Origin of the sequence: Ottowia sp. (genome assembly GCF_016703145.1) — a bacterium.
GTDB lineage: Bacteria > Pseudomonadota > Gammaproteobacteria > Burkholderiales > Burkholderiaceae_C > Ottowia.
Genome location: NZ_JADJCO010000005.1, coordinates 613331 through 668995 on the forward strand (window position 1 = coordinate 613331; position 55665 = coordinate 668995).

The 55665-nt window shown below is 69.1% G+C and carries 54 protein-coding genes, 1 tRNA gene, 2 pseudogenes and 1 riboswitch (1 of these 58 running past the window's edge); of the genes and pseudogenes, 28 read left to right on the plus strand and 29 right to left on the minus strand.

The genetic code is table 11. From position 1 onward, the window contains the following. The 8 genes from IPG65_RS15985 to IPG65_RS16020 form a co-directional block, all read right to left on the minus strand. Positions 1–765, minus strand: the 5' portion of a protein-coding gene (locus tag IPG65_RS15985) for a serine hydrolase (protein WP_293191690.1). The gene continues 267 nt to the left of window position 1, outside the view; the window shows 765 of its 1032 coding nt (coding positions 1–765); the start codon lies at positions 763–765; the stop codon falls past the left edge of the window. Between the two features lie 130 nt (positions 766–895). Further along, entirely contained in the window at positions 896–1195 is a 300-nt protein-coding gene (locus IPG65_RS15990; RefSeq protein WP_293191692.1) for a DUF167 domain-containing protein, read from the minus strand. Between the two features lie 14 nt (positions 1196–1209). Then, the gene (locus tag IPG65_RS15995) at positions 1210–2226 is read right to left on the minus strand and encodes an LLM class flavin-dependent oxidoreductase (RefSeq protein ID WP_293191694.1); all 1017 of its coding nucleotides are present in this window, start codon (positions 2224–2226) and stop codon (positions 1210–1212) included. 6 nt (positions 2227–2232) lie between these two features. Beyond that, entirely contained in the window at positions 2233–3231 is a 999-nt protein-coding gene (locus IPG65_RS16000; protein ID WP_293191697.1) for a TRAP transporter substrate-binding protein, read from the minus strand. A 178-nt stretch (positions 3232–3409) separates the two neighbouring features. Continuing rightward, the gene (locus IPG65_RS16005; protein ID WP_293191700.1) at positions 3410–5470 is read right to left on the minus strand and encodes an acetyl/propionyl/methylcrotonyl-CoA carboxylase subunit alpha; all 2061 of its coding nucleotides are present in this window, start codon (positions 5468–5470) and stop codon (positions 3410–3412) included. A gap of 74 nt (positions 5471–5544) precedes the next feature. Next, positions 5545–6831, minus strand: coding sequence for a type II toxin-antitoxin system HipA family toxin (locus IPG65_RS16010; RefSeq protein WP_293191703.1), 1287 nt, complete (start codon positions 6829–6831; stop codon positions 5545–5547). A 5-nt stretch (positions 6832–6836) separates the two neighbouring features. After that, positions 6837–7160: a helix-turn-helix transcriptional regulator gene (locus tag IPG65_RS16015; RefSeq protein WP_293191705.1), complete on the minus strand. Its 324-nt coding sequence runs from the start codon at positions 7158–7160 to the stop codon at positions 6837–6839. A 35-nt stretch (positions 7161–7195) separates the two neighbouring features. Beyond that, entirely contained in the window at positions 7196–7579 is a 384-nt protein-coding gene (locus tag IPG65_RS16020; RefSeq protein ID WP_293191707.1) for a hypothetical protein, read from the minus strand. Positions 7580–7812: 233 nt separating this feature from the next. Between IPG65_RS16020 and IPG65_RS16025 the strand changes: the two genes are divergently transcribed. After that, a complete protein-coding gene (locus tag IPG65_RS16025) occupies positions 7813–8040 on the plus strand; it encodes a hypothetical protein (protein WP_293191709.1) in 228 nt (75 codons plus the stop codon). Here IPG65_RS16025 and IPG65_RS16030 read toward each other — a convergent pair. The 7 genes from IPG65_RS16030 to scpA all read right to left on the minus strand — a co-directional run bounded on the left by IPG65_RS16030 (position 8022) and on the right by scpA (position 14831). Next, positions 8022–8462 (minus strand): PH domain-containing protein, encoded by a 441-nt coding sequence (locus IPG65_RS16030; protein ID WP_293191711.1) that lies wholly within the window; start codon positions 8460–8462, stop codon positions 8022–8024. The two genes, IPG65_RS16025 and IPG65_RS16030, sit on opposite strands and share 19 nt — an antisense overlap. Before the next feature lie 63 nt (positions 8463–8525). Further along, entirely contained in the window at positions 8526–10058 is a 1533-nt protein-coding gene (locus IPG65_RS16035) for an acyl-CoA carboxylase subunit beta (RefSeq protein ID WP_293191713.1), read from the minus strand. Positions 10059–10074: 16 nt separating this feature from the next. Then, entirely contained in the window at positions 10075–10893 is an 819-nt protein-coding gene (locus tag IPG65_RS16040) for a hypothetical protein (protein WP_293191715.1), read from the minus strand. Continuing rightward, entirely contained in the window at positions 10890–11894 is a 1005-nt protein-coding gene (meaB, locus tag IPG65_RS16045; protein WP_293191717.1) for a methylmalonyl Co-A mutase-associated GTPase MeaB, read from the minus strand. Before meaB ends, IPG65_RS16040 begins: the two co-directional genes overlap by 4 nt. An 8-nt stretch (positions 11895–11902) precedes the next feature. Further along, positions 11903–12319, minus strand: a complete 417-nt coding sequence (locus IPG65_RS16050) for a hypothetical protein (protein ID WP_293191719.1) — start codon at positions 12317–12319, stop codon at positions 11903–11905. Continuing rightward, on the minus strand, positions 12316–12633 hold the full coding sequence (locus IPG65_RS16055; protein ID WP_293191721.1) for a hypothetical protein: 318 nt from the start codon (positions 12631–12633) through the stop codon (positions 12316–12318). Before IPG65_RS16055 ends, IPG65_RS16050 begins: the two co-directional genes overlap by 4 nt. Before the next feature lie 41 nt (positions 12634–12674). Further along, on the minus strand, positions 12675–14831 hold the full coding sequence (scpA, locus tag IPG65_RS16060; RefSeq protein ID WP_293191723.1) for a methylmalonyl-CoA mutase: 2157 nt from the start codon (positions 14829–14831) through the stop codon (positions 12675–12677). A gap of 89 nt (positions 14832–14920) precedes the next feature. On the opposite strand from scpA, the gene IPG65_RS16065 reads away from it, so the two are divergent. The 3 genes from IPG65_RS16065 (at position 14921) to IPG65_RS16075 (ending at position 17682) form a co-directional block, all read left to right on the plus strand. Continuing rightward, positions 14921–15562, plus strand: coding sequence for a GntR family transcriptional regulator (locus IPG65_RS16065; protein ID WP_293191725.1), 642 nt, complete (start codon positions 14921–14923; stop codon positions 15560–15562). A 79-nt stretch (positions 15563–15641) separates the two neighbouring features. Beyond that, the gene (locus IPG65_RS16070; protein ID WP_293191727.1) at positions 15642–16502 is read left to right on the plus strand and encodes a M23 family metallopeptidase; all 861 of its coding nucleotides are present in this window, start codon (positions 15642–15644) and stop codon (positions 16500–16502) included. A 265-nt stretch (positions 16503–16767) separates the two neighbouring features. After that, entirely contained in the window at positions 16768–17682 is a 915-nt protein-coding gene (locus IPG65_RS16075) for a formylglycine-generating enzyme family protein (RefSeq protein ID WP_293193036.1), read from the plus strand. Positions 17683–17789: 107 nt separating this feature from the next. On the opposite strand, the gene IPG65_RS16080 is transcribed toward IPG65_RS16075, so the two are convergent. After that, positions 17790–18458 (minus strand): alpha/beta hydrolase, encoded by a 669-nt coding sequence (locus tag IPG65_RS16080; protein ID WP_293191729.1) that lies wholly within the window; start codon positions 18456–18458, stop codon positions 17790–17792. Between the two features lie 140 nt (positions 18459–18598). On the opposite strand from IPG65_RS16080, the gene IPG65_RS16085 reads away from it, so the two are divergent. From IPG65_RS16085 to IPG65_RS16120, 8 genes and pseudogenes are all read left to right on the plus strand, one after another. Next, entirely contained in the window at positions 18599–19627 is a 1029-nt protein-coding gene (locus IPG65_RS16085) for an LLM class flavin-dependent oxidoreductase (protein WP_293191731.1), read from the plus strand. Then, positions 19624–19872, plus strand: a complete 249-nt coding sequence (locus tag IPG65_RS16090) for a hypothetical protein (protein WP_293191733.1) — start codon at positions 19624–19626, stop codon at positions 19870–19872. Before IPG65_RS16085 ends, IPG65_RS16090 begins: the two co-directional genes overlap by 4 nt. A gap of 60 nt (positions 19873–19932) precedes the next feature. Next, positions 19933–20566, plus strand: a pseudogene (locus IPG65_RS16095) (DUF938 domain-containing protein). 50 nt (positions 20567–20616) lie between these two features. Continuing rightward, positions 20617–21237 (plus strand): guanylate kinase, encoded by a 621-nt coding sequence (gene gmk, locus IPG65_RS16100; protein WP_293191735.1) that lies wholly within the window; start codon positions 20617–20619, stop codon positions 21235–21237. 23 nt (positions 21238–21260) lie between these two features. After that, positions 21261–21461, plus strand: a complete 201-nt coding sequence (gene rpoZ, locus IPG65_RS16105) for a DNA-directed RNA polymerase subunit omega (RefSeq protein WP_293191737.1) — start codon at positions 21261–21263, stop codon at positions 21459–21461. Between the two features lie 153 nt (positions 21462–21614). Then, entirely contained in the window at positions 21615–22433 is an 819-nt protein-coding gene (gene phaZ / locus IPG65_RS16110) for a poly(3-hydroxyalkanoate) depolymerase (RefSeq protein WP_293191740.1), read from the plus strand. Between the two features lie 82 nt (positions 22434–22515). Then, a complete protein-coding gene (locus IPG65_RS16115) occupies positions 22516–24282 on the plus strand; it encodes an alpha/beta fold hydrolase (protein WP_293191743.1) in 1767 nt (588 codons plus the stop codon). Between the two features lie 114 nt (positions 24283–24396). Beyond that, positions 24397–26628 carry a bifunctional (p)ppGpp synthetase/guanosine-3',5'-bis(diphosphate) 3'-pyrophosphohydrolase gene (locus tag IPG65_RS16120; RefSeq protein ID WP_293191746.1) on the plus strand — a complete coding sequence of 744 codons (2232 nt, stop codon included), beginning with the start codon at positions 24397–24399 and terminating at the stop codon, positions 26626–26628. 72 nt (positions 26629–26700) lie between these two features. On the opposite strand, the gene greB is transcribed toward IPG65_RS16120, so the two are convergent. Then, the gene (gene greB / locus IPG65_RS16125) at positions 26701–27261 is read right to left on the minus strand and encodes a transcription elongation factor GreB (RefSeq protein WP_293191749.1); all 561 of its coding nucleotides are present in this window, start codon (positions 27259–27261) and stop codon (positions 26701–26703) included. Between the two features lie 168 nt (positions 27262–27429). On the opposite strand from greB, the gene IPG65_RS16130 reads away from it, so the two are divergent. Next, positions 27430–29688, plus strand: coding sequence for an FUSC family membrane protein (locus IPG65_RS16130; RefSeq protein WP_293191751.1), 2259 nt, complete (start codon positions 27430–27432; stop codon positions 29686–29688). A 47-nt stretch (positions 29689–29735) separates the two neighbouring features. Here IPG65_RS16130 and thiD (IPG65_RS16135) read toward each other — a convergent pair. From thiD (IPG65_RS16135) to thiC, 7 genes and pseudogenes are all read right to left on the minus strand, one after another. Further along, positions 29736–30551: pseudogene (gene thiD / locus IPG65_RS16135) on the minus strand (bifunctional hydroxymethylpyrimidine kinase/phosphomethylpyrimidine kinase); the annotation flags it as partial. A gap of 55 nt (positions 30552–30606) precedes the next feature. Beyond that, positions 30607–32208: a bifunctional hydroxymethylpyrimidine kinase/phosphomethylpyrimidine kinase gene (thiD, locus tag IPG65_RS16140; RefSeq protein WP_293191752.1), complete on the minus strand. Its 1602-nt coding sequence runs from the start codon at positions 32206–32208 to the stop codon at positions 30607–30609. Further along, entirely contained in the window at positions 32205–33041 is an 837-nt protein-coding gene (locus IPG65_RS16145) for a thiazole synthase (protein WP_293191754.1), read from the minus strand. Before IPG65_RS16145 ends, thiD (IPG65_RS16140) begins: the two co-directional genes overlap by 4 nt. Continuing rightward, positions 33038–33292, minus strand: a complete 255-nt coding sequence (locus tag IPG65_RS16150) for an N-acetyltransferase (RefSeq protein ID WP_293191756.1) — start codon at positions 33290–33292, stop codon at positions 33038–33040. Before IPG65_RS16150 ends, IPG65_RS16145 begins: the two co-directional genes overlap by 4 nt. A gap of 184 nt (positions 33293–33476) precedes the next feature. After that, positions 33477–33704 carry a MoaD/ThiS family protein gene (locus IPG65_RS16155; RefSeq protein ID WP_293191758.1) on the minus strand — a complete coding sequence of 76 codons (228 nt, stop codon included), beginning with the start codon at positions 33702–33704 and terminating at the stop codon, positions 33477–33479. After that, on the minus strand, positions 33701–34846 hold the full coding sequence (locus tag IPG65_RS16160) for an FAD-dependent oxidoreductase (protein WP_293191760.1): 1146 nt from the start codon (positions 34844–34846) through the stop codon (positions 33701–33703). Before IPG65_RS16160 ends, IPG65_RS16155 begins: the two co-directional genes overlap by 4 nt. Before the next feature lie 63 nt (positions 34847–34909). Then, complete coding sequence (thiC, locus tag IPG65_RS16165) at positions 34910–36790, minus strand: phosphomethylpyrimidine synthase ThiC (RefSeq protein WP_293191762.1); 1881 nt, start codon at positions 36788–36790, stop codon at positions 34910–34912. Positions 36791–36872: 82 nt separating this feature from the next. Further along, positions 36873–36981: riboswitch (TPP riboswitch) on the minus strand. Between the two features lie 75 nt (positions 36982–37056). On the opposite strand from thiC, the gene IPG65_RS16170 reads away from it, so the two are divergent. Next, positions 37057–37132: transfer RNA gene (locus IPG65_RS16170), tRNA-Asn, on the plus strand. A 278-nt stretch (positions 37133–37410) separates the two neighbouring features. On the opposite strand, the gene IPG65_RS16175 is transcribed toward IPG65_RS16170, so the two are convergent. After that, positions 37411–39189, minus strand: coding sequence for an ATP-binding protein (locus tag IPG65_RS16175; protein ID WP_293191764.1), 1779 nt, complete (start codon positions 39187–39189; stop codon positions 37411–37413). After that, on the minus strand, positions 39186–40331 hold the full coding sequence (locus IPG65_RS16180; RefSeq protein ID WP_293191766.1) for a hypothetical protein: 1146 nt from the start codon (positions 40329–40331) through the stop codon (positions 39186–39188). The genes IPG65_RS16175 and IPG65_RS16180 overlap by 4 nt, the downstream gene beginning before the upstream one ends. Before the next feature lie 429 nt (positions 40332–40760). On the opposite strand from IPG65_RS16180, the gene IPG65_RS16185 reads away from it, so the two are divergent. Then, positions 40761–40991 carry an AlpA family transcriptional regulator gene (locus IPG65_RS16185; protein ID WP_293191768.1) on the plus strand — a complete coding sequence of 77 codons (231 nt, stop codon included), beginning with the start codon at positions 40761–40763 and terminating at the stop codon, positions 40989–40991. 39 nt (positions 40992–41030) lie between these two features. On the opposite strand, the gene IPG65_RS16190 is transcribed toward IPG65_RS16185, so the two are convergent. Both IPG65_RS16190 and IPG65_RS16195 read right to left on the minus strand, forming a co-directional pair. Beyond that, on the minus strand, positions 41031–41336 hold the full coding sequence (locus IPG65_RS16190) for a hypothetical protein (RefSeq protein ID WP_293191770.1): 306 nt from the start codon (positions 41334–41336) through the stop codon (positions 41031–41033). 31 nt (positions 41337–41367) lie between these two features. Beyond that, on the minus strand, positions 41368–41514 hold the full coding sequence (locus IPG65_RS16195; protein WP_293191772.1) for a hypothetical protein: 147 nt from the start codon (positions 41512–41514) through the stop codon (positions 41368–41370). Positions 41515–42484: 970 nt separating this feature from the next. On the opposite strand from IPG65_RS16195, the gene IPG65_RS16200 reads away from it, so the two are divergent. Next, positions 42485–43435 carry an autoinducer binding domain-containing protein gene (locus IPG65_RS16200; protein WP_293191774.1) on the plus strand — a complete coding sequence of 317 codons (951 nt, stop codon included), beginning with the start codon at positions 42485–42487 and terminating at the stop codon, positions 43433–43435. 12 nt (positions 43436–43447) lie between these two features. Here the strand turns inward: IPG65_RS16200 and IPG65_RS16205 are convergent, their stop codons facing one another. After that, entirely contained in the window at positions 43448–44557 is a 1110-nt protein-coding gene (locus IPG65_RS16205; protein ID WP_293191776.1) for a rhodanese-like domain-containing protein, read from the minus strand. A 99-nt stretch (positions 44558–44656) separates the two neighbouring features. Here IPG65_RS16205 and IPG65_RS16210 point away from each other — a divergent pair, with 99 nt between their 5' ends. Genes IPG65_RS16210 through virB11 form a run of 12 tightly spaced genes read left to right on the plus strand, consistent with a single transcriptional unit; the run spans position 44657 to position 55368 of the window. Then, the gene (locus IPG65_RS16210; protein WP_293191778.1) at positions 44657–45220 is read left to right on the plus strand and encodes a hypothetical protein; all 564 of its coding nucleotides are present in this window, start codon (positions 44657–44659) and stop codon (positions 45218–45220) included. 10 nt (positions 45221–45230) lie between these two features. After that, entirely contained in the window at positions 45231–45725 is a 495-nt protein-coding gene (locus IPG65_RS16215) for a lytic transglycosylase domain-containing protein (RefSeq protein WP_293191780.1), read from the plus strand. Next, positions 45722–46012, plus strand: coding sequence for a TrbC/VirB2 family protein (locus IPG65_RS16220; RefSeq protein ID WP_293191782.1), 291 nt, complete (start codon positions 45722–45724; stop codon positions 46010–46012). Before IPG65_RS16215 ends, IPG65_RS16220 begins: the two co-directional genes overlap by 4 nt. A 15-nt stretch (positions 46013–46027) precedes the next feature. After that, the gene (locus IPG65_RS16225) at positions 46028–46360 is read left to right on the plus strand and encodes a VirB3 family type IV secretion system protein (protein WP_257798766.1); all 333 of its coding nucleotides are present in this window, start codon (positions 46028–46030) and stop codon (positions 46358–46360) included. Continuing rightward, positions 46353–48827 carry a VirB4 family type IV secretion/conjugal transfer ATPase gene (locus IPG65_RS16230; RefSeq protein ID WP_293191786.1) on the plus strand — a complete coding sequence of 825 codons (2475 nt, stop codon included), beginning with the start codon at positions 46353–46355 and terminating at the stop codon, positions 48825–48827. Before IPG65_RS16225 ends, IPG65_RS16230 begins: the two co-directional genes overlap by 8 nt. After that, the gene (locus IPG65_RS16235; protein ID WP_293191788.1) at positions 48824–49252 is read left to right on the plus strand and encodes a hypothetical protein; all 429 of its coding nucleotides are present in this window, start codon (positions 48824–48826) and stop codon (positions 49250–49252) included. Before IPG65_RS16230 ends, IPG65_RS16235 begins: the two co-directional genes overlap by 4 nt. A 15-nt stretch (positions 49253–49267) precedes the next feature. After that, on the plus strand, positions 49268–50368 hold the full coding sequence (locus tag IPG65_RS16240) for a type IV secretion system protein (protein ID WP_293191790.1): 1101 nt from the start codon (positions 49268–49270) through the stop codon (positions 50366–50368). Between the two features lie 26 nt (positions 50369–50394). Continuing rightward, positions 50395–51099: a type IV secretion system protein gene (locus IPG65_RS16245; protein WP_293191792.1), complete on the plus strand. Its 705-nt coding sequence runs from the start codon at positions 50395–50397 to the stop codon at positions 51097–51099. 57 nt (positions 51100–51156) lie between these two features. Further along, complete coding sequence (locus tag IPG65_RS16250) at positions 51157–51930, plus strand: virB8 family protein (RefSeq protein ID WP_293191795.1); 774 nt, start codon at positions 51157–51159, stop codon at positions 51928–51930. After that, entirely contained in the window at positions 51927–52844 is a 918-nt protein-coding gene (locus IPG65_RS16255; protein ID WP_293191798.1) for a TrbG/VirB9 family P-type conjugative transfer protein, read from the plus strand. The genes IPG65_RS16250 and IPG65_RS16255 overlap by 4 nt, the downstream gene beginning before the upstream one ends. Next, positions 52841–54286 carry a type IV secretion system protein VirB10 gene (virB10, locus tag IPG65_RS16260; RefSeq protein ID WP_293191801.1) on the plus strand — a complete coding sequence of 482 codons (1446 nt, stop codon included), beginning with the start codon at positions 52841–52843 and terminating at the stop codon, positions 54284–54286. The genes IPG65_RS16255 and virB10 overlap by 4 nt, the downstream gene beginning before the upstream one ends. Continuing rightward, positions 54283–55368, plus strand: coding sequence for a P-type DNA transfer ATPase VirB11 (gene virB11, locus IPG65_RS16265; protein WP_293191804.1), 1086 nt, complete (start codon positions 54283–54285; stop codon positions 55366–55368). The genes virB10 and virB11 overlap by 4 nt, the downstream gene beginning before the upstream one ends. Positions 55369–55665 lie beyond the last annotated feature (297 nt).

Below are 55665 nucleotides of genomic sequence, written 5' to 3' on the forward strand. Positions count from 1 at the left end.
CTGCCGCACGAAGCCGGCGGGCAGCAGCGCGCGGCCGCGCCACTGCCCTTGCGCCAGCGCCAGCTCGCCCAGCCGCGCCATGGCGCGCGCGGGCAGCGACAGGCCGAGCGCGCCCAGCGCGTGGCCGTGGGCACCCTGGCGCCACGCGAAGCGCTGGATGCCCAGCGGGGCGAACAGGTGGTCGCGCGCGTGCTCGTGCAGCGGCCGGCCTAGCGCGCGGGCCAGGGCCAGCGCCAGCAGGTTGGCGGCGCCGTTGTCGTAGGCGAAGCGCGTGCCGGGCTCGGCCTGGAAGGGACGGCGCACCAGGGCGCGCAGGTCGTCGTCGCGGTCGCGCCGTGCGGTCTGATCGGGCGGCCAGCCGGCCGTCATGCCCAGCAGGTGCGCCAGGCGCAGGCGCCGCACGCGCTCGTCGGCGCCCATCCGCAGCATCTCGGGCAGACGGTTGGCCACCAGCTCGTCGACGCCGCGCAGGCGCCCCGCCGCCAGGGCCTGGCCGGCCAGCAGGGCCAGCACGCTCTTGGTGACGGACTGCGTGTCCTGCAGGCTGGCCGCCGTCAGGCCGGCGCGGTAGTGCTCGAAGGCCAGGTGGCCCCGGTGCAGCACGACCAGGCTTTGCACGTCGGTCAACTGCGTTTCAATGCGCGCGCCCCAGCCGGCGAAGGCGCGCGCGTGCCGCGCGGCCAGGGGGGCGGGGGCCGGCGGCCAGTCCAGCGCGGGCGGCGGCGCCTTCCGCGCCCAGGCGCGCGGCACCAGGGCAGCGCCCAACGCGGCGGCGGGCAGGCCCAGGCTGAGGGCGCGGCGCGTCGGCAGGGCTTGGCCTTCAACGCCAGAATATGAATGAAATTGGCCTGAATCCAGCGTGGATACTGCACTATAAGCTATTTTATTCATAGCATCAGGTCTCCGGCCCCGCCATCCACCGCGCGACCTGCGCCCGCGCCTCGGCCAGCGCGGCGCTGCTTCCCAATTCAATGCCCAGCGTCTTTTGCCGGCCGGCGGCGCCGTGCAGCAGCGTGACCTTGATCCTGGGCACGCCGAACGCCTGCGCGGCCCAGTCGATCAGCGCGGCGTTGGCCTTGCCGTCCACCGGCGGCGCGCCCAGCCGCACGCGCAGCGCGCCGGCGTAGTCGCCCGCCGCCTCGGTGCGTTTGGCGCCGGGGGTGGCGTGGATGGTGAGCTTGAGCAGGTGCGGCACGCGGCGCGGGCTGGTCAGGCTGTCGCCGGCTGCCCGATGCGCCGGCGCACCTCGGGCATCACTTCGCGCGCGATGCGGTGCATGGAGTCGTGGACGAGGGGCGATGCGAGCACGCCGAAGTTCTGCAGGAACATCACGTGGTCGATGCCCATCGCGTGCAGCGCCACCAGCTGGTCGGCCACCGTCGCGGGCGAGCCGAACATGCCCAGGCCGGCGCCGACCACGGTGTCGTAGGTTCGCCGCGTGTCGTAAAACAGGCGCGTGTCGAGGTACAGGTTGAACGCGTCCTCGGCATTGACCTTGGCCTGCGCGTCGGTCTCGGCCACGTGGCAGTGGAAGGCCAGCACCACCTCGCCCTGGCCGGGCGCGCCGCTTTCCTGGTAGCCCTGGCGGTAGTCCTCGACCAGGCCGCGGATGTCCTCGAACGAGGTCAGGCACGAATACGGCAGCGAGAAGATGCGCCGGCCCTGGCGGCCCACGTGGTAGGCGGCCTCGCGGCGCTGGATGGCCACATGCACGGGCAGCCGCGCGCCCTGCGGCGGCTGCACGTTGAGTGCCACGCCGGGCAGGTCGTTGTACTTGCCGTGGAAGGTGACCGGCTCGCCCGTCAGCGCGCGCAGCAGCACCTGCAGGTTCTCGTCGAAGCGCCCGCGCTTTTCCTCGGGGCTGACGCGGTGGCCCTCGAACTCGTGGCGCAGGTAGCCCGATCCCACGCCGAGCGTGAGGCGGCCGCCCGAGAGCATGTCCACCATGGCGTAGTCCTCGGCCACGGTGAGCGGGTTGTGGATGGTGATGTTGGCCACCGCCACGCCCAGGCGGATGCGCCGCGTCTCGCGCGCCAGCGCGGCCAGGAACACCGCCGGGTTGGGCACCGAGCCGCATTCGTGGAAGTGGTGCTCGGCGACGAAGAAGGTGTCGTAGCCGAGCGACTCGGCCAACCGGGCCTCCTGGATCACCTGTTCATAGAGCTGCGCGACCGAGCGGTGCAGCGCGGGGTGGTGGTCCTGGACGGAGAAGATGGAGTAGCGCATGGTGTGTTATCCCGCCTGGCGGATGCGATCGATGGTGGCGGCGCCGAAGCGCTGGTTGAAGTCCTGGTAGCTGGGCTGCAGCGCGGCGATGAAAGGCGCCTTGTCGATGGATTCGACCACCGCCATGCCACGCTGGCGCAGGTTGGCGACGCCGGTGCGCTCGTCCCGCGCCACGCGCCGGCGCATGGCGGCGGCGCCCACGCGGGCGGCGGCGCGCAGGGCGTCCTGGTCGGCCTGGGGCAGTTTGGCCAGCACGGCCGGCGAGGCCAGGAACAGCGCGGGCGAATACAGGTGCTCGGTCAGCGACAGGTGCTTCTGCACCTCGTAGAGCTTGGCCGCCTCGATCACCGAGATGGGGTTGTCCTGGCCGTCCACCGTGCCCTGCTGCAGGGCGACGAAGGTCTCCGGCCAGTTGATGGGGGTGGGAATGGCGCCCATGCCCTTGAACGCGGCGATGTGCATGGTGTTTTCCTGCGTGCGGATCTTGAGGCCGCGCAGATCGCCGGGGGCCGCGACGGGCCGCTTGTTGTTGGTGATGTGGCGAAAGCCGCCCTCGCCCCAGGCCAGCGCCACCAGGCCGCGCGCCGGAAAGCGCCCCAGCAGCTCCTGGCCGATCGCGCCGTCCAGCACCGCGTGGGCGTGGGCGTAGTTGCGAAACAGGAAGGGCAAATCCAGCACCGCCACCTGGGGCACGAAGTTGGGCAGCGCGCCGGTCGAGACCAGCGCCAGCGGCTGGGTGCCCAGTTGCACGCCCTCGATCATCTCGCGCTCGCCGCCCAGGCTGCTGGCCGGAAACTGCTTGACGGTGAAGCGGCCCTGCGTCAGGCGCGCCAGCTCGTCCGCGAAGGCCGTGGCCGCGGCGCCGAACTGCGAATTGAGCGGCAGCGGATAGCCCAGCGCCAGCTCGGTGGAGGCGCGGGCCGGGCGGGGCATGATGAACGGAGCCGCCAGGACGGCGGCCGAGGCCACCAGCGCGCGGCGGCTGAAGGAAGTGTTCGAAGGCATGGGAGCGGTTCTCGTGGTTGTCCCGCAGGGCGAGCGCAAGGCGCTCGGCAGGCTACCGGCAGCGAGATGCGCCGGGACCCGGCAGCGTGAGCGGAGGGGAAATTGTACTGACGGCCGGCCGCGCGCAGGCGGGGCGCCAGCACGGCGCCGGTGCTGCAGCAGCCGCGGCCTGCGCGCGCTACTCGAACTCCACGATCGCCTGGTCCACCGTCAGGCTCTCACCCTGCCGGGCCTTGACCTCCTTGACCACGCCGTCGGCGGCGGCGAACAGCACGTTCTCCATCTTCATGGCCTCGATGACGGCCACGCGCTCGCCGGCCTGCACCTTCTGGCCCGGCTGCACGGCCACCTGCACCAGCAGGCCAGGCATGGGCGAGAGCACGAAGCGGCTCATGTCGGGCGGCGCCTTGTAGGGCATCAGACGGTGCAGCTCGGCGGTGCGCGGGTGCATGACGAGGGCGTCCATCTGCGTGCCGTCGTGGATGACGCGAATGGCCAGCGGGTTGCGCGCCAGGCCGCGCCCCATCTGCGCGGTGAACGGCCGGCCGTTGACGGTGCCGGTGATGCGCACGTCGCCCAGCGCCTTGTCCACGCGCAGTTCGTAAGTCCGTTCGCCGCCGGGCAGGCGCAGAGTGACCGTGGTCGGCCCGCCGGGGGCGCACTCGCCCACGGTGCAGTCGGTGTAGGCGTGGCGGCCGCCCTCGCCCAGCACGCAGACGGTGAAGTCGCGCCGCACGGGCTGCGGGTTGCCTTCCCAGAATTGGCCTTGCAGGCCGGTGGCGCGGTCGCGGTAGGCCATGTGCAGGTGCGCGGCCAGCGCCTGCAGGAAGCCGGGGTCGTCGTGCGGCACGTCCTCGGCGCGGAAGCCCTGGGCGTAGTGCTCGGCGATGAAGCCGGTGTTGAAGTCGCCAGCCACGAACTTCGGGTGCGCCAGCAGCGCGGCCTGGAACGGGATGTTGCTCTGCACGCCGCGGATGACGAAACCGTTGAGCGCCTCGCGCATCTTGGCGATGGCCTCGCCGCGGTCCTTGCCGTGCACGATGAGCTTGGCGATCATCGAGTCGTAGTACATCGGGATCTCGCCGCCGTCGATGACGCCGGTATCGACGCGCACGCCGTGCAGGTGCTGCGTGTCGCCCTGCCACATGGTCTGCTCGGGCGGCGCGAAGCGCACCAGCCGCCCGGTGGAGGGCAGGAAGTTGCGGAACGGGTCCTCGGCGTTGATGCGGCATTCGACGGCCCAGCCGTCGCGCCTGACGTCGGCCTGCGTGAAGGCCAGCTTCTCGCCCGCCGCCACGCGGATCATCTGCTCCACCAAGTCCAGGCCGGTGATGCACTCGGTCACCGGGTGCTCCACCTGCAGGCGGGTGTTCATCTCCAGGAAGTAGAAGTCCTGGTCCTTGCCGACCACGAACTCCACCGTGCCGGCCGACTGGTACTTCACCGCCTTGGCCAGCGCCACCGCCTGCTCGCCCATCGCCTTGCGCGTGGCGTCGCTGATGAAGGGCGACGGCGCCTCCTCGATCACCTTCTGGTGGCGGCGCTGGATGGAGCATTCGCGTTCGTTCAGGTAGACCACGTTGCCGAAGCTGTCGCCCAGCACCTGGATCTCGATGTGGCGCGGCTGCTCGACGAACTTCTCCATGAAGATGCGGTCGTCGCCGAAGCTGTTGCGCGCCTCGTTCTGGCAGACGGTGAAGCCTTCCAGCGCCTCCTTGTCGTTGAAGGCCACGCGCAACCCCTTGCCGCCGCCGCCGGCCGATGCCTTGATCATCACCGGGTAGCCGATGCCCTTGGCGATCTCCACCGCTTTTTCGGCCGATTCAATCGGGTCGTTGTAGCCCGGGATGGTGTTGACTAGTGCCGAGTTCGCCAGCTTCTTGGACGCGATCTTGTCGCCCATCGCCGCGATCGAATGCGCCTTGGGGCCGATGAAGGCAATGCCTTCATCCTCGCAGCGCTTGGCGAAGGCTTCGTTCTCGCTCAGGAAGCCGTAGCCGGGGTGGATGGCCTGGGCGCCGGTCTGCTGGGCCGCCTCGATGATCTTGTCGCCCAGCAGGTAGCTCTCGCGCGAGGGCGGCGGCCCCAGGCGCACGGCCTCGTCGGCCATCTGGACGAAGCGCGCGTCCTTGTCGGCGTCGGAATACACCGCCACGGTGGCGATGCCCATCTTGCGCGCGGTGGCGATGACGCGGCAGGCGATTTCGCCGCGGTTGGCGATCAGGATTTTCTTGAACATGGAGTTCCTCTACTGGTTGGTGTATCGATCGCGCATGCACCGACGACATGCGTCGGCATGCTGAAATGGGAATCTCAAAAGGTCCGCCATACCTCCGCGAGCGTCTTGCGCACCGCCAGCAGCGTGGACTGGCGGATGGGCAGGTCTTGCAGCAGTTGCGGCTGCGGCTGGCGCAGGGCGTGCAGCCAGTGGTCGATGCGACCCTGCGCATCCTTTTCCTTGACGCCGCCGTTGCGCGCCACCTGCATCAGCTCGGCCCGGCCGGGCCGGGCGCCCTCGCCCGCCACGCTGGTGCTGTGCTGGCCGCCGGGGCCTTGGCTGAAGCTCAGGTCGAAGGCCGGGGACAGGCGCCAGCGGCCCTGCGCGTCCATCAGGAAGGCGAAATTCTTGGCGTGGTCGTCGCGGTTGTGCGTGAGCACGTTGAACACGCAGCGCTCGAAAGCCTTGAGCGTTTCGCGGTAGTCGCCCGTGACGCGCGCCGTGGCGAGCAGCACGGTTTCGTAGTCGAGCGCGGGCAGCCGGTAGTCGGCATCCAGCAACGCGGCCAGACTGAGCATGGGAACGCGCACTTCCCCGGCATCCATGGCCACCCGGTCGAAGCGGCGCACGCCAAAGGCGGCATGGCCCGCGCCGAGCGCGAAATGCGCCGCCTCGGGCATGTCGATGCCGCCCGCGCGCGCCAGCCGGGCATAGAAGGTCTCCAGCGCGCAGACATCGGCATGCTCGCCTTGCGCGGGGAACTTCAGCAGCCACGGCTCGCCAGCGCCCGGGCCTGCATCGTCGGCGCGGAACACGTCGTTCGCCCGCTGCCAGCGCAGCAGCGCCTTGGGCCGCGCGCCCTGCGGCGAGCCGCCCAGCATCAGCAGATGGCGCAATTGCTCGGCACTGCTGCGCTCTTGCGTGTCGCTGGCGACGGCCTGGATCTCGCGCGCCAGCGCCTGGACGTTCAGCGCGCCCGGCTGCTCGGCCGCCAGGGGATCGGCCGGCTCGAAGCCCAGGGCGCCCATGGCCGAGTGGCCCACGATGGCCAGCCGCTCCAGCATCGAGACGCCGTGCGGGTCGCGCCCCGCCTTGCGCAGCGCGCGGTCCATCAGCAGCATGCCCCAGCCGTCGGGCAGGCTGTCGGCGATGAAGCCGGGCAGGCCATGGAAGTGGCGCGGCCCGCTGTAGGCCGATGGCGCAGCCCCAGGACGTGGCAACGGCACGCGCAGCGGAGAGAACTGCAAGCCGCGTTCGATGGCCTGCGCCGAATACTCGAACAGCATGCGGCCATCGATCTGCGCCAGCGTGCCCAGCGGCCACGAGTCGCCCCAGCCAAGGTAGGCCACGTTCAGACGTGCAAGCCGTGCGGGCGCGGCCATGCGTTTCATTCCTTCCGGCCTGGCGCGCGGCGCGCCTGGCGCGCGCGCTGGCGGGTTGCGGCCTGCGCGGCGCTCTGCGCCTCGGCGATGCTGCGCGTGGGCAGGGCGAACAGCCCCTGCAGCCCCTCGGCGGCCCCCAGCGCCAGCGCCACCTGCACCAGCGCCTGAATGCCGCCCTGCCCGCCCGCCTCCAGCCGGCGCACGGTGGACAGCGAGACGCCGCTCATGCTCGCCAGATCCTGCTGCGACAGATTGCGCGCCAGCCGCAGCGTGCGCACGCGCTCGCCCAGCGTGCGGCAGATCGCCTCGGGGGGATGAAGTTCGAACAATCAAGTGCTCCAAAAAGAGCGATTAAACATAAAAATCATATTTTATCGTTCAATAAAGAACAATTAACTAAAGACTGAGCCAATGCCGATCTCTCCACCGCTGGGGGCATTCGCGCAAGCAGCGAACAGGGGCCACCACGCCAGGGGGTCATGGTTTTCATGGGCTGCTCGTGCCAGTCGATGTTGAAGCAGACCTCGTCCGAATGTTCGGGTGTGGCGAAGAATTCCACATGGCTCCACCGAGGCAAGCGACCATGAACCCACCACGCCAGCGCCTCGTAGGAAACCTGGCCCGAAAGAATCGCACGGGATGCGGCAGGCACGGTGATGCAAGCCGTCGCATCACGGCCATGCCGATCACTGGGGTAGTCCCAGGTGTGGAATCCATCGTTGTTCGCCGCGCACTGGTGCTTGCCCACGCCCGCGGCGTTGACCTGGCGGCTTCTGTACCTGGACCGCGCATGAAGGCGCCTGAACTGGTCCTGAAGCGGTTCCAGAAGAAGCGTGCAGAGCCTTGAGCCCGCGCGCGCGTGCCGCGATAGCGGCAGCGCCAGCCATCCCTGACGTGGATCGCGCGCTCCCGGCTCGCCGGAGGCATGCGCCGCAGGCCGCGCGGCATCGCCGCGACAGTGGAGGGCATGGAACTCTGCCAATGAACCCCTGGGTTGACCGCGCCGGTGATGAGCGCCGTGTACTCGGCAATCAGCGGCAGGTCGGCTTGCGCGACAAGTTGGCGCGTCTCGGCCATGCGTTCCGCCACCACACGGTCGGCCACCGCGCACAGCAGGTCGGCGGCGACGGACAGATCGGGTATCGGCGTCATGAAACAGCGCCGGGCCGGCGCATGAAGGCGAAGCATGGTCAGAAACCTTCGACCTGAACGCAGGGGTTGCGCCGCCGCAGCGCCTGCACGAAGGCCTGCCGATCCCTCGGCGACACCAGCACCTGCCCGGCGCGGCCGTGGCGGATGCGCAGCCTATCGAGCGACAGCGCGGGCGACGACAGCCAGCTTCGAGACGGCTCGACCACGCGGATGTCCCGCAGCGGGATGCGCCAGCGGAACGGGCCGCCTCGGATGGCCAGCGCATCCTGGTCCACCCGGTAGCCGGTGGCCGCCAGCACCCACAGCGGTAGCCCGGCACCCACGGCCAGCATCGCAACCAGCAGCGCGGCGTGGGCGAGCCCGGCCTGGCGCGGCCACGTGCCGACCACCGCCGCCAGCACCAGCAGCGCGCTGGCCAGCAGCAGCGCCGCCAGCCAGGCATCGACCTTGGAGGGAAAGGTGTCCGCCGCTTCAGACATGGCCGAATTTCAAGTATTCTACGGCTCTAGCCCGCATGGGTATTGCGCCAGCAGCTATATAAATCAGAGCGGTATGTTGCCATGCTTGCGCCACGTGTTGTCCAGCTTCTTGTCCTTGAGCATCGCCAGGCTGCGGCAGATGCGCTGGCGCGTCTCGTGCGGCAGGACCACGTCATCGATGAAACCGCGACTGCCAGCGACGAAGGGGTTGGCGAAGCGGGCTTTGTACTCGGCCTCGCGCGCGGCCAGCTTGGCCGCGTCCTTCTTCTCCTCGCGGAAGATGATCTCCACCGCGCCCTTGGCGCCCATCACGGCGATCTCGGCGTTGGGCCAAGCCAGGTTGACGTCGCCGCGCAGGTGCTTGGAGGCCATCACGTCATAGGCACCGCCGTAGGCCTTGCGGGTGATGACGGTGATCTTGGGCACGGTGGCCTCGGCGTAGGCGTAGAGCAGCTTGGCGCCGTGCTTGATGATGCCGCCGTACTCCTGGCTGGTGCCGGGCATGAAGCCGGGCACGTCGACGAAGGTGACCACCGGGATCTGGAACGCATCGCAGAAGCGCACGAAGCGCGCGGCCTTGATGCTGCTCCTGATGTCCAGGCAGCCGGCCAGCACCAGGGGCTGGTTGGCGACGATGCCCACCACCTGCCCGTCCATGCGCGCCATGCCGATGACGATGTTGGCGGCGTAGTCGGGTTGCAGTTCGAAGAACTCGGCGTCGTCGACGATCTTGGTGATCGCCTCCTTGATGTCGTAGGGCAGGTTGGGGTTGTCGGGCACCAGGGTGTCCAGGCTCAGGTCGGCGCGGTCGGCGCGGTCCCGCGTGGGGCGCTGCGGCGCCTTCTCGCGGTTGCTGGCGGGGATGTAGTTGAAGAAGCGCCGCAGCATCAGCAGTGCCTCGACGTCGTTCTCGAACGCCAGGTCGGCCACGCCGCTGCGGCCGGTGTGGGTGAGCGCGCCGCCCAGCTCCTCGGCGGTCACGTCCTCGTGCGTCACCGTCTTCACCACCTCGGGGCCGGTGACGAACATGTAGCTGCTGTCCTTCACCATGAAGATGAAGTCGGTCATGGCCGGCGAGTACACCGCGCCGCCAGCGCACGGCCCCATGATCATGCTGATCTGCGGGATCACGCCCGAGGCCATGACGTTGCGCTGGAACACCTCGGCGTAGCCGCCCAGCGAGGCCACACCCTCCTGGATACGCGCGCCGCCCGAGTCGTTGAGGCCGATCACCGGCGCGCCGACCTTCATGGCCTGGTCCATCACCTTGCAGATCTTCTCGGCGTGCGCCTCGGACAGCGCACCGCCGAAGACGGTGAAGTCCTGGCTGAAGACGAACACCAGCCGGCCGTTGATGGTGCCGTAGCCGGTGACCACACCGTCGCCCGGGATGTGCGTCTGGTCCATGCCGAAGTCGGCGCAGCGGTGCTCGACGAACATGTCCCACTCCTCGAAGCTGCCGACGTCGAGCAGCACCTCGATGCGCTCGCGCGCGCTGAGCTTGCCCTTGGCGTGCTGCGCATCGATGCGCTTCTGGCCGCCGCCCATCCGGGCCGCGGCGCGCTTGTGTTCGAGTTGTTCGAGGATTTGCTTCATGGCGGGGTCTTTGCTTTCAGGGGTTGATCGGTGAAGTACGCCGGGCATGGCGGTGCGCGGCGGCGGCGGCGGCTTGCAGCGCCACGGTGTCGCGCCCCCAGCGCCGGCCGCGCGGCAGCACGCGCAGCGCGCCCAGCTTGCGGCAGGCGCGCAGGAACAGGTCTTGCACTTCGGGGCGCTCGGCGGCCATCCACTGGTCCAGGCGCGCGTCCAGTTCGGCGGCGGGCAGCGGCACGGCGAACAGCGTGCTGTGCAGGTACAGCAGCCAGTCGCGCACCTGCGCCTCGGGCAAGGTCATGACTTCGAGCGGATCGTCCTCGAAGTCGATCAGACCGGCCAGGCGCGGCGGCGCGGCGCGGTCTTGCACGACCATGTTGCGGGCGAAGCCCTGGCTGAGGTACTGGCCGGCGGCGTGCACCCGCAGCAGCACCTGCGCGCCCTCGTCCCACAGGCGCGCGGCGTGCGGATGGCCGGCGTGCAGCAGCTCGCTCAGGTTGGCGCCGCCCAGCCAGCGCATGACGAAATGGTCGGGCGCCACATGCAGCACTTCGGGCACGGGCGCGCCAGCGGCGTGCAGCGCGCGCAGGCGGGCGATCTCGATCTGCTGCGCCCGCGCGCCGCCGTGCATGGGCACGGCCTTGAGGAAGGGCACGCCGAGCAGCCATGCCAGCACGTTCAGCGCACGGTAGCGCGCCGGGCGGCGGGTGGGACGCTGGCCCTTGACGATCACCGGGCCGGCGGCGCCGGCGTCCAGCACTTCCACGCGCCGCGCACGCCAGCCAGCGGACTGGGCGATGCGCTGCACGTCCTGGGGCGCGAGAGCCGCGGCGGTCATGCCGTGGTCTCCATCCCCGCCAGTCCCAGCAGCCGACGCGCGGCGGTCGAGGGCGGCAACGAACCGGCGGCGACGGCCTGCGCGGCTTCGGCCAGCGCGCCGCGCACGCCGGGGTGCTGGCGGAAGGCGCTCTTGAGGCCGGCCTCGATGCGCTCCCACATCCATGCCAGCGATTGCTTCTGCCGGCGCTCGGCCAGCAGCCCGTTGGCGGCCTGCACCTCGCGAAAGCGCGTGACGGCGGCCCAGAACGTGTCGAGCCCCTCGCCCTTCAGCCCGCTGATCTGGATCACCTGCGGCTGCCAGCGCTCGGCCCCGCCGGCCGCGTGGCCATGCAGGCCCAGCAGGCGCAGCGCCGACTGGATCTGCGCCCGTGCGCGCGTGGCGGCGGCGGGGTCGATGTCGGCCTTGTTGATGACCACCAGGTCGGCCAGCTCCATCACGCCCTTCTTGATGGCCTGCAGGTCGTCGCCGGCGTTGGGCAGTTGCAGCAGCACGAACATGTCGGTCATGCCGCTCACGGCCGTCTCGCTCTGGCCGACGCCGACGGTCTCGACCAGCACCACGTCGTAGCCGGCCGCCTCGCACACCAGCATGGCCTCGCGCGTCTTCTCGGCCACGCCGCCCAGCGTGCCGCTGCTGGGGCTGGGGCGGATGTAGGCGCACTCGTGCAGCGACAGCCGCTCCATGCGCGTCTTGTCGCCCAGAATGGAACCGCCCGAGACGCTGGACGAAGGGTCGATCGTCAGCACGGCCACGCGGTGGCCGCGCTCGATGAGATGAAGGCCCAGCGTCTCGATGAAGGTGCTCTTGCCCACGCCGGGCACGCCGCTGATGCCTAAGCGCAGCGCCTTGCCGGTGTGCGGCAGCAGCGCGGTCAGCAGCTCGTCGCCCTGCGCGCGGTGGTCGGCGCGGGTGGATTCGAGCAGGGTGATGGCCTTGGCGATGGCGCGGCGCTGGGCGAAGCCGGTGCTCTGCGTGATGGCCTGGACGGAGGGGGACATGGGCCGGGTCACAGAATCTCGAAGGCGCGGCCGTCGGGCAGACGGTAGCGGGAGAAGTCGCGCACGTCGACCGTGAAGATGCGGGTCACACCCGACTCGCAGGCCAGCCAGTACAGCGATGCGTCGGCCAGATCCATCTCGGTGCGCGGTTGCTGGGTGTATTGCGCCATCCAGCCGCACATGTCGAGCAGATCGGTGGCATCGAAGGGGTAGACCTGCACCGCGCCGGCGCCGATCCACTGGAGCAGCGCCAGCCGGTAGCGCGGCTCCAAAAAATGGCTGGCCTCGGTCACGCACGGCCAGGTGGTGTGCAGTTGCACCGGCGCGTCGGGCTCGACGATGCATTGCCGAAAGCGGTCGTGAAACCGGTCGCCCGGATGGAACAGCGCCACCAGCGGGCCGGCATCGAGCAGGCAGACCCTCAATCCCGGCCCCCCTGGCCCGACGCGCGCTCAGCCAAGTAGGCGGCGTAGTCTTCCTGCTGGCGCGCGTAGCTTTCGCGCAGGCGCTGGCGCAGGGCGGCCTTGTGGGGCGGCAGATCCTCGTCAGGGGTACCACTGCTCATCTCATAGTGCGCGGCCTTTTCCATGACTTGGTGATACAGCGTTGTCGGATCCTTGCGCCCCAGCGCCCGCTCGACCGCCGCGATGATGAACTGCGACTTGGTGATGCCCTGGCGCCGGGCGGCCAGTTCCAGCTCTTTTTCCATCAAGGGATCCATGCGTACCGATACGGCCATGATGCGCTCCTGTCGAGATACGGTATTACTGTATCTCAATTTCAGGGAATGGACTTCTTGATTTGCTCCAGCACGTCCTTCGCGCTCGCCGGAATCGGCGTGCCGGGCCCGTAGATGCCCTTGACGCCCGCTTCGTACAGAAAGTCGTAGTCCTGGCGCGGGATCACGCCGCCGACGAAGACGATGATGTCGTCCGCGCCCTGCTTGCGCAGTTCGCCGATGATGGCCGGCACCAGCGTCTTGTGGCCGGCGGCCAGCGTCGAGACACCGACAGCGTGCACGTCGTTCTCGATCGCCTGGCGCGCGCATTCCTCGGGCGTCTGGAACAGGCTGCCGATGTCCACGTCGAACCCCAGGTCGGCGAAGGCGGTGGCCACCACCTTGGCGCCGCGGTCGTGGCCGTCCTGGCCCAGCTTGGCGATCATCACGCGCGGGCGGCGGCCCTGGCCCTCCGCGAAACCGGCGATCTCTTCCTTGAGCTTGTCCCAGCCTTCGGCGCTGTCGTAGGCGGCGGCGTAGACGCCGGTGACTTTCTGCGTGTCGGCGCGGTGGCGCCCGAAGACCTTTTCCATGGCGTCACTCACTTCGCCCACGGTGGCGCGGGCACGGATGGCCTCGACGGCGGCGGCGAGCAGGTTGCCATGGCCGCCTTTCGCTATCGATGTAATAGCTTCCAGCGCAGACTGGACGCGGTCTGGATCGCGTTTTTGCTTCAAATCGGCCAGGCGGGCCAGTTGCGCCTCGCGCACCTTGACGTTGTCCACTTCAAGGATTTCGACCGCATCTTCGTTCTTCAGCCGGTACTTGTTGACGCCCACGATCACGTCGCGCCCCGAGTCGATGCGCGCCTGCTTCTCGGCGGCGGCGGCCTCGATCTTGAGCTTGGCCCAGCCCGAATCCACCGCCTTGGTCATGCCGCCCATCGCCTCGACCTCCTCGATGATGGCCCAGGCGGCGTCCGCCATGTCCTGCGTCAGCGTCTCCATCATGTAGCTGCCGGCCCAGGGATCGACCACGCTGGTGATGTGCGTCTCCTCCTGGATGATGAGCTGCGTGTTGCGCGCGATGCGGGCGCTGAACTCGGTGGGCAGCGCGATGGCCTCGTCCAGCGCGTTGGTGTGCAGGCTCTGCGTGCCGCCGAACACCGCCGCCATGGCCTCGATGGTGGTGCGCACGACGTTGTTGTAGGGGTCCTGCTCGGTCAGGCTCCAGCCGCTGGTCTGGCTGTGCGTGCGCAGCATCAGGCTCTTGGGGTTCTTCGGCTCGAAGCCCTTCATGATGCGGCACCAGAGCAGGCGCGCGGCGCGCATCTTGGCGATCTCGAGGTAGAAGTTCATGCCCACCGCCCAGAAGAAGGACAGGCGCCCGGCGAAGGCGTCCACGTCCATGCCCTTGGCGATGGCCGTCTTCACGTATTCCTTGCCGTCGGCCAGCGTGAAGGCCATCTCCAGCGCCTGGTTGGCGCCCGCCTCCTGCATGTGGTAGCCGCTGATGGAGATCGAGTTGAACTTGGGCATGTGCTGCGCCGTGTACTCGATGATGTCGCCGATGATGCGCATGCTCGGCGCGGGCGGGTAGATGTAGGTGTTGCGGACCATGAACTCCTTGAGGATGTCGTTCTGGATGGTCCCGGCCAACTGGTCCTGACGCACGCCCTGCTCCTCGGCCGCGACGATGTAGCCGGCCAGGATGGGCAGCACGGCGCCGTTCATCGTCATGCTGACGCTCACCTTGTCCAGCGGGATGCCGCCGAACAGGATCTTCATGTCCTCCACGCTGTCGATGGCCACGCCCGCCTTGCCCACGTCGCCCGTCACGCGCGGGTGGTCGCTGTCGTAGCCGCGGTGCGTGGCCAGGTCGAACGCGACCGACACGCCCTGCCCACCCGCCGCCAGCGCCTTGCGGTAGAAGGCGTTGGACTCCTCCGCCGTGGAGAAGCCCGCGTACTGGCGGATCGTCCACGGCCGCACTGCGTACATCGTCGCCTGCGGGCCGCGCAGGAAGGGCTCGAAGCCCGGCAACGTGTTCGCGTGGGGCAGGTCCTTCACGTCCTCGGCCGTGTACAGCGGCTTGACGGCGATGCCGTCGGGCGTGACCCAGTTCAGCGCCACCACGTCGCCGCCGGGAGCAGACTTGGCGGCGGCCTTGTGCCAGTCGGCCAGGGTGGAGGGTTTGAAGGGGGCGGCGTTGGTGCTCATGGCTACAAGGGCAATCACGGATCTGGAAGTCCATAATTATTAATTCAAAACCCGTTGGACACTTACAATCCAACAGATTTTTTTCCTCCATGGTCACCGCCCCCGCCGCCCTTGCCCCCCGAGCTCTCTATGAAAAGGTGGCCGAGTGCCTGCGCCAGCGCATCTTCGCGCGCGATCTGGCGCCCGGCGACTGGATCGACGAGCTGAAGATCGCCGAGGAGCTGGGCATCAGCCGCACCCCCCTGCGCGAGGCGCTGAAGGTGCTGGCCGCCGAGGGGCTGGTGACCATGAAGGTGCGGCGCGGCGCCTACGTCACCGAGGCCTCGTCCAAGGACCTCGCCGACGTGTACCACCTTTTGTCGCTGCTGGAGACCGACGCCGCCCAGGTCGTCGCGCGCGGTGCCAGCGACGGCGCGCTGGCCGAGCTGGCTGAGCTGCACGCCGACCTGGAGGCCGCCGCGGACGATGCGGCGCGCTTCTTCGCGCTCAACGAAGCCTTCCACCTGCGCCTGCTGGAACTGGCCGACAACCGCTGGCGCCTGCAGATGGTGCAGGACCTGCGCAAGGTCATGAAGCTGCACCGCCAACATTCGCTGCAAAAGACCGGTCGCCTGCAGGAGTCGCTGGCCGAGCACCGCGCCCTGCTGGCCGCACTGGCCGCGCGCGACGCCGAACGCGCCGCCGCCTGCATGCGCGTGCACTTCCACGGTGGGCTGGAAGCGGCGAGTTAAGCCACCCGTCCACGCCCAGGACGGCACCCGCCGCTATACTGTTGATAGCTACCGGCGCAAGCTGCATACCGACCAGGCCATGATTTCTCTCAAAACACCGCTTCCGCGCCCGGCCCCCACGCGGCGCGCCCTGCTGGCCGCCGCGCTGGGCGCCTGGGCCCAGCCCGCACGCGCCGGCGAATTCGGCCCCTGGCCACGCCACGCGGCCGTGCCCGGCGGCGTGGCGCGCCTGGACCTCGGCCCCGCGCCCGAGCGCCCGCAAGCCTTCGCCGGCGACGTGCCGCTGCTGGTCGTCGGTGATGCCATCGTGTGGACCGCCCTGGTCGGCATCCCGCTGTCGGCGCGGCCCGGCACCGCGCGCATCCGCGTGCGAACGGTGGGCGGCGAGCGCGAGCTGGCCTACGACATCGCCGACAAGCGCTACACCGAGCAGCGCCTGAAGGTGTCGCCCCGCACCGTCGACCTGTCGCCCGAGGACCTGGCGCGCCATGAGCGCGAGCGCGCGCACCAGCAGCGCGTCATCGCCACCTTCAGCGCGCCGCCCGCCGCCGGCCTGCGCATGCGCCAGCCCACGCCGGGGCCGCGCTCCAGCTCGTTCGGGCTGCGGCGCTTCTTCAACGGCCAGCCGCGCAGCCCGCACAGCGGCATGGACATCGCCGCGCCCACCGGCACGCCCGTCACCGCGCCGCTGCCCGCCACCGTGATCGACACCGGCGACTACTTCTTCAACGGTCAGACGGCGTGGCTCGACCACGGCGGCGGCCTGCTGTCGATGATGTGCCACCTGAGCCGCATCGACGTGCAGCCCGGCGACCGCCTGGCCGTGGGCGAGCGCCTGGGCGCCGTGGGCGCCACGGGTCGCGTCACCGGTCCGCACTTGCACTGGACGGTGGCGCTCAACCGCGCCTCGGTCGATCCGGCTCTTTTCCTTGGTGACTGACCGGCTGTCGCTTTTTTGCATGCGCCGTGTCCCCGGCATTTGCCCGCGTTGACAGCGCCCTGCCCGCCTGCCAGCATCGCCCACCACCATGCAGAAACAGATGTCGCCCCGCCGGTCTCCCCTCGTCTCACGCTTGGCGCCGCTGGCTCTGGCGGCCGTGCTGGCCGGCTGCGGCGCGCCGCCCGCCGGCCCGGCCGCGCCCGCTTCCGCCAGCAGCGCCGGCCGCACGCCCCCGACGGCCCAGGCCGCCGCTTTCACCGACAGCCTGGGCATCCGCTTCGTGTCCATCCCGGCCGGCGAATTCATGATGGGCAGCGCCGAGTCGCCGCGCGAGCTGGCGCGCGCCTTTCCCCACGCCGACGCCCGGCGGCTGGCCCAGCTCGCCGACGAAGGCCCGGTGCACCGCGTGCGCATCACGCGCGCCTTCTGGATGGGCGCGCACGAGGTCACCGTGGGCCAGTTCCGCCGCTTCGTCGAAGCTTCTGGCTACGTGCCCGAATCGGTGGCCGACGGCACCGGCGCCTACGGCTTCAGCCCTTCGTACAGCGCCCGGCAGAGCGAGCGCGAGGACGCCTTCGAAGGGCGCAGCCCGCGCTATTCGTGGCAGCACACGGGCTTCGCCCAGAGCGACGACCACCCGGTCGTCAACGTGACCTGGAACGACGCCATGGCCATGGCGCGCTGGCTGTCGCGGCGCGAAGGCGCCACCTACCGACTGCCCACCGAGGCCGAGTGGGAATACGCCGCCCGCGCCGGCACGCGCACGCGCTACCCCGCCGGCGACGCACCAGACGTGCTGCTGGCCAGCGCCAACACCTTCGACCGCGAGGCCTCCCTGCGCTGGCCCCGCTGGCGCCAGCAGACCGGCCCCGGCAGCGACGGCCACCCCTTCACCGCGCCGGTGGGCAGCTACGCCCCCAACGCTTTCGGCCTGTACGACATGATCGGCAACGCCTGGGAGTGGTGCGCCGACTGGTACGGCGAGGACTACTACGCCCGCTCGCCGGTGGACGACCCGCCCGGCCCCGCCACCGGCAACGCCCGCGCGCGGCGCGGCGGCTCCTGGCACACTTGGCCGCTGTACTCGCGCGTGGCCTTCCGCAACTGGAACACGCCGCAGACGCGCTACGTGCTGGTCGGCTTCAGGCTGGTGCGCGAAGCGCCCCAAGGGCGCACCTGAGCGGGCGTCTCCGCGCTCGCCCTCGTGGACACAAGATTGCTATTCATAAGATAGCTTTTGGCTATTGATTGGCACGGTCTTGAGCCGATTTTCTCTAGATAACCGACTCACTCGCCGGCCAGCACGTCCAGCAGCCAGCGACGCAGATCCCGCACCTCCTCCAGGCAGACCGAGTGGCCCATCGGGTAGTCGTGCCACTGCACGGCGTAGCCCAGCGCGCGCAGCGCGTCGCGCGTGGCGTCGGCGCGCGCCGGGGGCACCATGTCGTCGTGCCGGCCGTGGGCCAGGAAGATGAGCGCGCCGGCATTGGCGGCGCTGCGCTCGGCCGCCAGACGGCCGGCCAGCGGCAGGTAGCCGGACAGCCCGGCGATGCCGGCCAGCCGCTCGGCGTGGCGCAGGCCGGTGAGCAGCGCCATCGCGCAGCCCTGCGAGAAGCCCGCCAGCACGGTGTGGCGCGCCGGGATGCCGCGCGCCTGCTCGCGCGCCAGCACGGCCTCGATGGCGGCCTGCGAGCGGCGCAGGCCCGCTTCGTCCTCGTCGGCGCGGTCGGGCCGGATGTCGTACCACGCCGGCATGACGTAGCCGCCGTTGATCGTCACCGGGATGCTGGGCGCGTTGGGGAACACCCAGCGCACGGGGCCGACGGCGGCCAGGTCGATCTCGCGCGCGAAGGGCTCGAAATCGGTGGCGTCGGCGCCCAGGCCGTGCATGACGATGATGGCGGCGCGCGGGTCGGGCGCGGTTTCGATGTCGAGGGTGTGCAGAGGTTGAGGCATGGATGTGGCGCAGGTTCTGTGGATGAAATCAGGCATTTCGGTCTCCTGATCTCTTCTTGGGGGCGTGCATGGGATTGTCACGCAGCGCCGGCCGCCGTCAGGAGCGGGCGCGGCGCCCGCGCCGGGGCCACAATAGCCCCATGACCCAGCCCCTGCAAGACATCGCCTTCTCCATGCTCGATCTGGTCGCCGTGCGCGAGGGCCGCTCGGTGGCTGACGCGCTGGCGGTGGCGCTGCGCACCGCGCAGCACGCCGAGCGCCTGGGCTTCACGCGCTATTGGCTGGCCGAGCACCACAACATGATGGGCATCGCCAGCTCGGCCACCGCCGTGCTGGTGGGGCACATCGCCGGCGGCACCAGCCGCATCCGCGTCGGCTCGGGCGGCGTCATGCTGCCCAACCACGCGCCGCTGGTGGTGGCCGAGAGCTTCGGCACCCTGGCCGAGCTGTACCCCGGCCGCATCGACCTGGGCCTGGGCCGCGCCCCCGGCACCGACCCGATGACCATGCGCGCCCTGCGCCGCGACCGCGTGGAGACGGCCGACGACTTCCCGCGCGAGGTGGCCGAGCTGCAGCACCTGCTGGACGAGCCCAGGCCGGGCCAGAAGCTGATCGCCAACCCCGGCGCGGGCACGCGGGTGCCCATCTGGCTGCTGGGCTCCAGCCTGTTCTCGGCCCAGTTGGCGGCCGAACGGGGGCTGCCCTACGCCTTCGCCTCGCACTTCGCGCCGGCCATGCTGCTGCAGGCGGTGGAGCTGTACCGGCGCCACTTCAAGCCCTCGGCGCAGTGCGAGCGGCCCCACGTGATGATCGGCGTACCGCTGGTGGCCGCGCCCACCGACGAGGAGGCCACCTACCTGGCCGGCAGCGTGTTCCAGCGCGTGCTGGGCATCCTGCGCGGCGCGCGCGGGCTGCTGCAGCCGCCGCAACCAGGCTACTTCGAGCGCCTGGACCCGCAGGAGCGGGCCGCCATCGCCGACTTCCTGGCCTGCGCCGTGATCGGCGGCCCACACACCGTGCGCGCCGGCCTGCAGGCGCTGGCCGCGCGGACCGGCTGCGACGAGATGATGCTGGTGTGCGACCTGTACGACCCCGCGCTGCGCCTGCGCTCGCTCGACATCGCCATGGACGCGCGCAACGGCGGCGCGCGGCCGGTGGCGCCGGCATGAGGCTGCTGGCACTGCTGCTGGCCGCCGCCGCGCCGCTGGCGGGCTGCGCCGTGGCCAGCGCGACGGCGGGCGCGGCCATCTCCGTCGCCGGCGCCGTGGTGTCCACCGGCGTCAGCCTCACCGGCAAGGCGATCGGCGCGGGCATCGACGCGATGTCGTCCGATCCGCCGCCGGACGACGGCAGCGGCATCGTCATCCGCGAACGCATCCGGCCCGAGACGCCCGACGCGCCGGTCAATCAGTAGATTACTTCTTTTTTGATAGCTGTCAGCGCAATATCCACATGGGCTATAGGCCAAAAACACTTGAAACCGCCCGATCCCGCCGCCCTGCCCCACAGCCCCGCAGCCGAGCGCAACCGCGCGCCCATCCTGGCCGTGCTGCGCGCGCTGCTGGCGCCGGGCGGCCGGGCGCTGGAGATCGCCAGCGGCACCGGCCAGCACGCCGCGCACTTCGCCGCCGCCCTGCCCGGCTGGCGGTGGCAGCCCACCGACGTCGCCGCCGAATGCTTCGGCGCCATCACCGGCTGGGCCGCGCGGGCCGGCGCCGCCAATGTCGCCCCGCCGCGCCGGCTGGACGTGCGCGACGCGCCGTGGCCGTCGGAAGGCGCGCCCTTCTCCGAACCGTTCGACCTGATCTACAGCGCCAACCTGCTGCACATCAGCCCGCCCGAATGCGGCCCGGCGCTGATGCAAGGCGCCGCTCGGCACCTGGCGCCAGGTGGCCTGCTCGTCACCTACGGCCCCTATCTCGAAGACGGCGTGCCCACCGCCCCCGGCAACCTCGCCTTCGACCAGGACCTGCGCCGCCGCCACCCGCGGGGGCCTGCGCCGCCGCGAGGACGTGGGGCGGCACGCCCTGGCCGCCGGCCTGCGCCTGCGCGAACGCCACGCCCTGCCGGCCAACAACCTGCTGCTGGTGTTCGCGCGGGATCGCTAGAATGTCCGCCCGCACGCTACCAATCCCATAGCTGAACGCGCAGCGCCCGCATGGACTACCCCGGAAATCTCTTCGTCGTCGCCGCCCCCAGCGGATCGGGCAAATCGACCCTGGTCAACGCCCTGCTGGAGGTGGACGCGGGCGTGGCGCCCTCCATCTCGCACACCACGCGCGCGCCGCGCGGGCAGGAAAAACACGGCCGCGAGTACTTCTTCGTCGGGCAGGACGAGTTCGACGCCATGGCCCGCGCGGGCGACTTCCTTGAATGGGCGCACGTGCACGGCAACCGCTACGGCACCTCGCGCCAGGCCATCGAGGCGCGCATGCAGGCCGGCGGCGACGTGGTGCTGGAGATCGACTGGCAGGGCGCGCTGCAGATCAGGACGCTGTTCGCCAACGCCATCCTGGTCTTCGTGCTGCCGCCAAGCTGGGACGAGTTGCGCGCCCGCCTGATCGGCCGTGGCGAGGACACGCCCGAGGTCATCGAGCTGCGCCTGGCCAACGCGCGCGAGGAGTTGGCCCAGGCCCGGCACTTCGACTACCTTATAATCAACGAGATATTTGAACGCGCGCTTTTCGACTTGAAAGCCATCGTCCACGCGCAGCGCCTGAAGTACAGCGCCCAGAAGCGCGCCCGCGCCGACACGTTCAAGGCCCTCAACATCGACTGACCCAGCTCACGCTGTCTACCACCATGGCCCGCATCACCGTCGAAGACTGCCTCGCCCGGATCCCCAACCGCTTCCAGCTCGTGCTGGCCGCCACCTACCGGGCCCGCATGCTGAGCCAGGGCCACACGCCCAAGGTCGAGGCACGCAACAAGCCCGGCGTGACCGCCTTGCGCGAGATCGCCGCCGGCAAGGTCGGGGTGGAGATGCTCAAGAAGGTGGTTTGAAGCCGCGCGGCCTTCCCGCCGGTTCATCCAGAAAAGCGCCTGTCCGGCGCTTTTTTTCATCACCGGGCCTCCCCCCAAGATATAAAACATTCCCTCGGAGGACTGCGCGGCTTGCGAAGCACCGAGGGCAAGATTTGCGACGAGAATCACGCCATGTTGACTGAAACCCAGACCTTCCACATCGAACCGATCCGCATCGGCGGCCAGGAGTTGCGCGTGGGCCGCAGCGCGGGCAGCGGCGATCACCCACCGCTGCTGATGTTCAACGGCATCGGCGCCAACATCGAACTGCTGGAGCCGCTGGCGCAGGCCCTGCCGGAGCGCGAGGTGATCACCTTCGACGTCCCCGGCGTGGGCGGCTCGCCGCTGCCCTCCCTGCCCTACCGGCCCCGGCACATCGCGCGCCTGGCCCAGGGTCTGCTCGACCACTTCAGGCATGACCAGGCCGACGTGCTGGGCGTGTCCTGGGGCGGTGCGATGGCGCAGCAGTTTGCCTGCACGGCCTCCAGCCACTGCCGCAAGCTCATCCTGTGCGCGACGGCCACGGGCTCGGTCATGGTGCCCGCCAAGCTCGACGTGCTGTGGAAGATGGCGACCCCGCGCCGCTACATCGACCGCGATTACGCCCGTACCGTCTCGGGCGACATCTATGGCGGCGACTGCCGCGAAGGCCCCCAGGTGCTGGCCGGGCACTTCGAGCAGGCGAAGAAGTTCAACTCACGCCAGGGCTACTACCTGCAACTGCTCGCGGGCGCGGGCTGGACGAGCATCCACTGGCTGCCCTTCCTGAAGCAGCCGACGCTGATCATGGCGGGCGATGACGACCCCCTGATCCCGCTGATCAACGCGCGCCTGATGCGCAGCCTGATTCCGAACAGCGAACTGCAGGTCTTCGATTGCGGCCACATGTTCTTGCTCACGCGGCGGGATGCGTCGGTCGCCGCGATCCGCGAGTTCCTCGACCGACCCTGACACCCGGGCCACCCCTTGGCCGTTGCGCCGGCCTGCCTGATGTGATGTGATGGACAAATAACCGAAACCGGAGACAAACCGCATGGCAACCCGCACCCCAAAAGCCAAAACCAAGGCCAAGGCACCCACCCAGACCGCCGCCGAGCCCGCCGCCCGCCCTCTTGCGCAGCCGACGGACATCGTGTCCAGCGCCGCCGACAACACCACGGCCCTGAACCCGCTGCTGGGCATTCGGCGCGAAGACCTGGCACAGGCCGCCAAGACCTTCTGGCAGATCACCGCCGCATCGCCGCAGCGCGCCGTGGCCAGCTACGCCGGCTACCTCCAGGAATGGGGCCGCATCCTTCAGGGCAAATCCGAACTGGCCCCCGAGCCCAAGGACCGACGCTTCGCCGACGGTGCCTGGAAGAGCAACCGCCTCTACAAAAGCCTGATGCAAGGCCACCTTGCAGCCGTGAAACAGGTCGATGGCTTCATCGAGGGCGCGCAGGCGACCGAGCGCCAGAAGGGCCAGGCCCATTTCATCTCCTCGCTGGTGACGGACGCGCTGGCCCCGTCCAACTGGCTGCTGGGCAACCCGACGGCGGTGCGCAAGATCATCGACACGGGCGGCGCGCACCTGATCGACGGCGCCAAGAACCTGCTGCACGACCTGCAGCACAACCGCGGTCTGCCCTCGCAGGTGGACACCACGCCCTTCAAGGTGGGCGAAAACATGGCCAACACGCCCGGCCAGGTGGTGCTGCGCCACGAGATGTTCGAACTGATCCAGTACACGCCGACCACGCCCCAGGTGCACACGCGCCCCTTGATCGTCTCGCCGCCGCAGGTCAACAAGTTCTACGCCATGGATCTGGGCGAGGGCAAGAGCTTCGTGAAATGGATGTTGGACAGCGGCCTGCAGTTGTTCGTCATCAGTTGGCGCAACCCCACGGCAGAGCACCGCGACTGGGGCCTGGAGCAGTACGTGAAGGCCATCGACACCGCCATCGATGCGGCCTGCGCCATCACCAGCAGCCCGGATGCGAGCCTGTACGGCAGTTGCTCGGGCGGCATGTCCGCCGCCGCTTACCTGGGCTGGGCCGTGGGCAAGGGCCGGCAGAAAATCGTCAACGCCACCTGGTCGGTGTGCATCCTGGATTCCGAGGCGGCGATGGGCGACTCCACCCTGGGCCTGTTCAACTCGCCCAGCACCATCGAGGCCGCCCGCGCCCACTCGCGCAAGAAAGGCGTGATCGAGGGCGACGAGATGGCCGCCATGTTCGCCTGGCTGCGTCCCAACGACCTGATCTGGAACTACTGGGTCAACAACTACCTGCTGGGCAACAAGCCCCCGGCCTACGACGTCCTGGCCTGGAACGCCGACACCACGCGGCTGTCCGCGCAATACCACAGCGACCTGCTGGACATGTGCGCCAAGAACCCCTACATGAATCCCGGCTCCCTGGTGATCGACGGCGTGCCCATCGACCTCTCGCGAGTCGAGATCGACGCCTTCGTCACGGCCGGCATCACCGACCACATCACGCCGTGGCGCGGCTGCTATGGCACGGCGCGCATGTTCGGCCCGGGCAGCACCTTCGTGCTGGCCAACGCGGGCCACCTGCAAAGCCTGATCAACCCGCCGGGGGGATCCAAGTCGTTCTACTTCACCGGCCCCGCGTCGGAAGCCGACCCGCTGGCGTGGGCGAAGAAGATGGAAGGCGACCGGCGCGAAGGCAGTTGGTGGCCGCTGTGGCGCGAATGGATGCAGGCGCGCTCGGGCGAGCTGGTGCCCGCGCCCGAGAAACTGGGCTCCGCCAAATACAAGCCGGTGTGCGCGGCGCCGGGGCAATACGTGCTGGATTGAAGACCGGAGACCCGAGGATCGTGACGGCGTGATAGCCCCTCGGGGCAGCGCGGCATGAGGGCTACTTTTCATTCCTCGGACGCGCGAAAGCGCGCGCGCGGTTAAATTCGGGGAATGAGTTCGGTGCTCCCGCCCCTCGACCGCCCGCTGGCTGCGGCCAATGCCGCCGCCGCGAGCTTCGCCGCGCTGGAAGCCCGACTCGACTACCTGGAGCCCGCCGACGTCGAGCTGGTGCGCCAGGCCTACCGTTTCGCGGACGCCGCGCACCTGGGGCAGATGCGCCACAGCGGCGAGCCCTACATCACCCATCCCATCGCCGTCGCCGCCCAGGTGGCCGAGTGGAAGCTCGACGCCCACGCCCTGATGGCCGCGCTGCTGCACGACGCGATGGAGGACTGCGGCGTCACCAAGGCCGACCTGGTGGAACGCTTCGGCGCGCCGGTGGCCGAGCTGGTGGACGGCCTGACCAAGCTGGACAAGCTGCAGTTCGACACCCGCGAGGAAGGCCAGGCCGAATCCTTCCGCAAGATGCTGCTGGCGATGGCGCGCGATGTCCGCGTCATCCTCATCAAGCTGGCCGACCGCACCCACAACATGCGCACGCTCGGCGACATGCCGCGCGGCAAGTGGGGCCGCATCTCGACCGAGACGCTGGAAATCTACGCCCCCATCGCCCACCGCCTGGGCCTGAACCAGACCTTCCGCGAGTTGCAGGACCTGGCCTTCCGCCACCTGAAGCCCTGGCGCTACAGCGTGCTGTCCAAGGCCGTGGCGCGCGCGCGCCAGCGCCGGCGCGACCTGATCCGGCAGGTTCAGCAGAGCGTGGAGACGGCGCTGCTCGACGCCGGCCTGGCAGCGCGCATCATCGGGCGCGAGAAGACGCTCTACTCCATCTACCGCAAGATGGACGACAAACGCCTGTCCTTCGCCCAGGTCAACGACCTGTACGGCGTGCGCGTGGTGCTGCCCGGCACCATCGCCTGCTACACCGCGCTGGGCCTGCTGCACCAGCTCTACAAGCCGGTGCCGGGCCGCTTCAAGGACTACATCGCCATCCCCAAGGTCAACGGCTACCAGTCGCTGCACACCACCCTGGTGGGGCCGGCCAGCATCAACATCGAGTTCCAGATCCGCACCGAGCCGATGGACCTGGTGGCCGAGGCCGGCGTGGCCGCGCACTGGCTCTACAAGGTCGGCCAGCAGGGCGAGCACCCCGGCGAGCAACTGGGCACGCAGTGGCTGCAGTCGCTGCTGGACATCCAGAGCGAGACGCACGACGCCGCCGAGTTCTGGGACCACATCAAGGTGGACCTGTTCCCCGACGCGGTCTACGTCTTCACGCCCAAGGGCCAAATCCTGGCGCTGCCGCAGGGCGCCACCGTGGTCGACTTCGCCTACGCAATCCACAGCAACGTGGGCGACCACACCGTCGCCGCCAAGGTCAACGGCGAGCAGGTGCCCCTGCGCAGCGAGCTGGCCAACGGCGACGTGGTCGAGATCATCACCGCCCCGGTCTCCAGCCCCAACCCGGCGTGGCTGGGCTTCGTGCGCACCGGCCGCGCACGGTCCAAGATCCGCAGCCACCTCAAGAGCCTGGCGCAGGATGAATCGCGCGAGCTGGGCGACAAGCTGCTGGCGCAGGCCCTGCGCGCCGAGGGCCTGAGCCAGCCGCCCGGCCAGGACCCCAAGGACAAGCCCATCTGGGACAAGCTGCTGCGCTTCACCGGCAACCGCTCGCAGGGCGAGCTGCTGACCGACATCGGCCTGGGCAAGCGCAGCGCCAGCATGGTCGCCAAGCGCCTGGTCACGCTGCTGGCCGCGCAAGGCGTCAAGCCCGACGCGCTGCTGCTCACGCAGGCGCGCTACACCGCGCACGAGAACCTGTCGCAGGGCGCCGTGATCCTGGACGGCGCGGAGAACGTCTCCGTCAAGTACGCCACCTGCTGCCGTCCCATCCCCGGCGACGGCCTGCTGGGCTACCTGGGGCGCGGCGAGGGCCTGGTGGTGCACACCGACGACTGCGCCGTCGCCCGCCGCCTGCAGCACAAGGACGCCGAGCGCTTCATCACCGTCGCCTGGGCCGACGAGCCCGTGCGCGCCTTCGAGGTCGGCATCGTCGTCACCGTCGTCAACGGCAAGGGCGTGCTGGCCCGCGTGGCCGCAGCCCTGGCCTCGGCCGAGGCCGACATCGTGCACCTGGGCATGACCGACGAGGCCGCGCAAGAGGCGCTGGACCTGCGCTTCGTCATCGCCGTGCGCGACCGCGCCCACCTCGACCACGTGCTGCGCACCCTGCGCCGCACCCAATCGGTGCTGCGGGCGATGCGGACGATGCCGGTGGGCTGAAGCTTGTTCTCAAGCCAAATTGGCCTCCATCCCTTACCAGAATTTCGCCGGCAGCTATAAATTCAATAGTTTTCAGTGCGCTTCTGGCGCCGGGTACGCCACCCTCAGCACCTCGATCTCGCGCGCGCCCGCTGGCGTTGGCAACTGCAGCACGTCGCCCACGCGCGCGCGCAGCAGGGTGCGGGCGATGGGGCTGATCCAGCTCACCTCGCCGCGGCCGCTCTCGGCCTCGTCGATGCCCTTGATGGTGATGGTGCGTTCGGCGCCCTCCTCGTCGGCATAGGTCACCGTGGCGCCGAAGAAGACCTGATCGCTGCCATGGTGAACGCTGGGGTCGGCGACCTCGGCGATGTCCAACCGCTTCGTCAGGAAGCGGATGCGCCGGTCGATCTCGCGCAGGCGCTTCTTGCCGTACAGGTAGTCGCCGTTTTCCGAGCGATCGCCGTTCTTGGCCGCCCAGTGCACCGCCTCCACCACCTTCGGCCGCTCCTCGTCGATCAGCGACAGCAGTTCGCCGCGCAGCCGCGCCCAGCCCTGGGGCGTGATGTAGTTCCGGCCGCCGGCCGGCAGCGGCGGCAGCGCCACGTCGTCATCGTCGTCGCCGTCGGTTTCGCGGGTGAACGCCTTGCTCATGGCGGCCATGATAGCCGTGTGACAATGCCCTCCCATGTCCACCGCAGTCGCCTTGATCAGCGCTTCGAGGGTCGCTATAAGCTACTCTTTCAATAGCTCACCGCGCAGATGGCATGCGGGTTACAGCCTGGTTATGTTAAAGAATCCAGCGGTGGCGGAGCCGGCCGGATGATCACCCCCGCGGCACCCCCCTGGTGGAGCGGCGCGCGCCGCCGCGCGCTGCTGCGCGCGCTGCTCAGCGCCCACGTGCTCAACGGCGCCTCGGTCGCGGTCGGCATGTTCCTGGTCACCACGCTGGTGCACGCCGGCTGGGGCGCCGAGGCGGCGGCCAACGCCACGGTCGGCGTCATCACGGCGCTGGTGACCGACGTGGTGCGCCCACGCCGCGGCAAGCTGGCGCACCTCCTGGCCGCGCCGCTGGTCGGCGTGCCCCTGTTCGGGGCCGTGCAGTTGCTGCGCGGGCACCCCATCGAGCTGGGCCTGCTGCTGGTGCCCGCCACCTTCGTCGCTTTCCTCGGCATGGCCTGGGGCAAGCGCGGCATGCCGGTGGCGGTCGCCGTGATGATGGCCATGCTGTTCGCGCTGTCGCCGCACCCGCCCAGCGGGCCGCCGGAGGCCCTGGCGCGCACGCTGTACTGCGCCCTCGGCGCGGCGCTGTACGTCGTCTACGCCGTGGCGGCCAACCTGGCGCTGAACGGGCGCTACCGCGCCCAGTTGCTGGCCGACCTGCTGCTGACCATGGCGGCCCTGCTGCGCACCCACGCCGACCGCGTGTCGCAGCTGGCGGCGCCCGAGCCGGGCGATGCCCGCGCCGGCCAGGTGGACGAGCTGCTCACGCGCCAGGCCGCGCTGGCCGACCAGCTCCAGGCCACGCGCGACATGGTGCTCGAATCCCCGCGCACGCCACGCCGCCAGCGGCTGGCCGGCATGCTGATGGTGGTGCTGGAGATGCGCGACCACCTGATCGCCGCCGAGCTGGACCTGGACCGCGCCGACCGCGCCCACGCGCCCGCGCTGGAGCGCATCGCCCGCATCTACCGCGCCATGGCCGTCGAGGTGGACGCCGTGGCCGACGCCCTGCTGCTGGGCCGCCGGCCGCCGCCCGCGCACGACCACCAGGACAACCTGGCGGCGCTGCGGGAGCGCGCCGAGGCCGAGGCGCTGGACGCCCCGCAAGACGCGCAGGTGCTGGCCCAGGTTGCGCTGCTGCACAGCGTCAGCTTCCGCATCGGCCACCAGGACGACGCCGTGCGCCAGTTGACGGCGCTGGCGCGCGGCGACGCCGCGCCCGACCTGGCGGCCGTGCGCACCAGCTGGCAACTGTTCGTCAGCCCGGCCTACTGGTCGCTGCAGCCGCTGCTGACCGTGTGGCACTGGCGGCAGCCGGCGCTGCGCCACGCCCTGCGCGCCGCGCTGGCCGTCGGCACCGGCTACGCCGTCGCCATGCTGCTGCCCTGGGGCTCGCACGACTACTGGATCCTGCTCACCATCGTCGTGGTGCTGCGCGGCAACCTGGCCCAGACGCTGGAGCGGCGCAACGCCCGCGTCGTCGGCACCCTGGTGGGCAGCCTGCTGGCCACCGGCCTGCTGGCGCTGCACCCGCCGGCGCTGGTGCTGCTGCTGGCCGTCACCGTGGGACAGGGCGTGGCCCACGCCTTCGCCGTGCGGCACTACATGACCACGGCGGTGGCCGCGTCGGTGATGGGGCTGGTGCAGGCGCACCTGCTGTACGCGGTCGGCAGCCCCACCTTCGCCCTGATCGAGCGCGTGGGCGACACGCTGCTGGGCGCCGGCATCGCCTGGGCCTTCTCCTACGTGCTGCCCTCGTGGGAGCGCGACCAGCTCGCCGGCCTGGTGCGCCGCGTCTGCCGGGCGCTGGCGCTGCACGCGCGCCATTCGCTGGCCATGGCCACGCTGGGCGACATCGCGGCCCAGCCCGAACTGGCCTGGCGCCTGGCGCGGCGCGAAGCCTACGACGCGCTGTCGGCCCTGGTGCAGGCCACCGGCCGCGCCCTGGTCGAGCCCCGGGCCGTGCGTCCGCCGCTGGCGCTGCTGGAGCAATTGCAGGGCCACGGCTACCAGTTGCTGGGCCAGCTCAGCGCCGTGCAGTCGATCCTGCTGCTGCGGCGCGAGCACCTGCGGCCGACGGACGTGGCGCAGCCGATCCACGACGCGGGGGCGTGGATCGAGGCCGCGCTGGACCTGGCCCAGCCCTGGAGCGGCCACCCGGACATCCCGGCCGCCGGCGGCGCCGAGCCGGCCCTGCCCGCCGTGCCCGAAGCCCTGCCCGACCCCTTCGTGCAGGACGCCAGCCCCTGGCTGCTGCGCCGCCTGCGGCTGGCCACCGGCCTGGCCGGCGACGTGCGCGGGGATGCGCAGCGGGTGCTGGCGGAACTGGCCGGGCCGCCCGGCGCGCCGCAGCCCTGAACCCGGCGCGCCTCAGCCGCACGGCAGCGGCCGGCGGATCTGCGCCGCGGCGCGAAGCCATGGTCCAGCGGGCCGACGCCCTGCCCGGTGCGCACGGCCGCGCCGGCCGCCAGCGCCTGGCGCGCGTAGCCACGCCCGGCCTCGACGGCATCACCAAGCGGCTGTCCCAGCGCCAGGTGCGCGGCGATGGCCGACGACAGCGTGCAGCCGGCGCCGTGCAGGTTGCGCGTGGCGATGCGCGCGCCCGCGAGCAGCCGCGGCGGCTGGCCGGCGATGGCCAGCACGTCGAGCACCTCGTCGCCCGGCAGGTGGCCGCCCTTCAGCAGCACGGCGCGCGCGCCCTGCGCCAGCAGGGCCTGGGCGGCGGGCGCCATGTCGGCGGCGCGGGCGATGGGGCGGCCCAGCAGCAGCGCGGCCTCGTCCAGGTTGGGCGTCACCAGCGCGGCGCGCGGGAACAGCTCGGCCACCACGGCGGCCACCGCCGGCGGCTCGATCAGCGTGGCGCCGCTGGCCGAGACCATCACCGGGTCGAGCACCACGTGCGGCAGCGCGTGCCGGTCGATGGCCCGGGCCACCGTGCGCACGATGTCGGGCGCGTGCAGCATGCCGACCTTGACCGCGTGCGCGCCGATGTCGCCCACCACGGCGTCGATCTGCGCGGCCAGGAAGTCCGGCGGGACGGCGTGGATGGCCGCCACGCCCACGGTGTTCTGCGCCGTCAGCGCGGTGAGGGCGCTCATGCCGAAGCAGCCCAGCGCGGCAAAGGTCTTCAGGTCGGCCTGGATGCCGGCGCCGCCGCCCGAGTCGGAACCGGCGATGGTGAGCACGCGGACGTATTCGGCGGACGGGTCGGTGGGTTTCATGGTGTTTTGGCTTTCAGCCAGCGCGGGTACTTCGCCCGCAGCTATCAAATCGATATCAAATCGAGGGATGCGGCAGCGCCGGCACGGGCAGCGGCGGCGCGGCGCGGCCCGCCTGCATCGCGGCCTGCCATGCGGGCAGCGTGCGCGCCGGCTCGTCGCCCAGCCCGCGCACCACGCACACGCCGCTGGCGCCGCTCCGCGCGGCCAGCGTGGCTTGCGCCGGCGCCAGGATGCCACCGATGGCCACCACCGGCAGGCCGGCCATGCGCACCCACCAGGCCAGGTTGTCCAGCCCCTGCGGACGCCAGGGCATGGCCTTGGTCAGCGTGGGCCAGACCGGGCCGCAGGCGGCGTACCAGGGCCGCAGCGCGCGGGCGCGGCACAGCTCCCAGAGGCTGTGGCTGCTGATGCCCAGCGCGAGGCCGCTGGCGGCCAGCCCGGCGCGGCCGGCGTCGCCCAGGGCCAGCAGGTCTTCCTGGCCCAGGTGGACGGCGGGGGCGCCCAGCTCGGCCGCCAGGCGCCAGTGGTCGTTGACGACCAGGGTGGCGCCGGCGGCGCGGCAGATGCCGGCCGCCTGCTGGAGGGACACGCGCAGCGCGGCGTGCCACGCAGCGTCGGGCGCGTCGGGGGTCTTGATGCGCAGTTGCACCGTGCGCACGCCTGCGGCCACCACCTGGCGCACGCGCTCGGCACTGTCGACGATGGCGTAGAGGCCGATGGTTTCAAGCGGAATCGGACTCTGGCCCGCATCCACGCTGTGTGAGCAGCTATCGAAATCGAAGTGATCGCCCCACGACATGAAGGGCAGCAGACCGGCCTGCGCGCCAAAGCCAGCCCGCGCCGCCACCGGCCCGGCGCCCTGCCCCGCCGCGTAGCCGTGGCCGAGCGCGTGCGTGGTCGCCATCTTGGCCAGCACCAGCGCGTTGGCCGCCGCGAAGCCCAGCGCCAGCGCGGCGGCGGCGCTGGTGGCGAAGGTGCAGCCGGTGCCGTGGGTGTGCGGCGCGTGCAGGCGCGGCAGGGCCAGCCAGCCGTGGGCGTGCGGGGTGTCGATCCAGTCGAGCGCCCAGCCGGGGTGGCCCATGCTGTCGCCGCCGGTGACGGCCACGGCGGCGGCGCCGAGGGCGCGCAGGTGCCGGGCGAGCGTGGGAGCACCCCCTTCCGCCGCGCCCGCCAGCCGCCGCGCCTCGTTCTCGTTCGGCGTGACGAGGGTCGCGCGCGGCAGCAGCAGGTCGCGGTAGGCGGCCAGCGCGGCGGCGTCGGCGAAGGCGGCGCCGGTGCTGGCGCCCAGCACCGGGTCCACCACCAGCGCGACCGGGCCGCGCTCGCGCAGCCGGTCGATCCAGCGCGCCACCACGGCGATGTGGGGCGCGCCGCCCAGCAGGCCGGTCTTGACGGTGGCGGGCGGCAGGTCGTCGGCCAGCGCGGCCAACTGGGCGTCGAGCAGTTCGGGCGACACCGGCTGCACCTGCGTGACGGCGCGCGAGTTCTGCGCCGTCACCGCCGCCACCACCGGGCACACGTGCACGCCGAAGGCGTCGGCCGCGCGCTGGTCGGCCGACAGCCCGGCGCCGCCGCCGGAGTCGGTGCCGGCGATGCTCCAGACGACCGGGCGCGCTCCTGATTCAGGAGCTGTCTGCGCTTTATCCACGCCGGTCACGGGGCATTTCCGATCAGAAATGGCTGGCCGGTGACGGGCGTGGTGGCGACGGCGAAGTCCTGCCGCGCCATCACGCCGGCCAGCCGCGCGGCGCGCCCCGCCTCGATGGCCTGGCGGAACGCCCCGGCCATGCGCACCGGGTCGGCGGCCTGGCTGACGGCGCTGTTCAGCAGCACGGCATCGATGCCCATCTCCAGCGCCTGCGCGGCGTGGCTGGGCGCGCCGATGCCGGCGTCGACGATCAGCGTCACGCCGGGCAGCCGCTCGCGCAGCGTGCGCAGCGCGAAGGGGTTGATGAGGCCCTGGCCGGAGCCGATGGGCGCGCCCCAGGGCATGAGCAGCGGGCAGCCGACGTCGAGCAGGCGCTGGCAGGTCACCAGGTCGTCGGTGCAGTAGGGGAAGACGGTGAAGCCCTCCTTGCCGAGCTCGCGCGCGGCGGCGACCAGCTCGAAGGGATCGGGCTGCAGCGTGTGCTCGTCGCCCACCACCTCCAGCTTGAGCCAGTCGGTGCCGTACAGCTCGCGCGCCATGTGGGCCAGTTGCACCGCCTCGCGCGCGGTGCGGCAGCCGGCGGTGTTGGGCAGCAGGCGCGCGCCCTGGGTGCGCAGGGCGGCGCGGATGATCTCGATGAAGCCGTTGTCGCCCGCCGCGCTGAGCTGGCGCTTGAGCCCCACGGTGACGATCTGCGTGCCCGACGCGGCGATGGCCTCGGCCAGCGCCTGGGGCGAGGGGTAGCCGGCGGTGCCCAGCAGGAAGCGGCTGCGCAGGACGACGTCGCCGACCTGCCAGGGGTCGGCGGGCGGGGTGGGTTCGGGAGGTACTGGAGAAGTCATGGTTTGATCACGAAGCCGCGCTCGACGTCGCCGTCGAAGCCGAGCGCGGCATACAGCTTGTGCGCCTCGGCGCGGCGCGCGCCGGACAGCAGCATCACCTTGCAGCAGTCGCGCGACCAGGCGAAGTCCAGCGCCTGGGCCATGACCTGGCGCGCCAGCCCCTGGCCGCGGAATTCGGGCAGCGTGACGACGTGTTCGATGAGCCCGACGGAACGTCCGCCCGACGCCAGGTTGGGGAGGGTGGCGATCATGCAGGTGGCCGCCCGCGTCGGCGACGACGCGGATGTGCGGATGGCCGGTCAGCTCGTTCCACCGCGCGGCCGCGAGGTCGGGAGCCAGCTCGGGATCGTGGGGGCGCAGTGCGCGGTACAGCCGCTGGACGCCCGCGAGGCCGCCGCCGTGGGCGAATCGGATGCACGGGTTCATGGCCGCGCGTCAGCCGCCCACGATGGGCCTGAAGAACAGCACCGTTTCGCCGCTCTGCAGCACGCGCTGGGCGCGCTGGGCGCGGGCGACGAACTGGCCGTCCACCGCGGTGCTCACGGCGTCGGGGGCGTGGCCCAGTTGATCGACCAGTTGTGCCAGCGTGGTGCCGGCGGCCAAGTCCAGGCCACGGTCTTCCAGGCGGATGCGGATGGTGGGGGCGGCGAGGGTTGAAGTCATGCGGTGCGTTCCTCTTGCGGCGGCGCGGCGGCGTGCGCCATCAGCGCCAGGCCTTCTTCCAGCAGCGCCGGCGCCAGCAACCAGCCGTGGCGGAACAGGCCGTTGATGCGCAGGCAGCGCCCGTCGCGCCGGACCAGGGCGCCATTGTCGGGCAAGGCCGGGCGCAGGTTCACGTCCAGGTGCAAGATGCGCGCCTCGGCCAGCACGGGCACCACGCTGTGCGCGGCGGCCATCAGCTCGACCGCCGTGCGCAGCGAGACGGGGGAGCGGTCCTCGCTCTCGATCTCGCTGGCGCCGACCAGCACCACGTCGCCCGGCCGGGGCACGATGTAGACGCGGTGGCGCGGGTGCAGCAGGCGCAGCGGGCGCCGCACGCCGTGGCCGGGGGCGTGCAGCCAGACCAGCTCGCCGCGCACGCCGCGCACGGGCAGGCCGGGGCGCGCGCCGAGGCCGCGCGCGTCGAGCACCCAGTCGAAATGCCGCGCTTCGCCATCGGCCAGGCGCAGCGCGCCGCCCTCTTCCGCGATTTCCACGCGCCGGCCCCAGTGCCAGCGCGCGCGGTCGCTGCCGCTGGCGGCGGCATGCAAGGCCAGCAGCGCCTGCACGGCGTCGATCTGCGCCTCGCCGGGCAGCAGCCAGGCGTGGGCGGGGCCGCTGACGGCGGGCTCCAGCGCGCGCAGCTCGGCCGGTGCCAGCGCCCGCGCGCCCTCCGGGGGGCTCGCCGCCGTCCACGCGGGCGACGCGCAGGCGGCACGCAGGCGGTCCAGCACGCGCTGCGCGCTGCCCAGGTCGGCGCGGTGCGCCAGCATCAGGCTGCCTTGCGCGGAAAAGAACGGCTGGCCGGGCAGCGCGGCGGCGATGTCCCGCCACAGCGCGATGGAGCGCCAGCCGCGCGCGGCCAGGGCCGGCTCGGCGTTGTCCAACTCGGCGATGGGGCTGAGCATGCCGGCGGCGGTGAAACCCGCCGCCTGCGCCTGGGCATCGGCCTGCGCGGCGCTGGCGAAGCCGTCGCGAAAGCGCGGCCCGGCATCCGGGGCGGGGTCGAACACCTCGACGGCGTGCCCCTGCCGCGCCAGTTGCCACGCCGCCAGGCGGCCCAGCAGGCCGGCGCCGGCGATGCCGACGTGCAGGGACTCAGACATGGAGTGCCATCATTCTCATAGCTATACCCGCAACATCCGCGCGGGCTGGAGGCCTATTTTCCTTCAAACCGGCTGAATGGGCACGTAGAACTCGCCGCCCGCGGCCTTGAACTCGTCGGACTTCTGCGCCATGCCGGCGGCCAGCGCGTCCTGCTCGCTCAAGCCCTTGGCGGCGGCGAAGTCGCGCACCTCCTGCGTGATCTTCATCGAGCAGAACTTGGGGCCGCACATGCTGCAGAAGTGCGCGGTCTTGGCGGCGTCCTTGGGCAGGGTCTCGTCGTGGAATTCACGCGCGGTGTCGGGGTCCAGACCCAGGTTGAACTGGTCTTCCCAGCGGAACTCGAAGCGCGCGTGGCTGATCGCGTCGTCCCTCGCACGCGCCGCCGGGTGGCCCTTGGCGACGTCGGCCGCGTGGGCGGCGATCTTGTAGGCGATGATGCCCTGCTTCACGTCGTCGCGGTCGGGCAGGCCCAGGTGTTCCTTGGGTGTGACGTAGCACAGCATGGCGGTGCCCATCCAGCCGATCATGGCGGCGCCAATGGCGCTGGCGATGTGGTCGTAGCCGGGCGCGATGTCGATGGTGAGCGGGCCCAGGGTGTAGAACGGCGCCTCGTGGCAGTGCTTGAGCTGCTCGGTCATGTTGGCCTGGATCAGGTGCATGGGCACGTGGCCGGGGCCTTCGATCATGGTCTGCACGTCGTGCTTCCAGGCCACCTGGGTCAGCTCGCCCAACGTGCGCAGCTCGGCGAACTGCGCCTCGTCGTTGGCGTCGGACGCGCAGCCGGGGCGCAGGCCGTCGCCCAGGCTGAAGGACACGTCATACGCCTTCATGATGTCGCAGATGTCCTCGAAGTGCGTGTAGAGGAAGCTCTCCTGGTGGTGCGCAATGCACCACTTGGCCATGATGGAGCCGCCCCGGCTGACGATGCCCGTCACGCGGTCGGCCGTGAGGTGGATGAAGGGCAGGCGCACGCCGGCGTGGATGGTGAAGTAGTCCACGCCCTGCTCGGCCTGCTCGATCAGCGTGTCGCGGAAGATCTCCCACGTCAGGTCTTCGGCGATGCCGCCCACTTTTTCGAGCGCCTGGTAGATCGGCACGGTGCCGATGGGCACGGGCGAATTGCGGATGATCCAGTCGCGCGTGGTGTGGATGTTGCGGCCCGTGGAAAGGTCCATCACGTTGTCGGCGCCCCAGCGGATGGCCCAGACCAGCTTTTCCACTTCTTCCTCGATGCTGGAGGTGACGGCGCTGTTGCCGATGTTGGCGTTGATCTTCACGCGGAAGTTGCGGCCGATGATCATCGGCTCGACTTCCGGGTGGTTGATGTTGGCCGGGATGATGGCGCGGCCGCGCGCCACCTCGTCGCGCACGAACTCAGGCGTGATGATTTGCGGAATCGTGGCGCCCATGGGGTTGCCGCGCCGGCGCGCCTCGCGCTTCGCGTCGCCCACGAATTCCCTCGTCCACTCCGTGCGGCCGTTCTCGCGCAGGGCGATGTACTCCATCTCCGGCGTGACAATGCCGCGCCGCGCGTAGTGCATCTGCGTGACGTTGGCGCCGGCCCGGGCGCGGCGCGGCTGGCGCTGCAGCGCGGCGGCCTGCCGGCGCAATTGATCGATGCGCTCGGCGTCGCGCGCCTCCAGCTTGCCGCCGTCGTCCAGGATGTGGGCCAGGCGGCCCTCGTAGCTTTCGGTGTCGCCGCGCTCGACGATCCAGGCGCCGCGCACGAGCCCCAGGCCCTGCCGCACGTCGATCGCAGCCGCCGGGTCGGTGTACGGGCCCGACGTGTCGTAGAAGGACACCTCGCGCCCGTTGGTCAGGCGCACGTCGCGCACCGGCACGCGCAGGTCCGGCCGGCTGCCGGCGATGGCGCCCTTGGTGGAGGCGGGAAGGGGCTCGCGCGTGAGGGCGAGCAGGTGGGCGAGCTTGTCGGGGGCGTTCATCGGCGGGTCTCCTGGTGGGCTGGTCAACAGACTCCGGGGGCCGCCTTCGCCGCGTCGGCACCGGGGTTTGCGGTGCGCGTCGCCTTGCAGTCCTGCTCTTCCTTACGCCGGTGCTAACCGGATCAAGTTGACGGGTTCGGCTGACGTTCAGCCATCTCAGCACGCTTGGCGCGGGCACCCCGGAGTGGCCCGCATGATAGCGCGATGACGCCGCGCGCATCGCTTCGTCGAAGACGGTAAATTTCAGCATATAATGCAAGGCTTGTTCCCCGATAGCTCAGTCGGTAGAGCGCCGGACTGTTAATCCGTAGGTCCCTGGTTCGAGCCCAGGTCGGGGAGCCAAGAAATGCAAGGGTCAGCAGGTTAGCGCCTGCTGACTTTTTTGCTTTCTGGGCTTGGTGGCTGGTGCCAGTCTGGTGCCAGTTTTAAGGGCGATGGTCTTCCACCACTGCACCCCAGACCGACCGTTGCACTGGCGCCGCATCAGGAACGTACCGGCGCCGCAGCCTGACTCACCGAAGTCGACTCTTCTATCCGACCAATCTACGGCGCCGGACCGCTTGTTGCGCTTCTCTGCCGTTGTGGCAGACCGTATGTCAGGCAGGACGACAGCGCGACGCTCAGCCCCACAGCTTCTCAAGATCAACGTCCTCACTGTCCGGTTGCTTCGCCTTCTGCAGCCGCTCTACCTGCAGGAGCATCGGCAGATCGAAGGCTGTCCCGGTCACAACGCAGCATCCCTGCGACAAGCCAGGGATCAAGCTGCGCGACAGGCTGTCGAGCGTCGTGATCGTGTTGTCGATCAGGAAGAGGTCGCGCTCGTTTACTAGACGGTGAATGAAGAAATTGTGGATTTGCGACACGATCGTCGGCGAGATGTCCGCTGGACGCTGGCTGGCCACCGTGATGAAGACGCCGAACTTCCGGCCCTCCTTGATGATCTCCTCGAACTGTTCGAGCCTGTAGTCCTTCCAGCTTTCACTCTCCCGATTCGACTGCTGCGACAGGATGTTGTGAGCCTCGTCGATGATTAGGTGCATCGTCTTGTCCGGCGGCGTACCTACTGTCTCGCGGTGCGTGTTGTAGTAGTGCTTCGCGAACAACAACGGCAACACCTTCTTTGTCTCGTTGTTGCAGCGCCGCATCGAAATCACCGTAACCAGACTGTCAATCGGCGCACCTAGTCCGACGGTGAGCACCCGTCGAAGGCTCACGAGCGACGACTCGACTCGCTTCAGAAGAGGCTGAATGTGGTCGAACTGGACGTAGCCGTTGATCAAGTCACTGATCAACTGAAGATTCGCTCGCAGGACAAGTTGGTCGAACGCGTCGAGATTTCCCGCGTCAACTGTCTCAACGGTAGGGGCAATTGCCGCGTCATAGCTCGTGCCATCTTGGTCGAACCACCAGTTACCGCTGACGAACTTGTTCTGTTGGGAATGCCAGTTAACCCCCTTTAGCAAGTCTTCCAACGCCTTGTTCTGAACAGTCCTCGCAACCGACCTCATCAGGTCGAGAGTCGCAGCCTTCGGCTGACCTGCGCAGAAAGCGTCCCGGAACTTCTTTTTGGTGTACGCCGTCAGTGAGCCAGGGTTCGCCTCATATCGGCGGCGTCCTTCGATCACACGATTAAGGAACGGTCGTTGCGTGTTCGTCGTTGCTTGGAAGAGGAGCGACAGAGTTTCCAAGTCCCAGAACTCGTTAGCTTCGAGCGGGAATCGGGCTACAGGTTGCTCGCCCTCCTTAGGGGCTCGCGTCGATAGCGCGTACACCATCTTAGTGTTTGCAGGCGCCAGCTGCTGTCCCGTGTACTCACCATTGAAGTCGAGGAGAACGAATCGGCTCTTCCCTTGAATCGCGTCAAGCTTCTGCTCGAAAAGGACCGTGTAGAGCTTTGCCAGCGTGTTCGACTTCCCGCTCCCCGTGTTGCCGAAGATGCCAATGTGACTGTTGAAGAGCCGCTTCCATGGCAGGTTGACGGCGATCTCCTCTTTGAGCATCGTCCCTATGCGGAAGTCACCGCCGGTGCCTTGCCGATCGAAGATCGACGCTATCCGCTCCTCTTGGATGAGGATAGCCGGGTCGTGGATCATCGGCATGTACTTGATGCCCTGCTTGAAGCCATCAACATCGAAGAACCCGATCGGTCGCGCCTCAACCTTGCGAACGTAACGGACCTTGCCATCCGTCGCTTCCACGCGGCTTTCGTCAAGGTACTCACCTTCGACGATACACACGATCTCGCGGAAGCCCCGCTGAATCGACAGATACTCCCGAATGGACACGCCCTTGAACTTCTCGCCCTTGTAGAACAGCGTCTCTTGGTTCGATTCGTCGTCAATCCGAAGCGTGATCCTGATTCCCTGAACGGCGATGACTTCCCCGACGCGGATGGTCATTTGAGAGCCTCTGACGCCGCCGCAGCTTGTCCTTGGCCTTCGCCGTTCTGGCCCTTCGCACTGCTATCGCCCGCTACCGTGCTCCGCAGGCTAAGAACCCGGGTATTGAACTCGGTGAAAGTCATCGGCGTATCACCGTCAAGGACCAAGCATTTGACGTTGGCGTACTGCCCGAAGTGTGAAGTCAGCTTCTGGTACGACCGTTGGCTGTAGCAGCAGACAAAAACTTGCAGGCTCGGATTCGACAGCGACCGCTTCACCAGATTTAGGATGTGCTCATCGGCGAATGAAAAGCCGAACGTCACCAGCACGGCATTTGGTCGCTCCAGCTCGTAGCTTAGGAGCCGGAGCATCTGGTAGTAGTGCTCCTCGTAGACCGTCTGATGGAACTTCCACTTCGTTGGGTTGACGATCGGCACTTGCTCATAAGCGGCTCGAAAGGCTTGCAGTTCATCGTCAGTGAAGTCTGGCGTCGGAACGTCTGAGAGCTTGCCTTCCTTTGCTCGCAGTGCAACCGAAAATGTAGCCAGCTTGGCCTGAGCAGCATCGTCGAGCAACCCTTTGAGGTTTTGGTTGTAGTCAACTGCTATACCGCGAGCGGTCTCCCTCCAGTAGACCGAGCCATGCAGGTGGATGAGATTGATCTGCGGCACGCTAGTGACGTGTCGATCGAACACACCGCTATTGCACAGGAAGTTGTTGAAGTTCCGCGCTTCCAACAGCTTCGTGCGAAAGCCACGGGTACCATCGTTCAAGACAAAGTCACGTGTGCCCTCCTGAAGCATCTCATCGGCGACAAGGGGGACACAGCCGTCGTAGTTGGTGGTGAAGACATTACATCGCCGATCCTGAGCCGGCCGTCTTTGAACCATCGTCAGCAGCGTCTGCAAAAAGGTTCGATAGTTCGCGAGGACAGCCTTGCCTGCCTCATCGGTCACATTCGCAACGGCGAATCTCTGAGCCGGCAGGATGCACTCGAGGTAGTAGTGCATGAACAGTGGTGTGTAGCGCTTGTCGCTCGTGTTCGTCATGTGGGCGCCCAGTTCCTCCACTGACCACCGCGTACCATCTTCCTTGACCAACTCGAGTTCCAAGGTCGGAAAGAGCCCACTTGACGCGCCGGACCCGATCAAGAAGTTCACGCCCTTGTTGTAAATGTCTCCGACTGGAATCACGAGCTACCTCCAAAATTGCTAAGCGCAGAGCTGACGCGGCCTGTTTCGCATTCTTTGCGCCTTGAATTCTCTCAGGGAGTCTTCTCGCGGGTCTGCTGGGCGCAGGACCAGTGAAGCCGAAGGCGACAGCCGGCGGCGTAAGCCAGCTAGTTAGGACTGGTCAGCCCCTGGTACCCGCTCGTGCCAAAGCGTGCTATCGCTCCGGTACCGCACAGCGCGGGTTGACGACACTAGCCTGCGCATAGTGAGGTGCAACCCGATCTCGGGCAAGCTGCGCATGGCGAAGGCAGTACGACGACAAACCATCTGGCCGACACTTTTGGGGCCAAAGTCATCGTTCCCGGGCGCACCTGCAGCGCCTAGAGTTCTCCTCAGACGCAGCCCAGGAGCCGCCTGATGAGCCAGACGCAGACCCAGCCGATACCGCCTGCCGCCGAGGTGCAGCCCGCCGTGTTCGTCCGCATGGCTGCCGTCGTGCGCATGACCGGACTCGGCCGGTCGACGATCTACCGGCTGATGGCCGAGGACAAGTTCCCGTCGCCGGTGCGACTGGCCAAGCGCGCCGTGGCGTGGCGCCGCATTGACCTTGAGCAGTGGAGCGCCGGCCGGCCGACCGTGTCGCACTAACACCCTCGCCGCGAGAGAACCCCTCGCAAGCGTTCCGACCTACGCCGACATCGACAGCTTCATCACGGCGCCGATCAGCAACATTGCGGCAAGCACCTTGCCCCAGCGCCAGGTCGTGAACCAGTAGCGGTGGTTGACCCACAGCGCGCGGTGCAGTCGACCGAGCCCGAGCAGGACGGCCAACGCCGTGACGAACGGACCGACCAGGCCTGCGGGCCCAGGCACTTGCCGGATAAACAGCACCCACATCAGCGGCCAGGCGACCGCATCGAGGGCCGCAAGCACGCGCCGGCCGGGCCAGTCAGGCGCGTCCGGCCGGGGTTCGCGAGCAACCAGCAGCCACATGAATCCTCCGACCCGGATCGCGCGGGCGGGTTCAACCCGCCCGCGCGATCCGGTCAGCCTGCGCCTCGATCAGCGCCGCCAGTTCCTCGACCTGACCGACCGAGTGGCGTCGAACGTTGAATCGCGACGGCACCAGGCTGGCCAGCCGCACCGAGAGCAACTCCTTCGTGGGTTCCATGATGATGAACTCCATTGGTTGATGACACTTCGCGACCGTCCCTCGACAACGCATCACGGCGGCACCCCTGGCCAGGAAAACGCCCAGGTTTTGAACGGCACGGCAACTTCCCGTAAACGGCGCCGTGCCCCATCGCTGCCTTCAAGATCAACTTGCATCAATACCTCCTCTGCCTTCCGGTTCCCAAAAACCGCCTGCCCTGTTTTCCGAGGGAGCCGGATTGGCTGTTGATCCCCGGGCGTTGGGTTGAGCGGACTGCTGCCCCGCATTCGTCGGTCGCCGTGCGACACCGACAGCGCCGCGAACAAGCGCGGACGCAAGGGCACCGTGGAATAGCTGGGAGGGGACCGCCGCAGGCGGGAGGGCACCGGCCTATGCCGCGAAAGGCCCTTGCGACGGCGCGCGCGACGCTACGGTTCGCACATCGGGCGGCCGATGAACGCAGGGGCACTCAACATCACCGCCGACGCCGAGATTGGCGCTCAAGAGGTTGCGTGCTAGTCGCGTATTAGCCCATCGTCCCACATACGATCGCTTACCAAAAACTTCAACGTAGAGGTGGACAGCGCGACATCTCTTGGAGTCTTCTACAACCTGTGTAGAAGCCCGTCCTATGCGGGCCACCACAAGCCGCCTGTCCGAGCGGATCGTGTAGTCCCTTTCATTGCTTGGAGCAGGTATGCGCCGGTTCCCCGAGGCGCCAGCCGCAGCCGTTGCGGCATTGAATGCGCCACAGTTGTTCGATGAATGTCGCATGGCGACGACGTCTCGACGCGTGCCCGGGCCAATCCAAGCGAGGGGCATTCGGTGGACCGCGTGACACGCCCTGGCCTGCCACGGCGTGTCGTGCCGGTAGAAGCCATGGGGACGGCGACCAACGGGGCAGCGTCCAAGGGCGCTCGGACCCTAAGCGCCGAAGGCCGGAGGGGGGAAGTCCGGTTCTTCCTACAACGCGTTGCAGGAGGTCTCTATGTCGAGCGAGAAGAAATCCCCCGGCGTGGGCTGCGAACGCAGCAGTCCGTCCAGTTCGCGGACGCGGAGCACTTCAGGCGATGGTGCGACAACGACCCCATCCGCTTCGAGCACCCGCTACTCCACGTCAGCCTCAAGCGAGACGCCGACGAACTCTGGCGAAGCATCGACGCCGGCGAACCCTGAGAAATCGGCGCTGGCGCGGATCGTCGCGGCTGCCAACTACACCGAGCACGTGGCAGCCATCGCCGAACGCATCGGCGAAGCCAGGGACCAGGCCATGGTTCACGCGCTGCTCGCCGAAGGCGTCCATGCGCTCGGCGCCGAGCACGCGGTCTTCGTGAGCTTCATCCGCGACAACGCAGATCTGTCCGCCTGCCGCTTCATGCTGGTGTGCGAGCCTGACTGGTGCCAGCGATACCTTGAAGCCGGCTGCTTCGCCCACGACCCGTGGCTGGCCTACGCGGCGCACCATTCGGAGCCGATCCCGGCCAGTTCACTGCCAGTGCTGGACGCCGAGGGCCAGCGAGTGATCGCGCTGGCTCAGCAGAATGGCTTTGCATCTGCTGCCCTCGTGCCGGCCCACTCCGGCGCCGGCCACTCGCGGATCAGCCTGCTGTGTCTTGGATCGACCCAGCCACACTTCTTCGACGGCGAAGGGTTTGGCCGCTTCCGCCTCGGAGCCCGCCTGCTCGCTGCCGAGTTGCACGACTGGTGGCTGGCCCGAATCCGGCGCGAGCTGATCGTCAAGGCCCGCATCACGCAGGCTGACCTTGAGTTGCTCCGGCACGAGCATCAGGGCCACAGCAGCAAGCGCATCGCGGCCGAACTGCACGTCAGCAAGAGCTCGATCAACTCCCGCTTCCAGCGCATGAACATGAAGCTGGGGGTGCCGAACCGCCGGCTGGCCGCGCGCCTTGCCGTCGAGTGCGGCCTGCTGATCGGCTAAGTCGCGGCGGCTTCAGGCGTCGGTTGCCACGCCCGCACCGACACGCGCCAGTTGGTCCTGATTCAGCGAGTCGACCACCAGCGGCGCGATGCCATTCGACTTGGCCGTCCGTAGCGAGAGTCGGGCGGCTTGCCGTCGATCGAGGTAGTCAGTCAGCACGCTGGCGACCAGGCCAGCCAGCTCACGCAAGGACAATTCCCTCCATCGCTCGATCAAGCGGCCTTCCGGCGGTGGGCTCCACGAGGCGATCGCATCGACTGCATCCGATGGAGAAGCCCAGGCCGGCTCGTCTTCGATCCACCGGTTGACGCGCTCTTGGATTGGCGCCTCTAGCGGAGCCGCTGGCGCTGCGCCGAGTGCATCGGCCATCGATCCTGGCAACTGCAGCTCACCGACTTGAGCCTCGACATCGCCAATCCAGACGGGCCTCCGCGGATCAACAGAACGTAGTCGTTGCAGCAACTGACTCTCGAACCAGGCCTGCGAGGGCTGCTTCGCATCACAGAACGAGATCGATCCACGCCGCCGCACCATCAGCGCTTCAACGTTGAGCACCTGGTGGCCAACGGTGGCCAGCGCGTTCAAGACGCGGTCGGCTTCGCACCCCAGCGACGTGGCGACCACACGGAACGTCGCCATCCTGGGCAGAACCTCCAGGCCGGCCTGCACCCAGCGGCGGTAGTTGATCCACCCTCCAGGGAGCACGTCGACGCTCCAGCCACGCCACCGAAGCGCGCGCGCGACAGGCAGGCTGTCGAGTCCGCCTCGTCCGCAGTACACGAGGATGGCCTGGTCCAACTTCAAGGGCGCAACGAGCGCGGCGAGCGAAGCCGGCAACTCGGCATCAGCTGCACTGTCCTGCGCCGCCAATGCTCGGTTTTGAGCGTCGGACTGCCCCGTCACCAGGGGCCTCTGGCTGACCACGGCGGGCGAGAACTGCACCGCACCGGGGATGTGATCGTCCTCGTATTCCTCTCGTGTTCGCACATCGATGACGAGTGCGTAGTGCGAGAAGTCCTGCACCTCGATCGCATGGGGATGGAAGGCACCCGCAAGGGATTCGATCTCCGGCGGCTTGTTCGGCTTGCGCGCTCGATCCGATGATTCTTGACCCGAAGTCATCGCGTGAAGTGGTGGGTGGGGAACCTAGAGTTTGCGAACGGGGCGCGGTGGTGCCCCCTGACACGAAGCCCCTCGGTCTCCTCTACCCAAGGACCCGCCATGGAAGCAAACAGCACTCTAGACCGGCCCCGCCGCGCTGCCAAGTGGGGGTTCCTGGCGCGGTTCGGCGTAGTACTTCTGGCGTTCGCCGCGCTGTTCGGCGCGAGCACACAGGCCCGCGCCGTGGACGGCTGCAAGGTGCTGCTGTGCCTGGCCGCCCCGAGCTGGCGCTCGATCCCCGAGTGCGTGCCGACGATTAACCAGTTGCACCGCGACCTGGCGCGCGGCAAGCCCTTCCCGGTCTGCTCGATGGCCGGCGCCGGCAACTCGGCGAACAACACCTGGGCCAGCGCGCCCGGCTACTGCCCGCCGCAGTACACCCGCGTGTTCGACGGCGAGAGCGGGCCGATCTACTCCTGCGACTACGCCGGTGCCGTCACGGTAAACATCAACGGCGCACCGTTCACTCGCACCTGGTGGAACATGGGCGGCGACACGGTGACCGAGTACACCCCGGCCGCCAAGGCCCAGCTCGGCACCTGGGACACCAAGTTCGACGACGACTACGCCGCGTGGTTCGCCGCGCTGCCGCCGCCGGCTCCGGTCGCCGAGTCCGGCTACTGAGGCATCCGCCATGGATGCCTCCGTCTTCCTCGCGCTGGCGCTGGCCTGTGCACCGCAGGTGCACGCCGACACGGCGCGGGCCCTGGTCAGCGTCGAGAGCGCCTTCAACCCGTGGGCGATCGGCGTGGTGGGTGGTGCGCTCGTGCGTCAGCCACGGAGCCGCGCCGAGGCTCTGGCCACGGCCAAGGCCCTGGGGGATGCCGGCTGGAACTTCAGCGTCGGCCTCGGGCAGATCAACGTCGCCAACTTCGAGCGGCTCGGCCTGACGGTGGAATCCGCCTTCGAGCCCTGCGCCAACCTGGCCGCCATGCAGACCGTGCTCGCCGAGTGCTTCGACCGCGCGAGCGGATCCGCGTCGAAGGCGGTGGATCAGGTGGCCCTGCGCCAGGCCCTGTCCTGCTACTACAGCGGCAACTTCGCCACCGGCTTCCGCCACGGCTACGTGCGCAAGGTCGTGGTCGCCGCACGCGCCGTTCCCACCGCCCAACCGAAGGAGAAGGTATGAGACCCCTCGCATCGATCCGGCGCGCCGCGCCGGCCCTGGCCGCCATCGTGCCGGTCCTGCTGTCGCAAGCGGCCCTCGCCCAGGGCTTCGACAAGATCAACACCACGGTCACGAACGTCAACACCATCCTGGTGACGATCTCGATCGCGGTGGTGACCATCGCGATCATCTGGGCCGGCTTCAAGATGATCTTCCAAGGTGCCCGCCTGGCCGATGTCGCCAACGTGCTCATCGGCGGCACCCTGGTGGGCGGCGCCGCCGCCTTCGCCAGCTACATCGTCACCTGACCGGCGAGCGCGACCATGCAAGGCGAAGCCATCTACAAGGGCGCCACGCGCCCGGCGATGAAGCTGGGCATCCCGCTCGTGCCGCTGGTGGTGCTGTTCGGCACCGGCATGCTGCTGATCATGTGGGGCGGCACCCTGGTGAGCTGGTGGATCGCCCTCGGCGTGGTCGTGGCCTTCGTTCCCGCGCTGCTGTGGATGCGCTTCGTCACCTCCAAGGACGACCAGCGCTTCCGCCAGATGTTCGTCGCCATGAAGCTGCGCCTGCACGACCGCAACCGCCGCTTCTGGCATGCGCGCAGCTACGCGCCCACCCTCTACCGGGGAGCCCGCGATGCTTGGCATGTCTAAGCCCAACGGCGCCGACACACGGCCGGGCCGCAGCAGCTTCAGGCCCCGGCACTGGACGCAGGCCCAGGCGGAGAACCCGCTGGCCCGTTTCGTCCCGTTCTCGTCGCTGGTCAGCCCGCACGACGTGATCACGCGCGGCGGCGACTACCTGCGCGTCTGGCGGCTCGACGGCGTGGCCTTCGAGTGCGCCGACGAGCACCAGATCGGCGAGCGGCACGAGGCGCTGTGCAGCCTGCTGCGCAACCTGGCCGGCGGCCAGTGGGCGGTGTGGACCCACCGCCTGCACCGCGTCGTCAGCGACAGCCTGCAGGACCCGGCGCAGCCCGGCTTCGCGCGCGACCTGTCCCAGGCCTACCAGGCCAAGCTCGGCGAGCGCCGGATGATGAGCAACGAGCTCTACCTGACGCTGGTCTACCGGCCCAACGTCTCGCGCGTGAGCCGCGCCCTGCAATCGACGCAGCGCACCCGCGCCGCGATCGCGGAAGCCCAGGCCGAGGCCCTGCGCGTGATGGAAGAGCGCACAGCCCTGGTCGGCCGGGTGCTGCGCGGCTTCGGACCCGAACTGCTCGGCACACGCGAGCGGCGCGGCCGGACCTACTCCGAGTTGGCCGAGTTCCTCGGCTACCTGGTCAACGGCTGCTGGCGGCCGATTCCGATGACCGCCGGCCCGCTGTACCGGACGCTGCCGATCGCCCGCCTGTCCTTCGGCGGCGACAAGCTCGAGCTGCGCCAGGGCGACCAACGCCGCTACGCGGCCCTGGTGGACATCAAGGAGTACGCCGACGCGGTGGAGCCCGGCATCCTCAACGCGCTGCTCTACGAGGCCAGCGAGTTCATCGAGACGCAGAGCTTCTCGATCCTGCCGCGCCGTGAGGCCATGCGCGCGCTCGAACTGCAACGCGACCAGCTGATCGCCAGCGACGACGTGGTGGCCAGCCAGGTCGCCGAGATGGACGTGGCGCTGAACGAACTCGGCGACGGCCAGTTCTGCATGGGCGAGTACCACTACAGCCTGGTCGTCTTCGGCGAGGACGTGGCCGATGCCGGCCGCCGCGCTGCGCAGGCCATCGGCGCCGTCGGCGAAGCCTCCAGCCTCCAGATGTCCCCAGTGGACCTCGTGGCCGATGCCGCCTGGTTCGCGCAGATGCCGGGCAACTGGCAATGGCGGCCCCGGGATGCGAAGCTGTCGTCGCGCGCTTTCGCGGCGCTGTCCAGCGGCCACAACTTCGCCCGCGGCAAGCGTGACGGCAACCCCTGGGGCGAGGCGCTGGCCCTGCTGCGCACGCCCTCGGGCCAGCCCTTCTACCTGAACCTGCACAGCAGCCCCGAGGGCGAGGACTCGGCCGACAAGAAGCTGCCGGGCAACACGCTGATCATCGGCTCGACCGGCGTCGGCAAGACGACGCTGGAGATGTTCCTGCTGACGCTCACGCGCAAGTGGGACCCGGCACCGCGCCTGGTGCTCTTCGACCTGGACCGCGGCTGCGAGATCGCGATCCGGGCCCTGGGCGGTCGCTACTTCACGCTCGAAGCCGGCAAGCCCACAGGCTGCAACCCGCTGCAGCGCGACCCGACGCCGGCGCGTGTCCAGTTCTGGGAGCAGCTGATCCGCACCTGCATCGCGACACCGGCCCTGCCGCTGCTGCCGGCGGACGAGCGTGCCATCGCCGATGCGGTGAAGGCCGTGGCAATGATGCCGGCGCCGCTGCGCCGCTTCTCGACCGTCCGACAGAACCTGCCCAAGGCGGGCGAGAACAGCCTCTTCGAGCGGCTGGGACGCTGGTGCCAGGGCGGCGCGCTCGGATGGGTGTTCGACCAGGCCGACGACCGCCTGCTCGACCTGCACGCCGCCAACGTCATCGGCTTCGACACCACCGAGTTCCTCGACCTGCCCGAGGTCCGCACGCCGGTGATGATGTACCTGCTGCAGGTGATGGAAGAACTCGTCAACGGCGAGCGGCTGATCTACGTGATCTCCGAGTTCTGGAAGGCGCTGGACCACGAGATCTTCAGCGACTTCGCCAAGCAGAAGCAGAAGACGATCCGCAAGCAGAACGGCCTGGGCATCTTCGACACCCAGAGCCCGTCCGACGTGCTGCGCCACCCCATCGGCCGCACGATGATCGAGCAGAGCGTGACCAAGATCTTCCTTGCCAATCCGGAGGCGGTGCGCGAGGAATACGTCGACGGCTTCGGCCTGACGCAGGCCGAGTTCGACATCGTTCGCAGCCTCGGCGCGCAGGGCGGGCGGCGCTTCCTGGTCAAGCAGGGGCACGCCAGCGCGATCTGCGAGCTTGACCTCGCCGGGCTCGAGGACTTCATCACCGTGCTCTCGGCCACCACCGACAACGTGGCCCTGCTCGATGCCGTGCGCGAACGGCATGGCAACGATCCGTTTCAATGGCTTCCGGTTCTCCTTCGTGAGGTTCACGATCGCAGGTTTCGTACCTCCAGGAGAGCCGCATGAAAGCTGTTCGTCATCTCCTCGCGCTGGTCGCGCTGGCACTCGCCGCCACCACCGCCAGCGCGCAGTTCGTCAAGGGCAACGAGGCCGTGAAGGTGATGCCCGATGGGACGAAGAAGGTGGAGACGCCGCCGGTGCCGGCCACCGGACCGGCAAGCAAGGCGAAGCCTTGCGCTGCGGATGCCGGATGTCATCCGGGACCATGGCACATGGTTGAAACCTCGGCCGGTCTACGCGAATGCACAGAGCCGTTCGCGCGACCCACGACCTGTCGTGAATCGACATATGGGACGCAGAAGCTCTCGCGCCTTTGGATCGCAAAGAAGGGCTCGGCCTGGCTCTGGTGCCAGTACCCCGACATGGCCGGGAAGTGCGTGGACATGCACGCACGCCCCCCACTGAACCTGCCGGTATCGGCAGTGCAGTAGACGCAGGAGGCTCCCATGTTCAATTGGGTCGGTTCGCAGTTTGACGCCGTGCTCAGCACCTACGTGTTGAGCGTCGTGTCCACGCTCATGACTGCGATCGCGCCGATTGCCTTGAGCGCGATGACGATCTGGATCGCGCTGTACGGATGGGCAGTTCTTCGAAATGAAGTTTCTGAGACGCTGCCCACCTTCATGTGGAAGGTCTTCAAGATCGGCCTGGTCTTGGCCTTCGCGCTGCAGTCCGGTTTCTACATCAGCAACGTGTCCGACACTGCGAACTCTCTTGCGATGGGAGTGGCGTCCACGTTCCTTCCGTCGGCAGTCGATCCGGCTACGGTTGCTACGCCGTATGCCCTGCTGGACAAGTTCAACGACGACGCCAGTTCGCAGGTCGCGGACATCATGAAGGAGGCCAGCATGTTCCGGCTGGACCTCGTGCTTGCCGCCGTTGTCTTCTCCATCGGCTCGGTGATCTTCCTGTGCATCGCGCTCTTTGTCGTCACGCTCTCGAAGCTCTTCCTGACGTTCGTGATCGCCGTCGGACCACTGTTCATCCTTTGTCTTGCCTTCAGGCCGACGGCGCGGTTCTTCGACAGCTGGCTGTCCATGGTCCTCAACGCGGTCGTGCTGACCTGGTTCGCGTTCTTCGCTCTGGGTCTGAGTGCGTTCATGGGCAACCAGATATTCGTTGCCATCCAAAGCGGCGGCGGCTTCCTGGGAGCTACGTTCAACGTCCTGGGCGAGGCCACGCGCTACTGCGTTCTGATGATCCTCATGGCCATCATCTGCTTCCAGGCCCCGAGCCTCGCCTCCGCCCTGACCGGCGGTGCCGCAGTCCAGCAGGGCATCCAGATGATTCAGAACGCCATGATGGTCTCGGGCTTGCGCTCGTCTTCCGCCGCCAGAGGCGCCGGTGCGGCGGGTGCAACCGGTGGTGTGGTCCGGGCCGGCGCAGGCATTCCCTACGCCGCAGGCCACGCCACGGGCGCGGCAGCCACTGCCACTGGGCGCGCAGCCGGTGCCATGGCCGCCGGTGCGGGCACTGTAGTCCGCCAGGGATACGGCGCGGTGAAGACCGCTGCCTACAAGCTCGCCGCACTCCGCGGCCGAGCGTAGTCATCAACCAGTTGAAGGAGCGTGAGATGAAGACTCGTCTGAAGGCCGCTGCCGCCGCTGTCCTCGTTGCCGGCAGCCTTGGTGCTGGGAGTGCGCGTGCGCAGGGCATCCCCGTCATCGACATCGCCAACCTGATCCAGACCATCCTGCAGGTCCTGAACGATGTCACCGAGATCAGCAACCAGGTCCAGCAGATCACCCAGCTGCAGGACCAGCTCAACAGCATCAACGGCATCCGCAACCTCGGCAACGTGTTCAACAACCCGATGCTGAAGAATTACGTGCCGGCCGAGGCCTACACCTACCTCAACGCGATCAACACGTCGGGGTACTCGGGCCTGAACGGCACGGCGAAGGCACTCCGCGACGCCGGCATGCTCTACAACTGCATGGACCTGAGCGGCGATGCCCGCACCAGCTGCCAGGCCACGCTGGCGCAGCCGTACCAGCAGAAGGGCCTGCTGCAGGACGCGATGAAGTCGGCGGCCGGTCGCCTGTCGCAGATCCAGTCGCTGATGGGCCAGATCAACGCCACGTCCGACCAGAAGGCGGTGCAGGAGATCCAGGCCCGCATCGGCGCCGAGAACGCGCTGCTGGCGCACGAGATGTCGCAGGTGCAGATGCTGCAGGGCATGGCCGACAGCGAGGAGCGCATCGCGCGGTCACGTGAGCGGGAGCGGCAGTACCAGATGCTCGTGCGCACGGGCAAGGTGGCCGACTACCTGCCCTGATCCTCGATCCCTGAACTGCTGCGCCGGAATCGCGGCGCGGCCCCACGGAGGTCCCCCATGAATGCCGTCCTGACGCCAGGAAGAGCCGCTGCATTGCCGGATCGCTCGCGCGAGCCCCGCAAGGCCGCAGCCGAGACGACCGCGATCGACGCCAATCGTGCGTGGGAAGTCGACCGTGCGCTGATGCTGGAACGCTCGGAGCGCCGGGCCTGGTGGGTTGCTATCGCCGGCATGGTGCTGGGCCTGATCGGCATCGCGGCGGTGTTCGTGCAGGGTCCGCTGCGCCGCGTGGTTGAGATCCCCATCGTGGTCGACCGCGTCACCGGCGAGGCGACCATCCAGCAGCGCCTGGCCGTCGAGACGATCCCGCCGATGGAGGCGCTCGACAAGCACAACCTCGCCAACTTCGTGCGCGCCCGCGAGGGCTACAGCTGGATGTTCCTGCAGCGCGACTTCGACCAGGTGGCGCGCATGGCGGTGCCGGCGGTCTTCGCCGACTACAACCGCCAGTTCGAAGGCGACGGCGCCCTGCAGAAGAAGATCGGCGCCGCCGAGGACTGGCGCATCAACGTCATCGGCGTGCGGCTGGCCGCGTCCGGGCGCGCCGGCAACAAGGGCGAGGCCACGGTCACCTACGACAAGGTGGTGCGGCTGACGGACCGCAACCTGCCCGAGGTCACCACGCGGCACGTCGCCAGCGTCGTCTTCCAGTACCAGCCCAAGGTGCTGGCCAAGGAGCGTGACCGGCTCGAGAACCCGTTCGGTTTCGTCGTGACGGCCTACCGATCCGATCCCGAGATCAACACCACCGGCCCAGGAGCCAAGCCGTGAAGCCGCTGGCCTGGCTGGCTGCCTTCGCTTGCACGGCGCTGTGCGGCATCGCGACCGCCGCACCCGATGCCGCCGACCCGCGCTTGCGCGAGGTGGTCTACGACCCGCGCGCGGTGGTCACCGTGCCGGTCAAGCGCGGCGTCGTGACGCTCGTGGTGCTCGACCCCGACGAGTCGATCACCGAAGTCGCGGCGGGCCTGGGTGGCGACTGCACTAAAGCCGACGCTGCCTGGTGCGTGGCCGCGCAGCCCGGTGGGCGCAACCTCTTCGTCAAGGCCAAGAGCTCGGCCAGCGCCGCGAACAACCTGGCGGTGGTCACCGACCGTCGCACGCACACCTTCCGCTTCGTGGTCCTGGCCGATGGCGATCCGAAGCAACCGGTGTACCGGCTCGTGGTCAAGGCTCCTCCGCGCCCGGCGCACCCGCGCCTCGCCATGCGCGAAGACGTGCCGCTCGTCGCCCTGCCGGCGGTGCCGCCGCCTCCGCCGCCGCAGCAGGTCGTCGCGGAGCGCCTGCAGGCCAAGCCCCAGGTGATGAACACGCAGTACTCGATCGCCGAGGGCACCGGCTCGCAGGACATCGTGCCGACGCTGGTCTACGACGACGGTCGCTTCACCTATCTACGCTTCCCCGGCAATCGCGAGGTTCCGGCCGTGTTCCATGTGCTGGGCGACGGCAGCGAGACGCTCGTCAACGCCCGCATGGAAGACGACCTGCTGGTGGTCGATCGTGTCAGCCGCAAGTTGATGCTGCGCGCCGGCTCGGCCGTCGTCGGCCTCTGGAACGAGGCCTTCGACCTGGACGGGCGGCCACCCGGCGACGGCACCACGGTGCCCGGCGTGCAGCGCGTGCTCAAGGCCGATGCCGCAGGCGGCAACGCGCAGCCCGGCGTCCGCAAGGGAGCAACACCATGACGCAGGACCCTCGTGACCACGAACCCAGTCTGGGCGTGGACGCAGCAGCAGATGGCAACTCGATCTCGCCCCTACCCGGCGAGCCCGGCATCCCCAACGTCGCAGCACGGCAGCGCGTCTCGATGTCGAAGAAGGGGCTGCTGGCCGTGGCCCTGCTGATCGGCTCCATGGTGGCCGTCGCCGCGTACACGGTCCAGCGCGTCTCGGCGAGCGGCAAGAAGGCCGACGAGGCGGAGTCCAAGCTGGTGAAGGACAAGCCCACCGCGGCCACGTCAGAACCGCGCCGGCTGGAGATGCCGCCACCGCCGACTGCCAGTGCCGCCGTGGCGACTGCACCGCGCATCCCAGCCCTGACGCCCACCGCCGACGAGCTGGCCGAGCCCATCGGGGTGCGGCGCACCGGATCGGGGGCACCCGCATCGGGTGGCCCGAAAGTGGTCCCACCCGAGGATGCCCCCGTCCTGCTGGTCACCACCCGGCCAGGGGCCCTCCCGCCGCCGGGTGCCTCTACCAGAAGGGCGGATGCCGGAGCACCTTCCGCCGAAGGATTGCCGGCCTCCGAAACCGCCGAGCCCAACGATCCGGTCGCGGCAACGTCGCGCAACCTGCAGGGCTACCAGCGGCAGTTGCAAGGCATGCTGGAGAGCCTAACCAAGACCGCCGCGATGGCCACCGGCCAAGCGACGGGAACCATGCCATCGGGGGCCCTCCTTGGTGTGCCCCCGATGGCAGGCACCCTTCCCGCGGCAGCGCCCGCTGCCGCAGGTGGCCTGTTCGGAGGCCAGCTCCAGGGTTCCGCCACACCGAAGGTGGCTGCCTCGATGCTAGGCAACCGCAGCCTGACGCTCCCCAAGGGCACGGCCTTCACCTGTGCGCTCAAGACCAAGGTGATCAGCGCCACCTCGGGCCTCGTCGGCTGCCAGGTGCAGCGCAACGTCTTCAGCGACGACGGCCGCGTGCTGCTGATCGAGCGTGGCTCGCACCTGGACGGCGAGTACCGCATCGCTTCCGTACGCCCAGGCACCGTGCGTATCCCGGTCCTCTGGACCCGCATCCGCACGCCGCTGGGCGTCACGGTGGACATCGACTCGCCCGGCACCGGCCAGCTCGGCGAATCCGGCATCGACGGCTATGTCGACAACCGCTGGGGCGAGCGCATCGGCGCGGCCATGCTGCTGTCGCTGATCGACGACTCGGTGAAGCTGGTCATCCAGAACCAGGCCAGCGACCGGCAGGCCGACACCATCGTGCTGCCATCCACCACGGCCAACACCAGCAAGCTGGCCGAGAAGGTGCTGGACAGCACGATCAACATCCCGCCGCTGATCTACCAGAACCAGGGCGGCATCGTCGGCATCTACGTCGCGCGCGACGTGGACTTCTCGTCGGTGTACGAACTGAAGCCCACGGCCGTCGCGCCCGCTCGCGAGGGCACGCCATGAACCAGCACGCCTGCGAACACGAGGACCTGGGCGATGGCTGGTGCGGCGACGCCACGTCGGTCGTCGAGTTCCTGCGCCCGCTGCGCGACCAACTCGATGCGCCCGGCGTGCTGGAAGTCTGCGTCAACCGGCCCGGCGAGCTGCTCGTCGAGACGGTGCGCGGCTGGCAGACCGTACCGGCGCCCGAGATGACGCAGGAGCGCTGCCTGTCGCTGGCCACCGCCGTGGCCACCTTCTGCGACCAGCAGGTCAACCAGGAGCGCCCGCTGCTGTCGGCCACGCTGCCCAGCGGCGAGCGCATCCAGTTCGTCATCCCGCCGGCCGTGCCGCGCGGCACGGTGTCGATCACGGTGCGCAAGCCGTCGCACCTGATCAAGCGGCTCGACGACTTCGAACGCGAAGGCCTGTTCGAGCGCACGGCCACGGTGACGCGCACACCGAACGCGGAACTGCTGCCCTTCGAGCGCGAACTGGTCGAGCTGAAGGACGCCGGCCGCTATGCCGAGTTCCTGCGCCTGGCGGTGCGCAAGCACCAGACCATCGTCGTCAGCGGCAAGACCGGCTCAGGCAAGACCACCTTCATGAAGGGCCTGGTCGAGGAAGTGCCGAAGCACGAGCGGCTGATCACGATCCAGGACACGGCCGAGCTGACGCTGCCGAACCACCCGAACGTGGTGCACCTGTTCTACAGCAAGGACGCGCAGGGCACGGCCCGCGTGACGGCCAAGTCGCTGCTCGAAGCCTGCCTGCGCATGAAGCCCGACCGCATCTTCCTGGCCGAGGTGCGCGGCGACGAGTGCTTCTACTTCGTGCGCCTCGCGGCCTCGGGCCACCCGGGCAGCATCACCAGCGTCCATGCCGGCAGCTGCGCGCTCGCCTTCGAGCAGATGTCGCTGATGATCCGCGAGACCGGCGCCGGCGGCGGCCTGCGCATGGACGAGATCAAGTGGCTGCTGAGCGTCGTCGTCGACGTGATCGTGCAGTTCGATCGCGACGAGCGCGGGCGCTTCATCTCCGAGATCCTCTACGAGCCCCGGCGCCAGCGGCTCGGGCGCTGGGATCAGCAGGCGGCGGCAGCGTGAGCAGCGTCGCAGCCCTGCCGTTCGCCGCTTGGCCCACGGGTCGCAAGGTCGCGGCGGGCGCCTTCGCCGTCATCGGCTACGCCGCGCTGGCCTGTGCCGCGGTCTACCTGGCCGGTGTGCTGTTCCTGGTGCTGAACAAGGCGAACCCGAAGCAGGCGCAGTTCGCCAGCATCGTCCACTACTGGGGCCTCTACGCCGGCGATGCCCGGCTGCGCAAGAAGCTGCAGCTCGCGATCGGCGTCTCGGGGATCGGCCTGCTGATCCTGCTGCCGGCCGGCCTTGTGGCTGCTGCAAGGC

Coding starts and splice junctions, on each gene's coding strand:
- IPG65_RS15995 (WP_293191694.1), bottom strand. CDS start 2,226: ATGCGCTACTCCATCTTCTCCGTCCAGGACCACCACCCCGCGCTGCAC.
- IPG65_RS16000 (WP_293191697.1), bottom strand. CDS start 3,231: ATGCCTTCGAACACTTCCTTCAGCCGCCGCGCGCTGGTGGCCTCGGCC.
- IPG65_RS16005 (WP_293191700.1), bottom strand. CDS start 5,470: ATGTTCAAGAAAATCCTGATCGCCAACCGCGGCGAAATCGCCTGCCGC.
- IPG65_RS16010 (WP_293191703.1), bottom strand. CDS start 6,831: ATGGCCGCGCCCGCACGGCTTGCACGTCTGAACGTGGCCTACCTTGGC.
- IPG65_RS16025 (WP_293191709.1), top strand. CDS start 7,813: ATGAACCCCTGGGTTGACCGCGCCGGTGATGAGCGCCGTGTACTCGGC.
- IPG65_RS16030 (WP_293191711.1), bottom strand. CDS start 8,462: ATGTCTGAAGCGGCGGACACCTTTCCCTCCAAGGTCGATGCCTGGCTG.
- IPG65_RS16035 (WP_293191713.1), bottom strand. CDS start 10,058: ATGAAGCAAATCCTCGAACAACTCGAACACAAGCGCGCCGCGGCCCGG.
- IPG65_RS16040 (WP_293191715.1), bottom strand. CDS start 10,893: ATGACCGCCGCGGCTCTCGCGCCCCAGGACGTGCAGCGCATCGCCCAG.
- meaB (WP_293191717.1), bottom strand. CDS start 11,894: ATGTCCCCCTCCGTCCAGGCCATCACGCAGAGCACCGGCTTCGCCCAG.
- IPG65_RS16055 (WP_293191721.1), bottom strand. CDS start 12,633: ATGGCCGTATCGGTACGCATGGATCCCTTGATGGAAAAAGAGCTGGAA.
- scpA (WP_293191723.1), bottom strand. CDS start 14,831: ATGAGCACCAACGCCGCCCCCTTCAAACCCTCCACCCTGGCCGACTGG.
- IPG65_RS16065 (WP_293191725.1), top strand. CDS start 14,921: ATGGTCACCGCCCCCGCCGCCCTTGCCCCCCGAGCTCTCTATGAAAAG.
- IPG65_RS16070 (WP_293191727.1), top strand. CDS start 15,642: ATGATTTCTCTCAAAACACCGCTTCCGCGCCCGGCCCCCACGCGGCGC.
- IPG65_RS16080 (WP_293191729.1), bottom strand. CDS start 18,458: ATGCCTCAACCTCTGCACACCCTCGACATCGAAACCGCGCCCGACCCG.
- IPG65_RS16085 (WP_293191731.1), top strand. CDS start 18,599: ATGACCCAGCCCCTGCAAGACATCGCCTTCTCCATGCTCGATCTGGTC.
- IPG65_RS16090 (WP_293191733.1), top strand. CDS start 19,624: ATGAGGCTGCTGGCACTGCTGCTGGCCGCCGCCGCGCCGCTGGCGGGC.
- gmk (WP_293191735.1), top strand. CDS start 20,617: ATGGACTACCCCGGAAATCTCTTCGTCGTCGCCGCCCCCAGCGGATCG.
- rpoZ (WP_293191737.1), top strand. CDS start 21,261: ATGGCCCGCATCACCGTCGAAGACTGCCTCGCCCGGATCCCCAACCGC.
- phaZ (WP_293191740.1), top strand. CDS start 21,615: ATGTTGACTGAAACCCAGACCTTCCACATCGAACCGATCCGCATCGGC.
- IPG65_RS16115 (WP_293191743.1), top strand. CDS start 22,516: ATGGCAACCCGCACCCCAAAAGCCAAAACCAAGGCCAAGGCACCCACC.
- IPG65_RS16120 (WP_293191746.1), top strand. CDS start 24,397: ATGAGTTCGGTGCTCCCGCCCCTCGACCGCCCGCTGGCTGCGGCCAAT.
- greB (WP_293191749.1), bottom strand. CDS start 27,261: ATGAGCAAGGCGTTCACCCGCGAAACCGACGGCGACGACGATGACGAC.
- IPG65_RS16130 (WP_293191751.1), top strand. CDS start 27,430: ATGATCACCCCCGCGGCACCCCCCTGGTGGAGCGGCGCGCGCCGCCGC.
- IPG65_RS16145 (WP_293191754.1), bottom strand. CDS start 33,041: ATGACTTCTCCAGTACCTCCCGAACCCACCCCGCCCGCCGACCCCTGG.
- IPG65_RS16150 (WP_293191756.1), bottom strand. CDS start 33,292: ATGATCGCCACCCTCCCCAACCTGGCGTCGGGCGGACGTTCCGTCGGG.
- IPG65_RS16155 (WP_293191758.1), bottom strand. CDS start 33,704: ATGACTTCAACCCTCGCCGCCCCCACCATCCGCATCCGCCTGGAAGAC.
- IPG65_RS16160 (WP_293191760.1), bottom strand. CDS start 34,846: ATGTCTGAGTCCCTGCACGTCGGCATCGCCGGCGCCGGCCTGCTGGGC.
- thiC (WP_293191762.1), bottom strand. CDS start 36,790: ATGAACGCCCCCGACAAGCTCGCCCACCTGCTCGCCCTCACGCGCGAG.
- IPG65_RS16175 (WP_293191764.1), bottom strand. CDS start 39,189: ATGACCATCCGCGTCGGGGAAGTCATCGCCGTTCAGGGAATCAGGATC.
- IPG65_RS16185 (WP_293191768.1), top strand. CDS start 40,761: ATGAGCCAGACGCAGACCCAGCCGATACCGCCTGCCGCCGAGGTGCAG.
- IPG65_RS16190 (WP_293191770.1), bottom strand. CDS start 41,336: ATGTGGCTGCTGGTTGCTCGCGAACCCCGGCCGGACGCGCCTGACTGG.
- IPG65_RS16195 (WP_293191772.1), bottom strand. CDS start 41,514: ATGGAACCCACGAAGGAGTTGCTCTCGGTGCGGCTGGCCAGCCTGGTG.
- IPG65_RS16200 (WP_293191774.1), top strand. CDS start 42,485: ATGTCGAGCGAGAAGAAATCCCCCGGCGTGGGCTGCGAACGCAGCAGT.
- IPG65_RS16205 (WP_293191776.1), bottom strand. CDS start 44,557: ATGACTTCGGGTCAAGAATCATCGGATCGAGCGCGCAAGCCGAACAAG.
- IPG65_RS16210 (WP_293191778.1), top strand. CDS start 44,657: ATGGAAGCAAACAGCACTCTAGACCGGCCCCGCCGCGCTGCCAAGTGG.
- IPG65_RS16215 (WP_293191780.1), top strand. CDS start 45,231: ATGGATGCCTCCGTCTTCCTCGCGCTGGCGCTGGCCTGTGCACCGCAG.
- IPG65_RS16220 (WP_293191782.1), top strand. CDS start 45,722: ATGAGACCCCTCGCATCGATCCGGCGCGCCGCGCCGGCCCTGGCCGCC.
- IPG65_RS16225 (WP_257798766.1), top strand. CDS start 46,028: ATGCAAGGCGAAGCCATCTACAAGGGCGCCACGCGCCCGGCGATGAAG.
- IPG65_RS16230 (WP_293191786.1), top strand. CDS start 46,353: ATGTCTAAGCCCAACGGCGCCGACACACGGCCGGGCCGCAGCAGCTTC.
- IPG65_RS16235 (WP_293191788.1), top strand. CDS start 48,824: ATGAAAGCTGTTCGTCATCTCCTCGCGCTGGTCGCGCTGGCACTCGCC.
- IPG65_RS16240 (WP_293191790.1), top strand. CDS start 49,268: ATGTTCAATTGGGTCGGTTCGCAGTTTGACGCCGTGCTCAGCACCTAC.
- IPG65_RS16245 (WP_293191792.1), top strand. CDS start 50,395: ATGAAGACTCGTCTGAAGGCCGCTGCCGCCGCTGTCCTCGTTGCCGGC.
- IPG65_RS16250 (WP_293191795.1), top strand. CDS start 51,157: ATGAATGCCGTCCTGACGCCAGGAAGAGCCGCTGCATTGCCGGATCGC.
- virB10 (WP_293191801.1), top strand. CDS start 52,841: ATGACGCAGGACCCTCGTGACCACGAACCCAGTCTGGGCGTGGACGCA.
- virB11 (WP_293191804.1), top strand. CDS start 54,283: ATGAACCAGCACGCCTGCGAACACGAGGACCTGGGCGATGGCTGGTGC.